The 46,392-nt window shown below is 61.5% G+C and carries 39 protein-coding genes; 20 read left to right on the top strand and 19 right to left on the bottom strand.

The window, feature by feature from the left end; genetic code table 11:
• The 5 genes from IAE77_RS07060 to IAE77_RS07040 all read left to right on the top strand — a co-directional run.
• A partial coding sequence (locus IAE77_RS07060) for a PEP-CTERM sorting domain-containing protein (RefSeq protein ID WP_294223877.1) occupies positions 1–525 on the top strand: 525 nt, incomplete at its 5' end.
• A 54-nt stretch (positions 526–579) separates the two neighbouring features.
• Complete coding sequence (locus IAE77_RS07055; RefSeq protein WP_294223874.1) at positions 580–1,632, top strand: NUDIX domain-containing protein; 1,053 nt, start codon at positions 580–582, stop codon at positions 1,630–1,632.
• A 7-nt stretch (positions 1,633–1,639) separates the two neighbouring features.
• The gene (locus IAE77_RS07050) at positions 1,640–1,996 is read left to right on the top strand and encodes a dihydroneopterin aldolase (RefSeq protein WP_294223871.1); all 357 of its coding nucleotides are present in this window, start codon (positions 1,640–1,642) and stop codon (positions 1,994–1,996) included.
• A 127-nt stretch (positions 1,997–2,123) separates the two neighbouring features.
• Positions 2,124–2,420: a hypothetical protein gene (locus tag IAE77_RS07045; RefSeq protein WP_294223869.1), complete on the top strand. Its 297-nt coding sequence runs from the start codon at positions 2,124–2,126 to the stop codon at positions 2,418–2,420.
• Between the two features lie 39 nt (positions 2,421–2,459).
• Positions 2,460–3,374 (top strand): peptidylprolyl isomerase, encoded by a 915-nt coding sequence (locus IAE77_RS07040; protein WP_294223866.1) that lies wholly within the window; start codon positions 2,460–2,462, stop codon positions 3,372–3,374.
• A gap of 34 nt (positions 3,375–3,408) precedes the next feature.
• Here the strand turns inward: IAE77_RS07040 and IAE77_RS07035 are convergent, their stop codons facing one another.
• Complete coding sequence (locus IAE77_RS07035) at positions 3,409–4,923, bottom strand: PQQ-binding-like beta-propeller repeat protein (RefSeq protein ID WP_294223863.1); 1,515 nt, start codon at positions 4,921–4,923, stop codon at positions 3,409–3,411.
• A gap of 103 nt (positions 4,924–5,026) precedes the next feature.
• On the opposite strand from IAE77_RS07035, the gene IAE77_RS07030 reads away from it, so the two are divergent.
• A complete protein-coding gene (locus IAE77_RS07030; RefSeq protein WP_294223861.1) occupies positions 5,027–6,025 on the top strand; it encodes a ThuA domain-containing protein in 999 nt (332 codons plus the stop codon).
• Positions 6,026–6,127: 102 nt separating this feature from the next.
• Here IAE77_RS07030 and IAE77_RS07025 read toward each other — a convergent pair whose 3' ends face one another.
• Positions 6,128–6,904, bottom strand: a complete 777-nt coding sequence (locus IAE77_RS07025) for a transporter substrate-binding domain-containing protein (protein WP_294223859.1) — start codon at positions 6,902–6,904, stop codon at positions 6,128–6,130.
• 99 nt (positions 6,905–7,003) lie between these two features.
• Entirely contained in the window at positions 7,004–8,953 is a 1,950-nt protein-coding gene (locus tag IAE77_RS07020; protein WP_294223856.1) for an NAD(+) synthase, read from the bottom strand.
• Positions 8,954–9,446: 493 nt separating this feature from the next.
• On the opposite strand from IAE77_RS07020, the gene IAE77_RS07015 reads away from it, so the two are divergent.
• Positions 9,447–10,121, top strand: coding sequence for a transposase (locus tag IAE77_RS07015; protein ID WP_294223853.1), 675 nt, complete (start codon positions 9,447–9,449; stop codon positions 10,119–10,121).
• A gap of 359 nt (positions 10,122–10,480) precedes the next feature.
• Here IAE77_RS07015 and IAE77_RS07010 read toward each other — a convergent pair whose 3' ends face one another.
• The 5 genes from IAE77_RS07010 to IAE77_RS06990 form a co-directional block, all read right to left on the bottom strand.
• Entirely contained in the window at positions 10,481–10,957 is a 477-nt protein-coding gene (locus tag IAE77_RS07010) for an ankyrin repeat domain-containing protein (protein WP_294223850.1), read from the bottom strand.
• Positions 10,954–11,394, bottom strand: coding sequence for a thiol-disulfide oxidoreductase DCC family protein (locus tag IAE77_RS07005; protein WP_294223845.1), 441 nt, complete (start codon positions 11,392–11,394; stop codon positions 10,954–10,956). Before IAE77_RS07005 ends, IAE77_RS07010 begins: the two co-directional genes overlap by 4 nt.
• 2 nt (positions 11,395–11,396) lie before the next feature.
• On the bottom strand, positions 11,397–12,047 hold the full coding sequence (locus IAE77_RS07000) for a DUF1361 domain-containing protein (RefSeq protein ID WP_294223842.1): 651 nt from the start codon (positions 12,045–12,047) through the stop codon (positions 11,397–11,399).
• Positions 12,048–12,404: 357 nt separating this feature from the next.
• Positions 12,405–13,475, bottom strand: a complete 1,071-nt coding sequence (rlmN, locus tag IAE77_RS06995; protein WP_294223839.1) for a 23S rRNA (adenine(2503)-C(2))-methyltransferase RlmN — start codon at positions 13,473–13,475, stop codon at positions 12,405–12,407.
• A gap of 17 nt (positions 13,476–13,492) precedes the next feature.
• Positions 13,493–14,110 (bottom strand): MBL fold metallo-hydrolase, encoded by a 618-nt coding sequence (locus tag IAE77_RS06990; RefSeq protein ID WP_294223836.1) that lies wholly within the window; start codon positions 14,108–14,110, stop codon positions 13,493–13,495.
• Positions 14,111–14,211: 101 nt separating this feature from the next.
• Between IAE77_RS06990 and IAE77_RS06985 the strand changes: the two genes are divergently transcribed.
• The 6 genes from IAE77_RS06985 (at position 14,212) to IAE77_RS06960 (ending at position 22,100) form a co-directional block, all read left to right on the top strand.
• On the top strand, positions 14,212–16,683 hold the full coding sequence (locus IAE77_RS06985; RefSeq protein ID WP_294223833.1) for a carboxy terminal-processing peptidase: 2,472 nt from the start codon (positions 14,212–14,214) through the stop codon (positions 16,681–16,683).
• 52 nt (positions 16,684–16,735) lie between these two features.
• Positions 16,736–17,212 (top strand): MogA/MoaB family molybdenum cofactor biosynthesis protein, encoded by a 477-nt coding sequence (locus IAE77_RS06980; RefSeq protein ID WP_294223830.1) that lies wholly within the window; start codon positions 16,736–16,738, stop codon positions 17,210–17,212.
• Between the two features lie 107 nt (positions 17,213–17,319).
• Positions 17,320–18,039, top strand: a complete 720-nt coding sequence (locus tag IAE77_RS06975) for a (Fe-S)-binding protein (RefSeq protein ID WP_294223825.1) — start codon at positions 17,320–17,322, stop codon at positions 18,037–18,039.
• A gap of 24 nt (positions 18,040–18,063) precedes the next feature.
• Positions 18,064–18,450 carry a GxxExxY protein gene (locus IAE77_RS06970; protein WP_294223823.1) on the top strand — a complete coding sequence of 129 codons (387 nt, stop codon included), beginning with the start codon at positions 18,064–18,066 and terminating at the stop codon, positions 18,448–18,450.
• Positions 18,451–18,502: 52 nt separating this feature from the next.
• Complete coding sequence (locus IAE77_RS06965; protein ID WP_294223820.1) at positions 18,503–20,644, top strand: LUD domain-containing protein; 2,142 nt, start codon at positions 18,503–18,505, stop codon at positions 20,642–20,644.
• Between the two features lie 76 nt (positions 20,645–20,720).
• Positions 20,721–22,100: a Gfo/Idh/MocA family oxidoreductase gene (locus IAE77_RS06960; RefSeq protein WP_294223816.1), complete on the top strand. Its 1,380-nt coding sequence runs from the start codon at positions 20,721–20,723 to the stop codon at positions 22,098–22,100.
• 60 nt (positions 22,101–22,160) lie between these two features.
• Here the strand turns inward: IAE77_RS06960 and IAE77_RS06955 are convergent, their stop codons facing one another.
• The 5 genes from IAE77_RS06955 to IAE77_RS06935 form a co-directional block, all read right to left on the bottom strand.
• Complete coding sequence (locus tag IAE77_RS06955) at positions 22,161–23,567, bottom strand: DUF1501 domain-containing protein (RefSeq protein ID WP_294223814.1); 1,407 nt, start codon at positions 23,565–23,567, stop codon at positions 22,161–22,163.
• Entirely contained in the window at positions 23,567–24,922 is a 1,356-nt protein-coding gene (locus tag IAE77_RS06950; protein ID WP_294223812.1) for a DUF1501 domain-containing protein, read from the bottom strand. Before IAE77_RS06950 ends, IAE77_RS06955 begins: the two co-directional genes overlap by 1 nt.
• 82 nt (positions 24,923–25,004) lie before the next feature.
• Positions 25,005–25,397 (bottom strand): four helix bundle protein, encoded by a 393-nt coding sequence (locus tag IAE77_RS06945; protein ID WP_294223809.1) that lies wholly within the window; start codon positions 25,395–25,397, stop codon positions 25,005–25,007.
• 53 nt (positions 25,398–25,450) lie between these two features.
• Entirely contained in the window at positions 25,451–29,233 is a 3,783-nt protein-coding gene (locus IAE77_RS06940) for a DUF1553 domain-containing protein (protein WP_294223807.1), read from the bottom strand.
• Complete coding sequence (locus IAE77_RS06935) at positions 29,230–30,015, bottom strand: IclR family transcriptional regulator (RefSeq protein WP_294223804.1); 786 nt, start codon at positions 30,013–30,015, stop codon at positions 29,230–29,232. Before IAE77_RS06935 ends, IAE77_RS06940 begins: the two co-directional genes overlap by 4 nt.
• A gap of 104 nt (positions 30,016–30,119) precedes the next feature.
• Between IAE77_RS06935 and queF the strand changes: the two genes are divergently transcribed.
• Together queF and queC are read left to right on the top strand one after the other, a co-directional pair.
• A complete protein-coding gene (gene queF, locus IAE77_RS06930; protein ID WP_294223801.1) occupies positions 30,120–30,551 on the top strand; it encodes a preQ(1) synthase in 432 nt (143 codons plus the stop codon).
• Complete coding sequence (queC, locus tag IAE77_RS06925) at positions 30,548–31,216, top strand: 7-cyano-7-deazaguanine synthase QueC (RefSeq protein ID WP_294223798.1); 669 nt, start codon at positions 30,548–30,550, stop codon at positions 31,214–31,216. The genes queF and queC overlap by 4 nt, the downstream gene beginning before the upstream one ends.
• Here queC and IAE77_RS06920 read toward each other — a convergent pair.
• A complete protein-coding gene (locus tag IAE77_RS06920) occupies positions 31,192–32,664 on the bottom strand; it encodes a sigma-54 dependent transcriptional regulator (protein ID WP_294223795.1) in 1,473 nt (490 codons plus the stop codon). The genes queC and IAE77_RS06920 overlap by 25 nt on opposite strands.
• A 112-nt stretch (positions 32,665–32,776) precedes the next feature.
• Here IAE77_RS06920 and IAE77_RS06915 point away from each other — a divergent pair, with 112 nt between their 5' ends.
• From IAE77_RS06915 to IAE77_RS06905, 3 genes are all read left to right on the top strand, one after another.
• Positions 32,777–33,379: a TetR/AcrR family transcriptional regulator gene (locus IAE77_RS06915; RefSeq protein ID WP_294223792.1), complete on the top strand. Its 603-nt coding sequence runs from the start codon at positions 32,777–32,779 to the stop codon at positions 33,377–33,379.
• Between the two features lie 64 nt (positions 33,380–33,443).
• A complete protein-coding gene (locus IAE77_RS06910; RefSeq protein ID WP_294223791.1) occupies positions 33,444–34,601 on the top strand; it encodes an efflux RND transporter periplasmic adaptor subunit in 1,158 nt (385 codons plus the stop codon).
• 31 nt (positions 34,602–34,632) lie between these two features.
• Positions 34,633–37,806 (top strand): multidrug efflux RND transporter permease subunit, encoded by a 3,174-nt coding sequence (locus IAE77_RS06905; protein ID WP_294223789.1) that lies wholly within the window; start codon positions 34,633–34,635, stop codon positions 37,804–37,806.
• A 1-nt stretch (position 37,807) separates the two neighbouring features.
• Here IAE77_RS06905 and IAE77_RS06900 read toward each other — a convergent pair whose 3' ends face one another.
• Positions 37,808–38,305, bottom strand: coding sequence for a DUF3368 domain-containing protein (locus tag IAE77_RS06900; protein WP_294223787.1), 498 nt, complete (start codon positions 38,303–38,305; stop codon positions 37,808–37,810).
• Positions 38,292–38,549, bottom strand: coding sequence for a UPF0175 family protein (locus tag IAE77_RS06895; protein WP_294223784.1), 258 nt, complete (start codon positions 38,547–38,549; stop codon positions 38,292–38,294). The genes IAE77_RS06900 and IAE77_RS06895 overlap by 14 nt, the downstream gene beginning before the upstream one ends.
• Positions 38,550–38,600: 51 nt before the next feature.
• On the opposite strand from IAE77_RS06895, the gene IAE77_RS06890 reads away from it, so the two are divergent.
• The gene (locus tag IAE77_RS06890; RefSeq protein ID WP_294223781.1) at positions 38,601–40,109 is read left to right on the top strand and encodes an efflux transporter outer membrane subunit; all 1,509 of its coding nucleotides are present in this window, start codon (positions 38,601–38,603) and stop codon (positions 40,107–40,109) included.
• 1 nt (position 40,110) lies between these two features.
• Here the strand turns inward: IAE77_RS06890 and IAE77_RS06885 are convergent, their stop codons facing one another.
• Positions 40,111–41,085 (bottom strand): squalene/phytoene synthase family protein, encoded by a 975-nt coding sequence (locus IAE77_RS06885; protein WP_294223778.1) that lies wholly within the window; start codon positions 41,083–41,085, stop codon positions 40,111–40,113.
• A gap of 272 nt (positions 41,086–41,357) precedes the next feature.
• A complete protein-coding gene (locus IAE77_RS06880; protein WP_294223774.1) occupies positions 41,358–44,531 on the bottom strand; it encodes a PVC-type heme-binding CxxCH protein in 3,174 nt (1,057 codons plus the stop codon).
• A gap of 170 nt (positions 44,532–44,701) precedes the next feature.
• Between IAE77_RS06880 and IAE77_RS06875 the strand changes: the two genes are divergently transcribed.
• The gene (locus tag IAE77_RS06875) at positions 44,702–45,226 is read left to right on the top strand and encodes a cytochrome C (RefSeq protein ID WP_294223771.1); all 525 of its coding nucleotides are present in this window, start codon (positions 44,702–44,704) and stop codon (positions 45,224–45,226) included.
• Between the two features lie 37 nt (positions 45,227–45,263).
• On the opposite strand, the gene IAE77_RS06870 is transcribed toward IAE77_RS06875, so the two are convergent.
• A partial coding sequence (locus IAE77_RS06870; protein ID WP_294223768.1) for a LysM peptidoglycan-binding domain-containing protein occupies positions 45,264–46,392 on the bottom strand: 1,129 nt, incomplete at its 5' end.

The following is a 46,392-nucleotide window of genomic DNA, read 5'->3' as shown; positions in this document are numbered from 1 at the left end:
GAAGTAAACGACCTGTCCGATGATGGCGATGCTCCGACCTTCATCGTCTTCACGGAGGGCGCCAACCTGATCGAGGGCACCATGGGTTCCCTGGGTGGCACGGGGCCGTTGGATGCGGACGTGTGGCGGTTCACCATCGCGGCGGGGTATTACCTCACGGGGATCAGCCTGACGGACTACTCGGCTCCGACGGGTCCGAATGATTCGTTCATGGCCATGGATGACGCCACGACCATCAACATGTCCGATCCGTCGCAGCACCTGAGCAACGGTCTGTGGACTCAGGAGTTCGACGGCTTCGGCGGCACCTACACGGACCTGATGGCGATCCTCGATGCCGGGCCGGAGTACGGCGGTGATGGCTTCAATGGACCGCTGGGTCCCGGAGAGTACACGTTCTGGATTCAAGAAGGGTCGGAGCAGATCCAGTACAGCATCAATTTCCAGGTCACAGCCGTGCCGGAGCCTGGCAGCGCGGGCTTGCTGAGCCTGGCGTGCCTGCTGATGCTGCGCCGCCGTCGCTGAAGCGGTGCTTCGCTGTTTGCAAAGGCTGCCGCCAGCGGCTAATGCGCCGGGCGCATGATCCGGAACCTGCTGTTCGACTGGTCGGGAACGCTGGCGGACGACCTGCCCAGCGTCTTGAAGGCTGTGAACGCCATGCTGCGCTCCGTGGGGCGCGAGGAACTGACGCGGGTGGAGTTCCAGGCGCGTTTCCGCCTGCCCTACACCGAGTTTTTTGAGGAGATGCTGCCGGGCACGACCCTGGCGGATCTGCAACGGCTCTACCTCCAGCATTTCCCCCACGAGCATGAAGGCGTGACGCTGCTGCCGCATGCGGGGGAATTCATCCGCTACGCCGCAGCCACGGGCCGGCGCATGGTGGTGCTGAGCAGCGCTCCGACGCCGCATGTGGAGGCGCAAGCCCGGGCGCTGGGCGTGCGGGATGCCTTTGAGCTGATGCGCTGCGGCGTGATCGACAAACGCCAGGAGATCCACGCCCTGCTGGCCGAGCTGGACATGCGGCCGGAGGAGACCGCCTTCATCGGCGACATGCGGCACGACATTGATGCGGGAAAGGCGGCCGGCGTGGTCACGATCGGCACCTGCACAGGCTACGAGAGCGCTGAGACGCTGCTGCAATCCGAGCCCGACATGCTGGTGCGGGATTTGTCCCGGCTGCCGGTGCTGCTGGGCGGCTGGAACGTCCGTTCTGAGGCGCATCCCATCGCCACCGTCGGAGCGCTGATCCTGAACGGGGCGGGGGAGCTGCTCCTCATCCGCACGCACAAGTGGAGCCACCGCTGGGGCATCCCGGGCGGGAAGATCAAACGCGGCGAGACCTGCGAGGCCGCCCTGATCCGCGAGATCGCCGAGGAGACGGCCCTCACGCTGCGGGACATCGAGTTCGTCTTTGTGCAGGACTGCATCGAGCCGCCGGAGTTTCAGCGTTCCGCGCATTTCCTGCTGCTGAACTACCTCGCCCGTTGTGCGGACGAGAAGCCGCAGGTGGTGCTCAATGAGGAGGCGCAGGCTTTCCAGTGGCTGCCGCTGGCCCAGGCGCTGGAGGCGGACTTGAACATCCCCACCCGCGTCCTGATCGAGGAATGCCTGCGACGTGGACTGCTGCCCTGATTTGACCATGAACCCGCCCGACGAGATCCACATCAGCGGCCTGCGCCTGACCACGCACATTGGCGTTCCCGACGCGGAGCGGGCCGGCAGCCAGGTGCTGGAGGCGGATGTCTCCCTCCGCATCAAGGGCCGGTTTGAAGCGATGAACGACGAGATCGACGCCACGATCGATTATGCTGCGGTGGCCGCCCGGCTGCAGGCTCTGGCGGCGGAACGGCCGCGGAAGCTGATCGAAACGCTCGCCGCCGAGCTCGCGGCCTGCGTTTTGGAGGAATTCGGGGCCGTCGGCGTCACGATCGAGCTGCGGAAACACATACTGCCCGAGACGAAACACGTGGCGGTGCGGATCGTGCGGGGAGTTTGAACCGAACCGCCCTCGTGCAGGTCAAGAGTTCGCTGTTGCCAGCCAAAGGCCGTCAGCCTAGTATCGAAGCCTCCCAAGTTTTTAATTCTGCCAAACAATGAGATCTTTGCGCCTCCTTTTCGCCGCCGTGTTTGCCTCGACCGTCCTCGTTTCTTGCCCCGGCATGGGTGGTGGGCGCATCGATGCCCGCAATCCCACGGTCTCCCAGCAGGACGCCTACGACGTGCAGTGGGGCCTGCAGCCGCGCAAATCACGTGGCAATCCAAAGCTGCGTTATCAATACCGTGCGCAGCAGGACGAATTCTCCGCCCCCACCAGCGCAGCGCCTGCCGCGGCCGCTCCCTCACCTGAACCGACCCAGGTTCGTGCCGCGACACCTGCCACGGCCCCGATCAGCCCGGCGATCCCCTCCAATCTGCGCTAAGACGCTGATTTCACGTCCTCCTCCAACACGAACGTTCTCGTGAAGAATCTGCTCCTGTCCTGCCTGTTCGCCTTCAGTTGCCAAGCCGTCGCCACTGCCCAGCAATTGAAAGCACCGGAAGCCCTCCGCTCGACGACGGTCCCCACCGTGCCCGCTGAACCGAAGGCACCCTCCACGACAGAGGTCGAAAAGCTGGCCGAGGAGGCGCAGAAGTCGCTGTATCAGACCGTGGACAAGGGCACGGCAGGCACCACGACGACGAAGGGACTGTCTTCCACGGGCTTTGCGCTGCCTTTCAAGCGCCCGGAAGACCCTTCCCGCTGGGACAAGGACTCCGTCCGCAAGATCGCTGTCATGGAGGTCGCCTTCGGTGGTGTGCGTGACACGGTCATGATCGAGCTGTTTCCCGGCGATGCCCCGCAGACCGTCGCCAACTTCATCAATCTGTGCGACAGCGGTTTCTACAACGGCCTCGCCTTCCATCGGGCCATCGAGGGTTTCCTCGTCCAGACCGGCGATCCGCTGACGTCTGATGAGTCCGCCCGCGAGAAATGGGGCACGGGTGGCGAGGACAAGTCGATCCCTGCCGAGATCAAGCGCTCCCATGGCATCGGTGCGGTGGCCATGGCCCGCCGCAGCGACAAGGTGAATCCGCAGCGCCGTTCCAACGGCTCGCAGTTCTACGTCACTCTGGGCAACTACGGCTCGCTCGAAGGCAAGTACACCGTCTTCGGCCAGGTGGTGTCCGGTCTGGACGTGCTGAAGCGCATCTCAATCATGCCGGTGGATGCCAATGACTGCCCGATCGCCCGCATCGAGGTCAAATCGATCAAGGTCATTGATCAAAAAGGCCCCATGCAGGTTCAGCCAGCGGTGGCTGGCGACGGACAGCGCTACAGCAAGCCGGACTCCGCTCGTGGCATGGTCGGCCGCTTCCTGCACCGCGTCTGGTAAGGGGTGCGGGCCATTTTCCGCCCTGGCAGGTGAATCACTTCGCTGGCAGCTCGTAGCAGACCGCCTCGGCATCGTTTCGCAGCAGCAACCAGCGGCCGGCGAGTGTCGGCGGATTCCAGGTCTTGGAATGCAGTGCCTCCAGGCGTGAGATTTCCTCAAGGCGCTCAGGATTGGCCTTCACCAGCGCCACAAAGCCCTTTTCGGCCTGTAGCAGCATCCAGGTCTCACCCAGCCGGATCTGCTGGCCGAAGCCATAACGGCCTTCCCGCCAGCCGCGTTCGCCATCGGCCAGATTCACGCAGCAAAACGTGCCTTCATCGAGTGCGTAGGCATGTGAGCCGCACACGCTGGCGCTGCTGAACTTTGTCCGCGGTGCGCTGCTGCTCCAGATCGATGTCGTGGCCAGTTTGCCCCCGCTGCCCGCTTTGATTTCCAGCAGGTGCGACTTCACCCCGTAGCTGGAGGTAATCAGCAGTCGCTCCGGCGTGACCTGCACCGGCTGGCCGACCTTTGGAAACATCCCCGGCCAGTCAAAACGCCACAGCACGGCACCGCTGGCCGGATCGTGACCCGTCACCGAGCCGTTGTTCACGTTCACGATTTGTTCCCGCCCCGCCAGCGTCAGCAGAACGGGTGAACTGTAGCTGCCGCCTTCGTTTCCGGCCTTCCATGCGATGCCACCATCACTCTGGTGATAAGCGATCAACGACGTTCCGCCTTCGCCGCCGCTGCACACCACGGTTTCGCCCACCAGCAAGGGCGAGGCGCTCTTGCCCCACTGCAAATTCGCCCTGGCACCGGCTTCCTTCAGCACGTCACGACTCCAGCGCAGCGCCCCGGTCGTCAGATCCAGGCAGTTCAGCAATCCGGCGGCTCCCACGGTGAAAACCACGCCCTTCGTCGCATCAACCGTCGGCGTCGCCCGCGGGCCGATGCCGCCCATGGCCTCGTCAAATCGCGCATTGTCCGCGTGCGACCACATCAGCTTGCCGGTGCCGATGTCGTAACAGGTCACGCATTCCTCCGGGCCACGCTGCTCCTGGGTGATCGCACGACTGCCTGCCACGGCAAAGCCGGACCAGCCATCGCCCACGGGGATCCGCCACACCTCACGCGGCGGATGAGCTTTCCAATCCGTCTGCCAGCCTGGTTCCGGCAGCACGCCATCGCCTTTCGGCCCCAGAAACCGCGGCATGTCCGCCACACCGGCCGGAGTCGCCGTCGTGGCGGAGGGTCCGGCGATGTTGTGCAGCGCGGGCAAGGACGCGCGCTGTTTCCAGCGCAGCGCCAGGCTCGGAAACGCCGAGCCATCCGCCGAGCCGTCGTAGCGGAACAAGGCCACAAACCCGGCGATGCACAGCGTCACGATGCCGAGCCGCTTCAAGCGCACGCCGCTCTTCCTCAGCGCCCACCACAGGCCGATCAGCAGCAGCCACAGCGGCAGGAGCAACATCACCGAGATCGACCGCATCACATGCGAGGTGATCCACAGCCAGGCGGAGAGGCCGCCGAGGATCAGAGTGAGAAAGAGAGGAAACTTCGGGATCATGGCGGTGATGATGTGGGCGCTGGATACGCCAGCCGAACTTCGCTGGAAATGGCTGGCTTTGAAAATGCGTTTGTCCCATCCTCGCTCATTCCCGCCAGCCATCATGAAACAAATCGCACTTTCTCTCCTCGCCGCGTCCAGCCTTCTAGCCGCCGATCACGTTGTTTACGAACCCGCCGGCGAATCGAAAGGTAAACACGTCGTCCTGCTCGCTGGCGATGAGGAATATCGCAGCGAGGAGGCCATGCCGATGCTCGGAAAGGTGCTCAGCCAGCGCCACGGCTTCAAATGCACCGTGCTTTTCAGTGTGAATGCCGACGGCGTGATCGACCCGACGGCTGGAAACAGCCTCACGCATCCCGAGGCGCTCGATTCGGCCGACGCCATCGTCATGCTCCTGCGTTTTCGCCATTGGGATGACGCCACCACCAAGAAATTCCAGTCCGCCATCCAGCGCGGCGTGCCTGTGATCGCCCTGCGCACCAGCACGCATGCGTTCAACGGCTATGCGAAAGACAGCCCCTTTGCCTCATGGAACTGGAACAACCCCGACGGCGGCTGGGGCCGCAAATTCCTCGGCGAGACCTGGGTCAGCCACTGGGGCAAACACAAAGTCGAGGCCACCAAGGGCGTGATCGAGGCCGCGAACGCGAATCACCCGATCCTGCGCGGCGTGAGCGACATTTTCGGCAACACGGACGTCTATGAGGCTGCCCCGCCTGCTGACTCCGTCATTCTCGCCCGTGGTCAAATCCTTCAAGGCATGACCGCCGACACCCCGCCAACTGCGTACACCAAGAAGACCAAAGCAGGCACCGAACAGGATGTGAATTCGCCGATGATGCCTGTCGCCTGGGCGCGTGTGGTGAAGAACGACGCCGGCACGGAGAACAAAGTCTTCTGCACCACGATGGGCGCGGCTACCGATCTCGCCACCGAAGGCACCCGCCGCATGGTCGTGAATGCCGTCTTCTGGGGCCTGGGCCTCGAGGTGCCGGAGAAAGCCGATGTCACGCCCGTGGGCGACTACCAGCCGACGATGTATGGCTTCAAAGGCAACAAAACCGGCCTCAAGCCGGATGATTTCGCTCTGACGAAGTGATCGAAGATTGGCTGGCAGAAACAAGAGGGCAAAAACAAACCCATTTTTCTGTCCCCTTGTTTCTGTCAGTCCAGCATCTGACCGCCAGCCCTTTCCAGCGGCTCATTTGAGCTCAAACACGAACGGAATGCCCTGTTCGGTCATCATCTTCTGCTCCTTTGCCATGAAGCGGTCGGCCAGGCGCTTGAAGCTGCCGTCCTGCTTCATGCGGGCCAGGACTTCGTTCACCTTCGCCTTCGTTTCGCTGTCTCCCTGACGCAGCGCCACGGCCCAGACTTCCTCACGCAGCGGCGCCAGCAGCGCACGCGTGGTGTCGGGATGCTGCGCGTGGTGATTCATGATGGAAAGCTGGTCATAAATCCAGGCATCGACGTTCGCGTTCACGACCTCCATCACGCACGAGGTGTCGTTGTCGAGCGCCTTGATCTGCGCGTTCTTGAAATGCTCACGTGCCCAGGCTTCGCCGGTGGTGCCGAGGCGCACGACGATCTTTCGGCCGGGTGCCTGCAGATCATCGCCTTTGGTCACCGCGGAGTTTTTGGAGACCAGCACGGACAGGCCGGTCTTCACATACGGTTCGGAGAAATCCACCGCCTGGCGCCGCTCCGGCGTGGCGCTGACCGATGAGATCACCAGATCGACCGCGTTGGTGAGCAGCGCGGTTTGCAGCCCGTCGAAGTTGATGTTCTTGAACTCGACCTCGCGTCCCAGCGCCTTGCCGATTTCACGGCCGATCTCGATGTCCACGCCGGCGATTTGTCCCTGCTCGTCCACGAACTCAAAGGGCGGGTAGGTGGCATCGGTGCCGATGATGAGTTTGTTGCCGCGCGAGCAGGCGCAGAGCAGGCAGAGGACGACGGCGGAGAGAAGGTGCTTCATGTGAAGTGTGTTTTGAACCACTAATCGACACTAATCCTCACTGATTGTCTGATTCATGAGTGTCAGATGAGTGGGCATTAGTGGTTGGAAAGTCTGGTTTCACCCCAGATCTCCGGAGAAATCACTCGGCATGCGCCAGTCGCCACGGGGCGAGAGCGCCACGGAGCCGACTTTCGGGCCGTCGGGCACGCTGGAGCGCTTGAACTGGTTTTGCGCGAAGCGTTTGAAGAACAGCGCGAGCCACCTGGCGATGGTTTCGTCGTCGTATTTGCCCGCAAAGGCCTGCGCGGCCAGCCAGCGGATCTTTTCCGCGCTGCTGCCGTTGCGCACGAAGTGGAACAGGAAGAAATCGTGCAATTCATACGGCCCGATGGTGTCCTCGGTCTTCTGCTGGAGCGATTCATCCGCTGCCAGCGGCAGAAGTTCCGGCGTGATGGGCGTGTCGGCGATGTCGCGCAGAATGGCTCCCGCCTTGTCGGCGAACGGCCCCTCCGCACACCATTCGATGAGATAACGCACCAGCGTCTTCGGCACGCCGACATTCACGTGATACATCGACATGTGGTCGCCATTGAAGGTGCACCAGCCCAGCGCTGACTCGGACAGGTCCCCGGTGCCGACGACGATGCCGCCGGTCTTGTTGGCAATGTCCATGAGGATCTGCGTGCGTTCGCGGGCCTGCGAGTTCTCGTAAGTCGCGTCGTGCTGATGCTCCGAGTGCCCGATGTCGGCGAAATGCTGCCGCACCGCGTCGTTGATCGAGATCGTTCGCAGTTCGACGTTCAGCGCCTCCGCCAGCTTCTCCGCATTGCCTTTCGTGCGCGTTGTCGTGCCGAAACCAGGCATCGTGATCGTCAAAGCCGCGCTCATGGGCATTCCGGCACGTTTCAGCGCCTCCAGCATCACCAGCAGCGCCAGGGTGGAGTCGAGGCCGCCAGACAGGCCGAGCACCGCTGTCTTCGCGCGGGCTTGTTTCAGCCTGCGGGCCAGTCCGGTGGCCTGGATGGCGAAGATCTCCTCGCACACCGCGTGGCGGTCCACTTTGGCCGAGGGCACGAACGGATGCGGCGTGATCGTGCGGAGCAGTTTGTCATCGCCACCGAGAGCCGGGCCGAGGTCGAAGGAAATGCGCTGCATCGGGATGCCGGCCGTTTCATCGCGGAAGGACGAGCTTTTCAGCCGGTCATGCGCGAGGTGCTGCACATCGACGTCCGCGACGGCTTGTCGTGTCTCGAAGGAGAAACGCTCCGTCTCGCCAAGAATGAGGCCGTTTTCCGCCACGATGCCGTGGCCGGAATAAACCACGTCCGTACTCGATTCGCCGGGGCCAGCCCCTGCATACAAATAAGCCGCGTAGCAACGGGCCGACTGCTGCGCCACGAGATGACGGCGATACGGTGCCTTGCCGAGCACCTCCGTGCTGGCGGAGGGATTGGCCAGCAGCGTGGCTCCGGCGAGCGCGAGATGGCCCGAAGGCGGGATCACGGTCCACAAATCCTCGCAAATCTCGACGCCGAGCACGAATCCGGCGACATCGCGGGCTTCAAACAGCAGTTCAGTGCCGATGGGAACGTCCTGGCCATTCAAACGCATCTCGTTGGTGTTGAGTGTGTGGGCCGGGGAGAACCAGCGCCGCTCATAGAATTCGGCCGAGTTTGGCAGGAACGATTTCGGCACGATGCCCTGCACCTGGCCGCGTGCGATCACCGCGGCGACGTTGTAGAGCCGGTCTTGCACCACCAGCGGCAATCCGACGACCAGAACGGCGGGCAGGTCTTGCGTGGCTTCCGCCAGTTCGGCCAGTCCGCGGCCGGCGGCCGCCAGCAAGGCATCCGCGTGAAACAAATCCGCGCAGGAATAGCCCGTGAGACAGAGTTCCGGGAAAACGACCAGCCTGCAGCCACGATGCACCAGCGATCGTGCTTCCCGCACGATGACCGCCACATTCTTCGCCACATCACCCAAAACCAATTCCGGTGAAACCACCGCCACACGCACGAAACCAAGTCGTTCGCGGGTGGAAATCGGGGAAGGGGCGGCCTGCGGCATGGGAAACCTTAGCACGCAGGGTTTGGGGTGCGCGAGTCGGAAGTGCAGATGGCTTCGGGAGCGCGGGCCTCCGAGCCCGCAGCATTCCGCAAACAGACGAGACCCCCCTTGATCCAGCCGACCGCAGCCAAACCGGGATCACCGTGCTTGCGGAAAGGACGGGTGGCTTGAGCGTTGATTGCGTGGACGACCCGCTGCGGACTCGGAGGTCCGCGCTCCAGGGCGCGTTGTTGGCGGGGCTGGGCAGCTGGGAAGGAGCGCGGGCCTCCGAGCCCGCAGCATTCCGCAAACAGACGAGACCCGCTGCATCCAGCCGACCGCAGTCAAACCGTGATCACCGTGCTTGCGGCACGGCGGGTGGCTTGAGCGTTGAGTCCGTGGACGACCCGCTGCGGACTCGGAGGTCCGCGCTCCGGGGTGCGTTGTTGGTGCGTTGTTGATTCGGCGTGAGTTTTTGCTTGCGGCGTCATCGGGGAGTTTATTTCATCGCGACATGAGCCAGCCGTCGAAACCGCGCCGATCCGGGCTGCCCCATCGTCCCGAGGTACGGCGGGTGGTCGAGCGGCAGAGGGAGGTGTCGCCCAAGTTGACGCGGGAGGAGCAGATCGCGGGTTTTCGAGGCTGGAATGAGCGCGGTTATGTACCCCATCGCGATGAACCCGGCCTGACGCAGTTTGTGACCTTTCGCCTGGCGGACAGCTTTCCCGCCGAGCTGCGTGAGGCATGGGAGAAGCTGCTGGCCATCGAAGATGACCGCGAGCGCCGGACGCAGATCGAAGCCTGGCTCGATCTGGGGCACGGAGCGTGCCATCTGAAGGACGAGCGTGTGGCGCGGATCGTGGCGAACGCGTTGCGACACTTCGATGGGATCCGCTACCGGTTGCTCGCCTGGATGATCATGCCCAATCATGTGCATGTGCTGTTTGTGGTCGGAGACACGCCGATGGCGGAGATCGTCCGGAGCTGGAAGCAATTCACGGCCCGCAAGGCGAACACGCTGCTGGGATGCAAGGGCAGCTTCTGGCAGTCGGATTACTGGGACACCTACATGCGTGATCCAGAGCACGAGGAACGCACGGTCCGCTACGTCCGGCACAATCCGGTGAAGGCGGGTCTGGTGGCGGACTGGAAGACCTGGCCGTGGACCTACGTGCGGCCCGAAGCCTGAGGAGCGCGGGCCTCCGAGCCCGCAGCACTCCCGCCGACAGCCAGCATCCTCGCTTATCCAGACGCCCGCAGTCAAACCGGGGATCACCGTGCTTGCGGCACGTCGGGTGGCTTGCACGTCGGTTCTGCGGACGACCCGCTGCGGACTCGGAGGTCCGCGCTCCGGGGATTGCGCTGGTCGCTCGCTGTTGTGCCGGCTCAGGCCTGCTGCCCTTGGGGCTAGCCGAGCAAAAGTTTCTTCAACTCCGGCGGCGACATCATATAGGCTTATTTTTTGCCGAACCACCGGTTGCGAAGGCAAATTCGCGAGCGCATTCAGCATCAAGACTGGGTGTTTCATCAACTTGCCAAACCCATCGGCTACTCCCTGGCTCCGTAGGACTGGAGCAATCGGATGATCTTCGGACGCCCCATGGCAGCGCTCAGTGGCGTTCCGTCACCATAACTGTTTCCATTCGCGTTTGGATTCGCGCCGTGTTCCAGGAGAAGCCTGACGATCTCAAAATGACCGCTGGTGCATGCGGCGATCAACGGGTTCGGGCCAGATGGGTTGGGGTTTGCTCTGTGTTTGAGAAGCAGCGTAACGACCTCGGCATTGCCGCCGATGGAAGCACGGGTGAGGGGCTGGAATCCCGCCAAGCCATCAAAGCTGACGGGATTCTTGTGCAAATCAGGATGTGCCATGAGGCACATTTTGACGGTCATGGTGTCACCATCAGAAGCCGCGCGGCAAAGGCAGTTCAGGACACAGTTTTCGATCATGGCCGTCGTGGAAAAAAGCGCAGCCGCCCCTCCTGTGAGCACGAGCGTCAAGATGTTGCGTTTCGTCTTGGTCATGAAGGGGGTGCTACCTTATCGGCGATTATGAGACGCTCCGTCAACTCCGGCGTCGGCATCATGCAGGCGTCTTTTTTGCCGAACCAGCGGTAGCGGTTGTGGGCGATGAACAGGTAAAGTGCGTCGCGCCAGGAACGGGGCAAAGGTTTGAGGAGGGTCAGCAGCCTCCACGCTCCGCCAAGGACGCGGCCGATCTCAATGACGGCGTCGCTGGCCTTGAAGGTGCCGCCGGGCGTGAGCAGCAGAAAGACGGTGGGGTGGTCGGGATCGAGGCCATGGCGGATGTAGTGCTCACGGCCGAGCGGGCTCTGGATCGGTGCGAATTTGATTTTTCCCGCCGGATCCCGCCGCACGATGAAGCGCACGGTGGCATCGCATAGATGGCAGATGCCATCGAAGAGCAGCAGATGGTCGTGACTGGGATCGTAGGCTGGCATGGCTAACCAGGGTTACGCGTGTCATGCGGAGTCGTCAGCGCCGAAATCCAGAACAGGTAGGCCAGGATCAGCAGGGTGCCGAAGCCGAGCGTGAAACCCCAGGTGTGGGAGTGATGTAGCGGATCGAGGAACGGCTTGGCGATGTCTTTGAAAAGAGATTCCGGTTTACGCAGGATGTCCCAACTGTTCCACCGCAGAAACCGGCCGAGATAGACGCCGAAGCCGCTCAGGGCGAGCGAACAGATCACGACGCACCAACCGGTCGAGTGGGAGAAATGACGCGTGAACCAGTGCTGGACGAGCCGCAGCGACTGGAAGCCGATCCAGAGCGAGACCAGGGCAAAGGAGAGCAGCATGACGAGATCGAGCCATCTGGGGACGCTGGCCCGGTGGGCGTTGAGGTGGATGAGGTCGGTCAGGACGTAGGGCGCGTTCGGGAAAAACAGCAGCCAGACGCCGAGCAGCGGCACCGCCACGGCCAACTGGCGGATGCGGGCCAATCCGAGGCTGACGCCGAGCGGGATCAAGGCCAGGAAGAGATTCCACAGCATGAACCGATACTGGTAGTGCCCGGTGAGGTGAAATCGCAGGGCGAGCAGCAGACAGCACCACGATACGGCGGAAAGATTGAGAAGCAGGACGCGGCGGGGCATGAAGTGAAACTGGGAAGTTAAAACCGTTCCGGCAACCCGGCGTTGGGATTGTGAAGATGAATTCATCGTGCGTTCACGCAGAGTTCATCAGGGAGACGGCGAATCCATTGAGCCGCCAACAGCGGAAGTTCTGAGTTGCCCCTCACCTGGCCTCCCCCAACCGGGGGCGGAAGGTGTCAGCAACGCTTGGCGTTGGGGAGAGGGATTTCGCGTGCTGTGCCGCCGTGAAACGAATCTCCTCTCACCGCCGATGGCTGGCGCCAAGTCATTCCGTTTCTCTTCGGGGAGAGGTCGGGTGAGGGGCAGATACGGCGTGACAATGCGGCGGGACTTGGCAAGTCCCGCTCCTTGAGGGCCTCAAGCCGCCTTCCGTCGTGATTGCTTCGCTGCCTTGAGCTGCCCACAACCGGCAGCCACATCGATCCCGCGTCTTTGACGGATGGTGCAGGGGAATCCGGCGTCTTGCAGGATGAGGTGGAAGGTATCGGCAGCGGTGTTGCTGCTCTCAGTGCCGGCGTAGCCTTCGGTGCGGTTCAGGGGGATGAGATTCACGTGCGCATCCAGGCCGTGGAGCAGCTCGGCGATGCGTCTGGCATGCTCGGGCGTGTCGTTGACGCCATCGATCAGGGTCCACGCGAAAAAGATGCGGCGGCCGGTTTGCGCGTTGTAGCTGCGGCAGGCGGCGATGAGTTCGGTGAGCGGCCAGCGCTGGTTGGCGGGGATCAATTTGGCGCGCTCCTCCTCGGTGGCGGCATGAAGGCTCACGGCGAGGTTGTAGGGCCGGTTTTCCGCCGCCATGCGCAGGATTCCCGGGACAACGCCGACCGTCGAGACGCTGATCTTGCTGGGGCCGATGTTCAGGCCGCGCGTGTCGCAGATGATGTCGAGGGCGGTCATCACCGCGTCGTAGTTGTGCAGCGGCTCGCCCATCCCCATGAAGACGAGATTGCGCAGGCCTTTTTCGCCCTTCGTCCGCAGGATGCGCTGCGCATGCAGCACCTGGGCGACGATTTCCCCCGGCCGGAGATGCCGGACAAATCCCATCTGCCCCGTGGCACAAAACACACAGCCCATCGCACAGCCAGCCTGGGTGCTGACGCAGGCCGTGTGGCGGCCGGTGTAGCCCATGATCACGGTCTCGATCTCCTGCGAGTCGGCCATTTTGAGCAGGAACTTGTGCGTCAGGCCGTCGCTGCTGGGCGTGTCGGACGAAATGGGCGGCACATCGAGTGTCCAGGAGCCGTCGCCGAGCACCTGGGTCAGCCATTTGCGCAACGGCGGAGCCAGATCGTCGCGTGCGAGCGGATCGGCCATGGCGCGAAACTGCAGGGTGTTCCAAAGCGTGCCGGTGTGCGCCGGGCGCAACCCTTCCGCCACCATGGCCTCGCGAAGCTGGTCAAAGGTTAGGTCGTGGAACGATCGTGGCATCAGGACAGAAGACGAATTCATTGGAGATACGGATTCTCCATTCGCTCGCGGCCGATGGTGGTGTCGTCGCCGTGACCGGGGAAAACCTGCGTGGCATCGGGGAGCGGCAGGAGCTTTTCCTGGATGCCGCTGATGAGCTGGCGCATCGAGCCACCTGGGAAGTCAGCACGGCCGACGCCATCCAGGAACAGGACATCGCCGCCGAAGAGCAGCCGCAGGCTTTCCAGATGGAAGCACACGCTGTCCGGCGAATGTCCCGGCACGTGGTAAAGCCGCCACGTTTCGCCTGCGGCTTCGATGCTGTCCTTGCCCTCCAGGATCTCATCCACATCGAAAGTGGGTACTTCCATGGAACTCCCGGTCATGGCCCCGAAAAGGCGTTCCAGGGTCAGGTCTTTGGACAGGGGAGCGAAGGCGAAGACCCGGCAGCCGTGCTCGGTCTTCACCTCGGCGGCCCCGAGGGTGTGATCGAAATGCTGGTGCGTGAGGAAGAGCACGTCCACCCGCACATTCTGCAGGCGCAGCCAGTCCGCGACGCCCTCCGGCGCGTCCACGAGCACCGTTCCGCCGGGGAGACGCAGCAGGTAGGCATTGGTGGCGGCGATCCCGCCGGTGTAGCTGGAGATGTCAGGCATGGGGGGCGAAAGACGGGAAAGGTGTGGACATTTCAACCCGGAAAAGGCAAAATCATCCGGCAAAACGGACTGTGAGGTTCGTTATAGTTCAGGATACCCCCATGAATCGTTCCCTCTTTTCTCACGTAGCGGCGGCGGCCGCGGCGTTCGCGCTTTCCACTCCTCCGGCGCACGCGGAAACCAATTTCGGCCAGGTGGCCATGCACGTGGCCTACATGCTGCAGAACCACCACTACTCGAAGCAGGACTTCGACGACAAGGTGTCCAGCACGATGCTGCAGAACTACCTGAACATGCTCGACTTCAAGCACATCTTCTTCACGCAGAAGGATGTCGATGACTTCAAGGACAAGTATGACACGACGCTGGACGACCATGTGCTGATGCGGAACATCAGCCCGGCGCTTGAGATCTACGACATCTACAAGGAGCGGGTGAAGGACCGCGTCGAGTTCCTCAAGAAGTCCCTTGAAACGCACAAGTTCACCTTCGATTCCAAGCGCACCATCCAGATCAAGCGCGACAAGGCCCCATGGCCGAAAGACAAGGGCGAGCAGGACAAGGTCTGGCTCGACATCATTGAGGACAATCTGCTGGCCGAACGCCTCGTGGATGAAGCCCGGGCTCGTGACGAAAAGAAAAAGGCGGAGAAAGCCGCTGCGAAGAAGGATGGAACGGCTGACGTGAAGAGCCCGGCAAAGGTGGATGTGGCCGCCGGAACCACCAAGCCTGAAGTCCAGAACCCCGACACACCGAAGACCCCGGGTCTCCCCGCGACGGCCCCGAAGATCGAGAACAAGCCTTCCGACGCCGCCAAGGTTCCTGTGGCTCCCAAAGTCGCCGACGCTGGCGATGCCAAGCCCAAGGAGAAGGACGAGAAGGACATGACGCCGAAGGAGCGCGTGCTGAAGGATTACGACCGCCTGCTCGAAAGCATTGAGGAGAACGACAGCAAGGATGTGGTGAACTTTTTCCTCTCCAGCCTCGCCACCGCCTACGACCCGCACACCGAGTACATGAGCACGGATGAGAGCGACAACTTCAAGATCCACATGTCGCACAAGCTCGTCGGCATCGGCGCCTTGCTCGGTCAGAAGGAAAACGATGGCGCTGAGATCCAGGGCATCGTCGTCGGCGGTCCGGCCGACAAACAGGGTGAACTGAAGTTGAATGACCGCATCGTCGCCGTCGCCCAGGGGGATGACGAGTTCGTCGATGTGAAGTACATGAAGCTCCAGAAAATCGTGGACATGATCCGCGGCGAGAAGGGAACGACCGTCCGCATCAAGATCGTCCCCGCCGACGATCCCTCCGCCAACCGCGTCATCGCCATCGTCCGTGACGAGGTGCCGCTGAAGGAAAAGCTCGCGAACGCCGAGATGCTTGTCACTCCGCCCGACCTCGGCAAGCCGCTCAAAGTCGGCTGGATCAACCTCTCCAACTTCTACGCCGACATGGAAAACGGCACCGTCAGCACCAGCGCTGACGTCGAGCGCCTGCTCCGCCGCCTCATGAAGGAGAAGATCGACGGCCTCGTGCTCGATCTCCGCGACAACGGCGGCGGTTCTCTCGATGAAGCCATCAAGCTCACCGGCCTCTTCGTTCCCGCCGGCCCCGTCGTGCAGGCCAAGGACTGGCGTGGCAGCATCTCCTGGCGCGACTGTGAGAACGAGAAACCCGTTTATGACGGTCCCATGATCGTCCTCACCAACAAGGCCTCCGCCTCCGCCTCCGAAATTCTCGCTGCGGCCCTTCAGGATTACCGCCGGGCTTTGATCGTCGGCGACGAATCCACCTTCGGCAAAGGCACGGTGCAGACGATCCTGCCGGTGGAGCGCTACATGCCCTTCTTCAGCGACAAAAAAGGCGCTGGCGACCTCAAGGTCACGATTCAGAAGTTCTATCGCATTGCCGGCGGCTCCACCCAGCTCAAGGGTGTCGAGGCTGACATCAAGCTGCCCTCCATCCGCGACGTGCTCGACATCGGTGAGGCATCGGCTGAGAATCCGCTCCCCTACGACACCATCCCGCCGCGCAAATACCCTCTCTTCCGCAAGAATCCATTCCCTGTGGATGAGATCAATGCCCGCGTGAAGAGCCGCCTCGCCGCCAATCCGGAGTTCCAGTACATCGTCGATGAATCGAAGCGCCTGAAGGACAAGATTGACCGCAACACCGTCACTCTGAACCTTGAGGAGCGTGAAAAGGAGCGCATCGACACCGAAGCCCGCCGCGACAAGCAGACTGACGAGCGTGAGAAACGCGCCAAGGAGGTCGCCGACCGCATCAAGGACAATGGCTTCAAGATCTACCACCTGACGCTCGACAATGTGGACAAGCCGGAACTCGTGCCACATTCCGCCTTCACCAAGGAAATGAACTCCGGCATGCGCACAGCCGCTGCGAAGGACGACGAAGGCGGTGGCGACAGCAACAAATTCCCCTATGGCGTCGAACCGGTGAAATTGGAGACCATCCACATCCTCCGCGACCTCATCGAACTGGACAACAAGCCCACCACGGCCTCCAAAGGCGATGGCAAGGCCCAGGCCGATGCCAGCAAGGCGCAGTAATCGCAAACCTGGCTGGTTAAGCTCATTTCAAATCGATTTGGCGACTCCTGGAATGCAAGTCGGCATCATCACTGTCTCGGACCGTGCGTCCGAGGGCGTTTACGAGGATCTTGGCGGACCTGCGTTGAAGAAAGCCGCCGAGGGTTACGGCTGGAGCGTTCTCGCCGAAGCCATTGTGCCTGATGATCTCTCGCGCATTCAGGAAACCATCCAGTCCTTCAGCTCGCAGGGCTGCGGTCTCATTTTGACCACCGGTGGCACCGGCATCGCCGAGCGCGATCTCACTCCCGAGGCCGTCCGCGGCATCATGCGCGTCGAAATTCCCGGCTTTGGCGAGGTCATGCGCATGAAGTCGCTCGAACTCACGCCAAACGCGATTCTCAGTCGCAGCCTCGCCGCCGTGGTGGATCGCAGCCTGGTCATCGCCCTGCCCGGCAAGCCGCAGGGAGCCGTCGATTGCCTCGGATTCGTCCTTGGTGCAATCCCGCACAGCGTGAAGCTGGCCCAGCGCTTGCCGACGAGTTGTTAGTGTATGTTGTTCACGCTTTGGCGTAGCCCGACGCATTTTGGACAAGGTGAAGCGCGTTGGAAGTGCTTTCCATTCCGCGTTCCGCATTCCACAATCGGCACTCCCGTATGCTCATCACCCTCTTCATCCCGTGCTTCGTCGATCTCATCAGCCCGCAGGCCGGCATCAGCATCGTGAACATCCTGGAGGGACTCGGACATCAGATCGACTACCCGGACGAGCTCGGCTGCTGCGGCCAGCCGCCCTTCAACGCCGGTTACTGGGACGAAGCCCGCGAGGCCGCACGCCCCGTGCTGCAGCGCCTCCGCGATAGCGAGGCTGTCGTCATCGCCTCCGGCTCCTGCGGGGCCATGTCGAAGGTCTTCTACAAGGAACTTTTCCATGGCCAGCCTGAGGAAGCCGAGGCCAATGCCCTCTCCGCGAAATGCTGGGAGTTCACCGACTTCCTCGTGAATAAGCTCGGCGTCACCGATCTCGGTGCCTCCTTCCCGCACAAGGTCACCTACCACGACGGCTGCCACGGCCTCCGCGAGCTGAACCTCAAAAAGCCCGCCCGCCAGCTCCTCGAAAAGGTGCGCGGCCTTCAGCTTGTCGAGATGAAGGAAGCGGAGACCTGCTGCGGCTTCGGCGGCACCTTCTCCACCAAATTCCCGATGATCTCCACCGCCATGGGCGAGGTCAAATGCGCCTCCGCCCGCGACACCAATGCCGAATACCTCGTCTCCGGCGATTCGAGCTGCCTCATGCACCTCCAAGGCCTCCTCACCGCCCAAAGACAGCCGCTGAAGACCATCCACATCGCGGAGGTGCTGACATCCCGGATATGAATCAAAAAACCACGGATTCCACGGATGAACACGGATGATTCAGGCAAACTGGTCCACAAGTCGCTGTCTCGTTCGATAATAGGAGCTGCGATGCAGGTATTAAACACCTTGAGGCCCGGCCTAAACGAGAAGGCATACGAGAACGCGATGGTCATCGAGTTGAAGAAGCGCGGGCACGCGATTGAGCAGCAACGCAGGTTCGACGTGTTTTACGAAGGCATCTGGGTAGACACGCTGGTTCCTGATTTGATCGTTGACGGTCTTGTGATTGTTGATCCAAAGGTCGTTACAGAGTTCAACGAAACCCATGTGGCCCAAATGATGGGCTACCTTGCCATCACCAATCTTCAACTGGCTCTCCTGATCAATTTCAAACACGCCGATCTGCGTTGGAAGCGCGTTGTTCGCTGATTCCTGCCCCCCTCCAGTCCACCTGTCTTTATCCGTTTCATCCGTGCAATCCGTGGTCCCAAAATCCGAATTCCTCTCCGCCGCCACCCGCCTCACGAACGACCTCGTGCACCGCGAGCGCATCCACACCGGCATGTGGAAGTATTATGACGCCCGCACCCGCTCGCAGGGCTTTTTCCAAGACTGGCAGCAGGCACGCCTTTTGGCCTCGCAGACGAAAAAAGGGGCCATCAGCCACCTGCACGAGCATTTGGTCGAGTTTGAGCAAAAAGCCACCGCACGCGGCACCGTCGTGCATTGGGCGAAGGACAGCGAAGAGGCGCGGAAGATCATTTTCAGCATCTTGGAGCGCCGCGAGGTGAAACGCATCATCAAGAGCAAGGTGATGACCTCCGAGGAAATCCACCTCAACGATCATCTCGAACGCGCTGGCTACCATGTGCTCGAAAACGACCTCGGCGAATACATCCAGCAGCTTCGCAACGAACCGCCGTATCACTTTGTGGCTCCGTGCATGCACCTCAGCATGAAGGAGATCAGCGATCTCTTTGAAGAGAAGCTCAAAACCGCGCCCACCGACGATCCCGAGGAGCTCACGATGATCGCGCGACGCTTCCTGCGTCAAACCTACCTCACCGCCGACGCCGGCATCACCGGGGCGAATTTCCTCATCGCCGAGACCGGCATGATCTCGATCACCGAAAACGAAGGCAACGCCCGCCTTACCGGCGCGTTGCCCAAGACGATGATCTCGCTCGTCGGCATCGAAAAAGTGCTGCCGAAGATGAGCGACCTCGCGCTCTTCCTACCGATGCTCGCCACCGCAGGCACCGGGCAGCCCATCACCTGCTACAACACCGCTTATGCCGGCCCGCGACAGCCCGGCGAGATCGACGGTCCCGATGAATGGCACATCGTCCTGCTCGACAACCACCGCACCGCCCTCCTCGCCGATCCCGAGCAGCGCGACGCTCTCCACTGCATCCGCTGCGGCGCGTGTTTGAATGTGTGCCCCATCTTCAAAAACATCGGCGGCATCAGCTATGGCACGACTTATCAAGGCCCCATCGGCAGCGTCATCACGCCGCATCTGCGCGGCTTGCAGGATTGGAAGCACCTCAGCGGCTCCTCCAGCCTCTGCGGAGCCTGCACAGCCACCTGCCCCGTCAAAATCGACCTCCATCACCACCTCCTGCAAAATCGCCGCAACGCCGTGCAGGAACGTCCTGATCCCCTCGAAGGCCTCGCCTGGCGTCTTTTCGCCAAAAGCATCAACAAGCCCGTCGTGTATCAAATCGGCACGAAGCTCGCGAAACTCGCGCAGCCCTTCCACCGGCTCATTTCCGCCACGCCACTCGATCCGATGCGTGCCTGGACCAAAACACGCCACGCCCCCGCGATGGCCCCGCAGAGCTTCAAAGACTGGTGGCGCACGAGAAACACCGGAGTGCGGACGCCCTCGTCCGCTCCCCAAACCGGAGTGCGGACGCCCCCGTCCGCCAAAACCAAAACTCATCTCTCCAAAGCGGACGAGGGCGTCCGCGCTCCACTCCAAAGCCGCGAACTCATCCTCGCCCGCATCGAGGAAGCTCTCTCGGACACGCACCCGCAGCCCTTCGAAGCCACCGCCGCTCAAAAACGCGCCGTGTTGCCGGCCGTGCACGATCTCGTGCCTCAATTCGCCGCGAACGCCGAATTCCTCCGCGCCGAATTCCACGCCTGCGCCGACGAAGCCGCCGCGAAGGCCAAACTCGCCGAACTCGCCACGAAACATGGCTGGAAGAAAATCGCCACGCATCGCGGCACACTCACCGATGCCCTCGTTCGTAGTTCGGGCTTCAGCCCGTTTCTGGACACGACCGACGGCTACGACCGCTTCGAGCTCGAAGCCTGCGATGCCGGCATCACCGAGTGCGATGCCCTCATCGCGCAAACCGGCAGCGTCTTCCTTACCGCCCGCAGCGGCGGCGGCCGTGCCCTCAGCGTGCTGCCGGAGCATCACGTCGTCCTCGCCCGCCGCGACCAGCTTCTCGCCGATCTGCCTGCGGGCTACGAACTCATCCGGCAGCGCTACGGCTCGCAGTGGCCCAGTTTGACGACCCTCATCACCGGCCCCAGCCGCACCGGCGACATCGAGCGCATCATCATCCTCGGCGCCCACGGCCCGAAGAAGCTCACGATCCTTCTTTGGTGAGGAAGCAGACCGTTTTCCCACTCGACTTGCCACTCTGCTTTCGATTAAAACCCAAGGATCACACCAAAACATCACCATGAAGCGCATCCCCGTCTCCTCCCGTCGCCAGTTCATCGGCCGCACCGCTGCCGCCATCGGTTTTCCCACCATCATCCCGGCCAGCGTGCTCGGACAGAACGCTCCCTCCAACAAGATCACCATGGCTGTCTTCGGCTGGGGCATGATGGGCCCTGGCAACACGGGCAAGTTCCTCCAGGAGCAGGACTGCCAGATTGTTGCCGCCTGCGACATCGACAAGGGCAACCTGCAAAAGGCGCTCAACACCATCAACGGCGCTTACAAGAACAACGACTGCAAGCCCTACCATGACTATCGCGAAGTCATGGCCCGCAAGGACATCGACACGGTCATGCTGGCGCTTCCGGACAACTGGCACGCGCTCACTTCCATCGAGGCGGCGAAGAACGGCAAGGACATCTACGGCGAAAAGCCGCTCGCCCGCACCATCGCCGAGCAGCAGGCCATCGTGAAGGCCGTGCAGAAGCATGGACGCATCTGGCAGACGGGTTCCTGGCAGCGCAGCGAGGACAACTTCCGCATCGGTGCCGAAGTCGTTCGCAATGGTCTCATTGGAAAGCTCAAGGAAGTGCATGTCGGCCTGCCCGCCGGTCACAACGACTTCGCCAAGACCGGCGACAAGCGCAGCGTGACGCCGCCGCCTGCGGAGCTCGATTACGAGATGTGGATCGGCCCGGCGACGATGCAGGACTACATCGAGTGCCGCGTGCACAAAAACTGGCGCTGGGACTACAACATCGGAGGCGGTCAGCTTCTCGACTGGATCGGCCACCACTGTGACATCGCTCATTGGGGCATGGATTGCGACAACAGCGGCCCGATCGAGGTGAAACCCGTCCAGGTGGACATGCCGCCGCGCACCGACATCTGGAACACCGCCACCAAGTATCGCGCCGAGGCCAAATATGCGGATGACATCACCATGATCATCGCTGGCGGCCACAATGACATCCAGATGGGCACCAAATGGATCGGCACGGACGGCTGGGTCTATGTGAACCGCGGCGGCGTGTATGATTGCTCGAATCCGGCGCTGAAGCAGATGATCAAGAAGCGCAAAGACGACAAAGATCCGAACAGCGAAGTCATCGAGGTCGCCAAGGCACCGAAACTCGGTGACGACGTCATCAAAACACGCCTCTACGAGACCAAGGGACACCACCGCAACTTCCTCGATTGCGTGAAGAGCCGTCAGCCAACCGTCACACCGGTCGAAACGGCGCATCACAGCGCCACGCCGGGCCACCTCGCCCTCATTTCCTTCCTCACCAACCGTTCCATCAGGTGGGACCCGGTGAAGGAGGAGATCATTGGCGATGCCGACGCCGCCAGGCTCCTCAGCCGCGAGTATCGCGGACCGTGGAAGCTCGAAGCGTGATCAATCGCCACCTGCTTACTTCAAAGGGCTGCCGTGAGGCAGCCCTTTGTCATTGAATGTTTATGCGATCACTTCCTGAAGCACATTCCCATGTACATCGGTCAGCCGCAGGTCGCGGCCACCGAAGCGGTAGGTGAGCTGTTCGTGGTCGAGGCCCATGAGATGAAGCACCGTGGCCCACATGTCATAGACGGTGGCGATGTTTTCGATGGCGTAGTAGCCGAGGTCATCGGTGGCACCGTAGATGTGGCCGCCTTTGACGCCGCCGCCGGCCATCCAGATGGTGAAGCCGTAGGGATTGTGATCGCGACCATCGCTGCCTTGGGCAAAAGGCGTGCGTCCGAATTCTCCAGCCCAGACGACGAGGGTGCTGTCGAGCAGGCCGCGTGATTTGAGGTCTTTGACGAGGCCAGCGATGGGCTGATCGACCTGATAGGCCATGTTGGCGTGGCCCTTTTTGATCTGACCGTGCTGGTCCCAGGGATTGGGGCCCTGGCCAGCGCCGAGTTTCTGCGGGAGGCAGCTCAGTTCGATGAATCGCACGCCGCGCTCGACGAGACGACGCGCAAGCAGGCATTGCTGCCCGTAGGCGGTGCGGGTCGAGGCGGAGCCGTCGATGCCGTAGAGTTTCTTCGTCGCTTCGGTCTCACCGGACACATCACAGAGTTCGGGCACCGCGGATTGCATGCGCCAAGCCATCTCGTAGTTCGAAATGGCGGCTTCGACGTGTAGGTCGTGCTGTGAGGCATCGGCGAAGCGACGATCCATCGCGCCAATGAAGTCGAGTTGGCGGCGTTGGCGTGCCTGCGGCTGCTGTGGGCGGATGTGCGGCACTGGTTCGGGATCGTCCACGCGGATGATGCTGGCCTGATGCTGTGCGGGGAGGAAACCGTTGCTGAAAAGGCCCACGCCTCCATGCGGAGCGACAGCGCCGCCGCTTTGCAGCACGACATAGCCGGGCAGATCACGCGACTCGGTGACGAGGCCGTAGCTCGTCCACGCACCCGCACTCGGATAGCCGAGGAACGGGAAGCCGCTGTGCATGAAGAAATTGCCCTGCGCATGCTCGCTGAACTTCGCTGTCATGCTGCGGATCACGCAGATCTCGTCGGCGATGGTGGCCATGTGCGGAAACAGCTCGCTCACGTCCATGCCGGATTGTCCATGACGATGAAAAGCCCAATGAGCGGGCTGCACGGTGCCGTTGTTGTTAAACTGTGTCTTCTTCACCTCGACGGGCATTGGCTTGCCCGCGTATTTCTCGAGCAGCGGCTTCGGATCGAAGGAGTCGAGGTGCGAAACGCCGCCGCTCATGTAGCAAAAGATCACGCTGCGTGCCTTCGGCGCGAAACGCTTCGCCCGATGCGTGGTGGCATTCTCCGCTTGGAGCAAACCATTCAACGCCGCCATGCCGAAGCCGGTGGAGGCGCGGGAAAGCAGGTCGCGACGTGAGAGAGGCGGGTGCATCAGTCAATGATGTCGCGCAGGATGTTGCCGTGCACGTCGGTGAGCCGCAGATCGCGGCCGCCGAAGCGGTAGGTGAGTTGTTCGTGATCGAGGCCCATGAGGTGGAGGACGGTGGCCCAGAGGTCATAGACGGTGCAGACGTTTTCGGTGGCGTTGTAGCCGAACTCATCGGTGGAGCCGTAGATGTGGCCGCCTTTGACACCGCCACCGGCCATCCAGACGGTGAAGCCGTAGGGATTGTGGTCGCGGCCGTTGGTGCCTTGGGCGAAGGGCGTGCGGCCGAACTCGCCGGCCCAGACGATGAGGGTGCTGTCGAGCAGGCCGCGGGCTTTGAGGTCCTTGATGAGCGCGGCGATGGGCTGGTCGATCTGGTTCGCCATCTTGCCGTGGCCTTCTTTGATCGCGCCGTGATGGTCCCAAGGATTGGCTGCATTGCCGCCGCCGAGGTTGTAGGCGAGCGTGCTGAGCTCGATGAAGCGCACGCCGCGTTCGACGAGTCGCCGGGCGAGCAGGCACTGGCGGGCGTAGGCGGCTTTTTTCGGCTCGGGATCGTCGAGACCGTAGAGTTTCTTCGTCGCTTCGGTTTCGCCGGAGATGTCGCAGAGGTCGGGCACGGCGGCTTGCATGCGCCAGGCCATCTCGTAGTTCGAAATGGCGGCTTCGATGTGCGTGTCGTGCTGAGTGGTGCTGGCGAAGCGCTGGTCCATCGCGCCGATGAAGTTGAGCTGGCGGCGCTGGAGGTCGTGCGGCTGTCGCGGGCGGATGTTCGCGACGGCTTCGGCCTCATCGGCCTTCACGATGCTGGCCTGATGCTGCGCAGGCAGGAAACCATTGCTGAACAATCCCACACCGCCATGCGGTGTGGCTGCGCCGCCGCTTTGCAGCACGACGTAGCCGGGCAGATCGCGTGATTCGCTGCCGAGACCGTAGCTCGTCCATGCTCCGGCGCTGGGGAAGCCGAGGAAGGGAAAGCCGGAGTGCATGAAGAAGTTCCCCTGCGCGTGCTCGCTGAACTTTGCGGTCATGCTGCGGAGCTGGCAGATGTCGTCGATCACGCCGCCGATCTGTGGAAAGAGATCGCTCACCTCGATGCCGGACTGGCCGTAGCGTTTGAAGTCCCAGTGCGAGGGCTGGACGGTGCCGTTGTTGTTGAACTGCGTCTTCTTCACCGCCACCGGCATCGGCTTGCCCTCGAATTTCTTGAGCATCGGCTTGTGATCGAAGGAATCGACGTGGGACACGCCGCCGCTCATGTAGAGGAAGATGACGCTGCGTGCCTTCGGTGCGAAACGCTTGGCGCGATGGACGAGCGCGGCTTGGGCTTCTTGCTGCATGAGGCCAGCGAGCGCGGCCATGCCGAAGCCGGTGGAGGCGCGGGAGAGGAGGGCGCGGCGGGAAACGTTCCCTGTTCTCAGTTCTCGGTTCTCGGTTCTCAGTTTACGAGTCATAGGTGCTTGGGCGACGGTCGAGGTGTTTTGACAGGTAATTGATGAAGGCACCGATCTTGTTTCGAGTCAGGTTGGCCTTCGCATAGAGCGCATCGAATTGATCCGTGGTGCAGTATCTCTGATCGAGGCAGCGGTAGAGCTGGCTTTGGAGTTCCGAGCAGGAACGTTTCGCGTATTGGAGGAAACGAATGAATTCTCTGTTGGTGCCGCCATCAAATCCCTCGGCGATGTTATCCATGATAGAACCTGATGAACGGATCATCTGGTCTTTGAGGGAGAAATCTTTCCCCAAACCACTTGAGGCGGCGAGTGCATAGACCGCTCCACAGACCTCTCTGGCGATCTGCCAAGCTTCGATGTCTTCAAAACGCTCGATTTTCATATTGGTGGTTTGGAAACAGAGAACAGAGAACAGAGAACAGAGAACCGGCCAACCTACCGAAGATAAATGAACTCTTTGAGGTTGATGAGGCTCTGCGCGAGGCTGGTCCATGCTTGTACCTTGGGATTGTCAGTGCTGATCGCTGTGCGAGAGGCTTCGAGGGCTTGATTCATCGCGTCGCGTTGGGATTGGAGAGCATGGAGCTGTTGGCGCTGAGGCTCCGTGAGGGCGGCGAGGATGTCGGATTCGCGAAGGGTGTTGGCTTCGATGGTGGAGGTCTTGGAGATCTCCTCGGGCGTAAGGGCGCGGTCGTAGAGGCGGGCGCGGTAGATGCGGCCGCGGAGGCCGTGGTTGCCGCTGGGTTTGGCGTGGCGGCAGCCGAGGAGGATCTGGCTTTGGTCGGGCTCGAAGATGGCGCCGGGGGCTTTGCGGTAGGTGCGGCCGTAGGGTTGGCCATCGCGGTAGCCGCGGATGGTGCCACCGGCTTGATAGACGACAGCGACATGCACGGGACGTGTGGCGGCTTCGGTCTCGGCGGGGCCTTCGAAGAGTTCGCTGCGTTCGAAGAAGTTGCTTCCGGCGACCCAGTGCGCGGGTGTTTTCTCGGCGAAGACGAGTGAATCGAACAAGCCGCCATCCTTGTGCTGCACGGTGATGACGCCGCCGCCTTGCTGCTTGAGGTCATCGAGCATGACCCAGGCTTCGAGGGTCTTGGCGGTGAGGGTTTTGGGCAATGAGCCGCTTTCGGCCATGGACTGGCCATCGACGACGAGGGCTCCGTTTTCGAGGCGGGCACTGCCGGTGAGGGTGAGCGGGAGTTTACCGCGTGTGTCGTTGAGGTCATCGAAGGTCCATTCGGCGAGTGGGGAAGGGACGGAAGAGACCGAAGCGACGGAAGGACGGGCTTTGAGGAGTTTTTGGCGGGCGGGCTCGAGGATGGCGGTGATCTGGTGATTGAGCGCTGCGAGCTGGTTTTCTTGCTGGGTGAGCTTTTGGGCTTGTTGGGCGCTTTCGGCTTGGAGGGAGGTCAGGTAGGCCTGGCTTTGTTTGATCTCGTCGTCGGTGGCTTCGCGGGAAAAAGCTTCGCGGAACATCTGGCGGATGCGGAGGTCGTCGGGGCGGTCTTTGAGATCGTTGAGGGTGCGTAGAGCCCAACTGCGTGCCCAGTCGATGACGTTGGGATCATTGAGCAAGGTCAGCGATTGCGCGGGGACGTTGGTGGAGTCGCGCTTGCCGCGGGTGGCGAAGGGCACGGGGGCATCGAAGGTGGTGAGGAAGGGCGGAAGCGAGTTGCGGATGACTTTGACGTAGATGCTGCGTCGCTCATCGCCGCTGCCGACGGACTCGCCATAGAGGGTGGGATCGAGTCGGCCGGAGAGGGTGACGATGGAGTCACGGATGGCCTCGGCTTCGAGGCGACGGGTGCTCCAGTATGAGAGCATCTTGTTTTCCGGGTCTAACTGAGAACTGAGAACCGAGAACTGCGAACTCCTCTGGAAGGTCTTCGACATCAACATGTCGCGAAGGAGGCTTTTGATGCTGCCGCCGGAGTCGATGAAGCGCTGGGCGAGGAAGTCGAGCAGCTCGGGATGGGTCGGGAGGTCGCCGAGCTTGCCGAAGTTATCGACGCTGGCGACGATGCCGCGGCCGAAGACGTGATGCCAGAGGCGGTTCACGATGACGCGGGCGGTGAGCGGGTTGTTTTTCATGTCCGCCATGCGCTCGGCGAGTTCGAGTCGGCCGCTTTGTTTCGTGGCGAAGGGCTTGGGATCGAGGGCTTCGAGGAAACGACGCGAGACGAGCTCGGCGGGCTGTTTGTGGTCGCCGCGGACGAAGAGGGGCGCGTCTTTGGGATCGGCTTCGATGACGCCAGGGACGCGAGTGGGAAGCGGGAGCTTGGCTTCGAGGTCGCGGTAGCGCTGGAGGAGTGGCGTGATGGAGTCGAGGGAGAGCTGTTTGGATTGGATGAGGGCGTCGAGGGCTTCGGCGTCGGCATCGGTGAGGGTGTTAGATTGCCAAGCTTCGACGAGGTGGCGAGGCGATGCTTTGGAAGCAGCGGGAGCGGGGGGCGCGGTGGCGTCTTTGGTGATGACGGCGTCGTTGAGGATGAACCAGGAGGGAGCGTCCGCTTTGTATTCGGCGGGCATGTCGGCGGCGGTGGTGAGTTGGAGGAAGATTTCGTCGCCCTTCCAGAATTCGAGGTCGAGGCTGCGCCAGCCGAGTTTTTCGTCTTTGGCGTCTTTGAGCTCGATGGCCTTGTGAATGGTGCCGGTGCGGGGGTAGTTCTGCACAACGTATTTGGCCTTCACGCCGCCGTTTCCGGCGACGCGGAACCAGAGCGTGCCACCGGGATTCTCGAAGCGGTTGGTGAAGAGGGCGGCGCGGTCTTTTTGCGTGAGGGTGTTCGAGAGGTAGCCGCTGGGGTGGATGCGGAGGGTGTTGTCGTGGAGGGTGAATTCGCCGGGTTTGGAGTGGAGGAGGCCGTGGAAGGTGAACGCGGGCGTTTTGGGGGACTCTATTGACCTTGTTGACGGTGTTGACGGGAGTTTGGAGAGCCAGTTTTGAATGAGGGTGGCTTTGATCTCGGTTTTGAGTTTTTGGAGTTCGGCGCGGATGGCATCGCCGGTGCCGGGGGCGTTGGCGTCGATGACGGCGGGGTGGGTGCTGGTGAAGATGCCGTAGAGGGCGTAGAAGTCGGTCTGGCTGATGGCGTCGAATTTGTGGTTGTGGCAGCGGGCGCAGCTCACGGTGAGGGCCTGGAAGGCTTTGGTGACGGTGTCGATCTGGTTGTCGGTGAAGGTGACCATCTCATCGAGTGAATCGACCGGCGAGAAGCCATGCAGCACCATGCGAAGCTGGGCGATGCCGATGGCGCTTTCGTTGAGGCCGTTCTTGAGGCGTGGTTTTGGCAGGAGATCTCCGGCGATGGCTTCTTTGATGAGTTGAGGATAAGGGACGTCGTCGTTGAAGGCGCGGATGAGGTAGTCGCGGTAACGGTAGGCGTAGGGAATGGCGGGATCGCCTTCGGAACCGTAGGACTCAGCGTAGCGGACCCAGTCCATGAAGTGGCGGGCCCATTTTTCTCCGTAGGCGGGGGAGTTTAAGAGGGCGTTGATCTGGTCTGACGGGTCGGACTTGTCGGACAAGTCTGACGGTGGGAGGCCGGTGAGGATGTAGCTGATGCGGCGAGCGAGGGTGGAGGGATCAGCGGGCGGTGCGGCGGGGATGTTTTGTTTTTTCAGCTCGCCGTCGGTGAAATCATCGATGGTTTTCAGTTTTGAGTTTTGAGCTTTGATCGGTTGAAACGCCCACCACTCATTCTTCCGGCGTGCGAGGGTGGCTGACCAGGCGGTTTCTTTTTCGACCTGTTCCTTGCTCGGTGGGGCATCGCGGGGATCGGGAGCGCCTTCTTTGATCCATTGTTCGAAGTCGGCGAGGGCTTTGGCGTCGAGCTTGGCGCCGTTTTTGGGCATCTTGAGGTCTTCGTGCTCGTGTTTGAGCGTTTGGAGGAGGAGGGAGTTTTGTGGGTCGCCGGGCTTGATGGTGTCGCCGGAGTCGCCGCCAGCTTGCCAGCCGGGGCGGGAGTCGAGGACGAGGCCGCCTTTTTGCTTGGTGGCGGTGCTGTGGCATTCGTAGCACTCCTGCGCGAGGATGGGGCGGATGCGGGACTCGAAGAAGTCGAGTTGTTGAGGTGTTGGTGGGGACTCGGATTTGCCGCAGAGGGGCAGAGGGGCAAAGAGCGCAGAGAGGATGAAAAGGGTCTCACGCAAAGGCGCAAAGGCGCAAAGGTTCTGAGGCTTGGCGGCTTGGCGTGAGTTGGAGAAGAGATTTTTCATGCCAAGAGCCTCCGGGTGATGGTTTCGGCGGCTTGGATGCAGAGGTGGCCGAGTTTTTCGAATTGGTCGCGCTTCAGGCGGAAGCTCGGGGCCATGACGGTGACGGCGGCGACGGGGTAACGGTATTCATCGAGCACGGCGGCGGCGGCGCAGTGGATGCCTTCGAGGCCTTCGGCGAGGTCGGTGGCGTAGCCGCGTTTGCGGGTTTTGGTGAGGTCGGCTTCGAGGGCGCTGCGGGTGGAGAGCGTCGTCGGCGTGTATTGCTTGAGCTTCACGTTCGCGAAGAAGGCATCGAGTTCGGCGGCGGGCAGATGAGCGAGCACCGCTTTGCCAGGAGCGCAGGAATACATGGGCACTTGGAGGCCGACGGTGCTGCTGACTTTGATGGGCTGGGAAGAGATGCACTGCTCCAACACAGTCATCTTGTGATTCACGCTGGTGAGCAGTTGGGTGGTCTCGCCGGAGGCATCGCGCAGCCATTTGAGGGATTCTAGGGCGCAGACGACGAGGCTCTTTTCGCGCACTTGAGGGCGGGAGAGGTCGAAGAGCTTGTTGGTGAGCACGAAGCGCTTGTCGTCCTCGCGGCGCTGGAGGTAGCCGCGGCTGTGCAGGGTGCCTGTGATGCGGAAGACCGAGTTTACGGGCAAATCGAGCTCGCGGGCGATCTCGGTGAGGCTCAGCCCGGCGCGGTGGCGGCCGAGGAGTTCGAGGATGGCCAGCGTGCGCTCCGTGCCGGGCGCGAGGGAGTCATCGGTGATGGGAATGGAGGCTTCTTGTAGCATTCTAAATCCAGAAACGCTTCCAGATTTGGAAAACTATCGGGCAATCTTGGACTCTTGGCTCATCGCATTTGCAATCCGGCCTCTCTCCCGCATTCTGCGCGCACATGGCTCAAGAAACAGACCTCACCTTGCTCGGAAGATCGGAAAATCGCCTGCCGGTATCGCCGGATGTGGCGGTGCTCGAGACGTTCCCTAACCGCACGCCCGGACGCAATTACCGCATCCATCTCAGCTCGCCGGAATTCAGCTCAATCTGCCCCGTCACCGGCCAGCCGGACAGCGCGCACCTCGAAATCTACTACATCCCCGATGCGAAGTGCGTGGAGACGAAGTCGCTCAAGTTCTACCTCGCCTCGTATCGCAATCACGCCGCTTTCAACGAAGCGATCGTGAACCGCGTGCTCGATGACATCGTGAAGGCCTGTGCGCCGAAGCAAGTTGTCGTGCGTGGCAAATTCGGCGCGCGCGGCGGCATCCAGCTCACCTGCGAGGCCCGCTTCCCTGATCTCGACGAAACGCTGCGTCTGCCGGAATGAAAACGCTCGTGCTGCTTTCCGGTGGAATGGATTCCGTGACGGCGCTTCATTGGGCACGTTCAGAACACGAAGTCGTGGGTGCGGTGAGCTTCGATTACGGCGCGAAGCACAACCATCGCGAGATTCCACTGGCCGCGTGGCATTGCGGCGAGTCGGGCGTGCACCACGATGTGATCGAGCTCGACTTTGTGAATCGTCTTTTTGCCTCCGATCTGCTCAAAAGCGGTGGCGAGGTGCCGGAAGGCCACTACGCCGACGAAAATATGAAAAAGACCGTCGTGCCGTTCCGCAACGGCATCATGCTCGCGATTGCATGTGGCATCGTAGAGAGTCGCGGAGCCGAGGCGATGGTGATCGCGGCGCACGCGGGCGATCACACGATTTATCCCGACTGTCGCGAGCCGTTCATGCAGGGCATGGCTGCCGCGATGCGCGAGGGCACCTACGCGCGCATCGAATTGCTGCGTCCGTTCATTCATCTCGACAAAGCGGGCATCGCGAAGCTCGGCGCGTCGCTCGGTGTCGATTACGGCAAGACCTGGTCCTGCTACAAAGGTGGCGAGGTTCACTGCGGCAAATGTGGCACCTGCGTGGAGCGCATCGAGGCCTTCAAACTGGCCGGGTTGGTCGATCCGACCGTTTACGACTCCGGCGTCGCTGCTTGAGGCGCTGCTGCGTCGGTTTGCATGCGCCGGCGATGCGTGCGGACCATGTTCATGTCCTTGAGCTTGCGCTGAAGCGTGCGGCGGCTCATGCCGAGCAGTTCGGCGGCGACGGTGCGGTTGTTGCCGCTGCGTTGGAGCGCCGCGAGGATGAGCTGATGCTCAGCCTCATTGATGTCGAGATCGCTCTTCGGCGCCGGTGTCAGCGGCTCGGTCGTGCTGGCCATCATCGCAGCACCGGATTTCGGGGCACGAAGGCCAATTCCAGGGCTGTTCGGATTGAGCAGGTAGGACGGCAGGTGCTTGAGCATCACACGGCTGCTGTTGCTCATGACGACACCGTGTTCGATGGCCGCACGCAGCTCACGGATGTTGCCCGGCCAGTCGTATTTCATCATGGCGGGCAGCGCATCCTCGCCCAGCGGCTTGTAGGCCTTGCCGTTGGCCTTGGCGAGTTCCTTGAGGAAGTGATCCGAAAGCACCGGGATGTCGCTCTTGCGGTCACGCAGCGGCGGAAGGTGGATCGTGACGACGCGCAAGCGCCAGTAGAGGTCCTCACGAAATTTCCCTTCCTCGACCATCTTCGCGAGATCGCGGTTCGTCGCAGCAACGACGCGGACGTTGATTTGAATCGGCTTGCTGCTGCCGACGCGCTCGATGCTCTGCTCGCCCAGAGCGCGGAGCAGTTTGACCTGCGTGCTGCCATCGATCTCACCGATCTCGTCCAGGAAAAGCGTGCCGCCGTTCGCCTGCTCGAACCGGCCGATGCGGCGTTCCTGCGCACCAGTGAAGGCGCCTTTCTCGTGGCCGAAGAGCTCGCTTTCGAGGATCTGCGGTGAAAGGGCCGCGCAATGCACGGCGACGATGTTTGCCTTCGGCCGGCCGCTGAGATTGTGGATGGCGCGGGCGACGAGTTCCTTGCCGGTGCCGCTTTCGCCTTCGATCAAGACGGTGGCACGTGATGGGGCCACCTGCTGGATGGTGTCCAAAATCGGCTTCATCACCTCGGCCTGCCCGAGGATCCCTTCGATGGAGAATTTGCGCTCCACCTGCTGCTTCAGCGCCACGTTTTCGTGTTCGAGGCTGCGGCTGCGCAGAGCGCGTTTGATGAGCAACTCCACCTCGTCCAGGTTCAGCGGCTTCGTGACAAAATGGTAGGCCCCGCGACGCATCGCCTCCACGGCTGTGTCCACGCTGCCATAGGCGGTCATCATGATGCAGACCGGTGGTTTGGGCAGGGCCAGTGCGGCGTCGAGCAGCTTCATGCCGTCGTCTTCGCCCAGGCGGAGATCGGTCAGCATCACGTCGATGCGGTCATTATTCAGGTATTCCATCGCCTCGGCGGCGTTAGAGGCGACATAGCAGTCGAAATCATCTTCCAAGGACTGCCGCAGGCCGTCGCGAGTATGCTTTTCGTCATCGACGATGAGAACAGTGGCTTGGTCGTCCATGGAGTGTTGGAATGGCACACATTGGCAGGCTCGGGAAAGTTAAGCAATCGCAGACAGGCCCCAAGGTGGAAAAATTGTTGACCAATCGTCTAGTTACAGCTTTAGAGCGAGAATGGGACGAACCTCCGACGCCAAAGAACGCCTGATGGAAGCGATGAGCGAGCTCATCTGGACCGGGAGCTATGGCACGACGTCTGTTGATCACATTTGTGAAAAGGCCGGCGTGAAAAAAGGCAGTTTCTACCACTTTTTTGATTCTAAAACCGAGCTGGCCCTGACGGCCATCGACCATGGCTGGACGGAGCACCGCAAGCAGCTCGACCAGACGTTTTCCCCGGTGATTCCGCCGCTGGAGCGCATCTGGCGCTGTTTCCGGGAGTTTCGTGAAGAACAGGAGCAGATGAAGGAGAAACACGGCCGTGTGCTTGGCTGCCCGATCCACTCGCTCGGTGCCGAGGTGAGCACCACGGACGAGCAGCTCCGCAACAAGCTCCAGGAGATCCTGGCACAGTTCATCCGCTATTATGAGAGCGCCATCCGCGACGCTCATTTCCAGGGTGTGATCGAGGTGCCGGACGCGCCCGCCCTGGCGCGAATTGTGTTCGCCTACGGGGAGGGGCTGCTCCTCCACGCCCGCATCTGGAACGACCTCGGCCACCTCAATGAGATGGAGGCTGGAGCCCGCCGCATCCTTGGCGTCAAAGACGAGGCGTGAACTTAGTTCTGTGTCGAATTATTAACCAACTGGTCAACTTCCCACCCCAAAACCAACGCGCCCCGTGAAACCTCAAACCCTCCTCCCGCTCATCCTGCTCCTTGCTGCCTGTGGCAAACCGCCTGAGGGTGGTGGCCATGGCGGCGGTCAAATGCCGCCAGCACCGGTGACCCTCGCGCCGGTGGAACAGAGAGAACTGGTCGAATGGGAGGAGTTCACGGGGCGCGTCGAGGCGGTGGAGACCGTCGAACTGCGTCCTCGGGTGGCTGGTTACATCACGGAGGTGCATTTCCAGGCCGGGGCGCTCGTGAAAAAGGGCGAGGTGCTTTTCACCATCGATCAGCGGCCGTTTGAAACCAAGCTGCGTGCCGCAAAGGCGGAGGTTGCACGTGCAGAAGCGAACGCGCAGGCCATGAAGCGGGAGTTTGACCGTGTCTCGGCTTTGCTGGCCGCGAAAGCCATCGCCCCGGAGCAGGCGGAGACGCGCGAGTCGATGTTCAAGCAAGGTCAGGCCGCGCTGGAGGCTGCAAAAGCCTCGGAACACAGCGCTGAGATCGAATTCGAGCACAGCACGGTCAAAGCGCCGATCTCCGGCCGCATCAGCCGCACGATGACGACCACGGGCAACTTCGTCACCGCTGGAACCACGCTGCTGACGACCATCGTCACCGTCGATCCGGTCTATGTGTATGCCGACATCGATGAAAACAGCCTGCTGAAGCTGCAGGCGCTGCGACGCGACAAGAAGCTCTTCACCAATGGCGACAATCGCGTGCCGGTGGAACTGCAACTCTCCGACGAGGCCGGTTTTCCGCACAAGGGACACGTCGAATCCTTCGACAACCGCCTTGATGCCAGCACGGGCAGCATGGTGCTGCGTGCCGAATTCCCGAATACCGACGGGAAACTCACGCCGGGCCTTTTTGCGCGCATCCGCCTGCCGATGACGGGCAAATACGCCGCGCTGCTCGTCGATGAAAAAAGCATCCTGACCGACCAGGCAAACAAATATGTCCTCGGTGTCGATGAATCGAAGCAGCCTGCGGTCTCGGTTTACAAGCCGGTGGTCATCGGCCCGGCCATCGACGGCAAGCGCATCGTCCGCAGCGGATTGACGGCTGGTGACAAGATCATCATCAACGGCCAGGCCCGTCTGCCGATGCCAGGGATGCCGGTCGCGCCGGTGTCGGGCGATGGGGCGAAACAAGCGTCAGCCAAGTGATCTGCGAAGCGAACCCCCACTCACGCGCTTCATGAACTTCTCGTCCTTCTTCATCACTCGCCCCATCTTCGCGGGCGTGTTGTCGCTGCTGACTTTCATCCTGGGGGCGATCTCGCTCTTCCAGCTTCCGATTTCGGAGTATCCCGAAGTCGTGCCGCCGACGGTGATCGTGACAGCGAACTATCCCGGTGCGAATCCGAAGACGATCGCAGAAACCGTCGCCTCGCCGCTCGAACAGACCGTGAACGGCCTGGAGAACATGCTTTACATGTCGTCGCAGAGCACGGCGAACGGCGTGATGATTCTGACCGTGACCTTCAAGATCGGCACGGACCTCGATCTGGCGCAGGTGCAGGTGCAGAACCGTGTCTCGCAGGTGTTGCCGAAGCTGCCCGAGGAAGTGCGTCGCTTTGGTGTGACCACAGTGAAGTCCTCGCCGGACATGACGCTGGTGGTGCATCTGCTCTCACCGAATGATCGCTACGACGAGATTTACCTGAGAAACTACGCCACGCTGAACGTGAAGGACGAGTTGTCCCGCCTCTCCGGCGTCGGCCAGGTGCAGATCTTCGGCGGTGGCGAGTATGCGATGCGCATCTGGATCGATCCTGACAAGGCAGCGGCACGTGGTTTGACGGCCAGCGACATCGTGAACGCGATCCGGGAGCAAAACATCCAGGTCGCAGCCGGAACCATCGGTCAGCAGCCAACCAAGGACGTCGCGTTTGAGCTGACGGTGAATGCAAAGGGACGCTTGATCACCGAGGAGGAGTTTGAGCAGATCATCGTCAAAACCGGCCCGCATGGCGAGAAGCTGCGGCTGCGCGATGTGGCTCGTGCCGAGATGGGCAGCGGCGAGTATGCGCTACGCAGCCTGCTGAATAACAAAAAAGCCGTCGGCATGGGCGTGTTCCAGCTTCCTGGCTCCAACGCATTGGCTGTCTCGCAGGCGGTGCGCGCACGCATGGCCGAGTTGAAGCAAAAAATGCCGGAGGGCGTCGATTACGCCATCGCTTACGATCCGACCGTGTTTGTCGATAAATCCATCGACGCGGTCATTCACACGCTGTTGGAGGCCATTCTGCTCGTCGTCATCGTGGTGGTGATTTTCCTGCAAACGTGGCGTGCGTCGATCATTCCGCTCGCGGCTGTGCCGGTGTCGCTGGTCGGCACTTTTGCCGTGATGCATGCGCTGGGCTTTTCGATCAACAATCTGAGCCTTTTCGGCCTCGTTCTGGCCATCGGCATCGTGGTGGATGACGCCATCGTCGTCGTCGAAAACGTCGAACGAAACATTCGCAACGGCTTGAAACCCGTCGAAGCGACACGGCAGGCGATGAAGGAGGTCACGGGGCCGATCATCGCCACCGCGCTCGTGCTTTGCGCGGTTTTCATCCCCACGGCCTTCATCAGCGGCCTCAGCGGCCAGTTCTACAAACAGTTTGCGGTCACCATCGCCATCTCGACGGTCATTTCGGCGATCAACTCGCTCACGCTTTCACCGGCGCTGTCCGCCTTGCTGCTGAAAGGCCACGACGAGAAGAAGGATCTCATCGCGAAGACGATGGACCTGCTGCTCGGCTGGTTCTTCCGGCCGTTCAACCGCTTCTTCGAGTGGTCGTCGAATGTCTATGTCGGCATCGTGAAGCGCACGATCCGGCTGAGCATCATCGCACTGATGATTTATGGCGGTCTGGTGTGGGCCACGATGAAGGGCTTCCAGATCGTGCCGGAAGGTTTCGTGCCGGCGCAGGACAAAGCTTACTTGATCGGCTTTGCGCAGCTTCCGGAAGGCTCGTCGCTGGATCGCACCGACGCCGTGATGCGCCGCATGTCGGAGATCGCGAAGAATCAGCCCGGCGTGAATGACGCCATCGCTTTCCCGGGTCTGAGCATCCACGGATTCAGCGCCAGTCCGAACAGCGGCATCGTTTTCGTCGGCTTGGATGAATTTGAGAAACGCAAGACGCCCGACCTCAACAGCGCCGCCATCGCCGGGGCGCTCAACGGTCAGTTCATGGCCATCCAGGACGCGTTTGTGCTCGTGCTGCCACCGCCACCGGTGAACGGCATCGGCACCGCGGGCGGCTTCAAGATGATGATCGAGGATCGCGGCAATCGTGGCTACGCGGAGCTCTACAAGACTACGCAGGGCCTGATCGGCGCTGCGATGGGCAGCGGCAAGTTTGGCATGACCTACACGGGCTACACCGTGAACGTTCCGCAGCTCGAAGCCGATGTGGATCGTGAGAAGGCGAAGTCACAGGGCGTGCCGCTGGCGAACCTCTACGAAACGCTTCAAATTAACCTCGGCAGCCTTTATGTGAACGATTTCAACCGCTTCGGACGCACCTACCAGGTCGTCGCCCAGGCGGAACAGAAGTTCCGCGATGAGGTGGGCGACATCACGCGGCTCAAAACACGCAACGCGGCCGGCGAGATGGTTCCCATCGGCTCACTGGTGAAGGTGAATGAGAGCTTCGGCCCGGACCGCGTCTTTCACTACAACGGTTACCTTGCTGCTGACATCAGCGGCTCGGCGCTGCCACCGCTCAGCTCCGGTCAGGGCGAGGACTTGATCGCCAGCATCGTCAAAGAGGCGATGCCGGGTGGATTCGAGTTCGAATGGACCGATCTGACTTACCAGAAAATCATCGCCGGCAACACGGCCGTGTTCATCTATCCGCTGTGCATCCTGCTCGTCTTCATGGTGCTGGCTGCGCAGTATGAGAGCCTGCGGCTGCCGCTGGCGATCATTTTGATCGTGCCGCTGTGCCTGTTGTTCGCTTTGGCCGGGGTGCATCTCACCGGCGGGGACAACAACATCTTCACGCAGATCGGTTTCATCGTGTTGATCGGCCTCGCGTGCAAAAACGCCATCCTCATCGTCGAATTTGCCAAGGAGAAGAACGATCACGGCCTCACGCCGTTCGAGGCAGCGCTGGAGGCCTGCCGCCTGCGTTTGCGCCCGATTTTGATGACTTCAATCGCTTTCATCGCCGGCGTGTATCCGCTCGTCGTTTCCACTGGCGCTGGTGCGGAGATGCGCCGTGCCATGGGCACCGCCGTCTTCAGCGGCATGATCGGCGTGACCTTCCTCGGCCTGTTCCTCACACCGGTGTTTTATGTGCTGGTGATGATCGGGCACAAGCGGAAGAAGGCGGCTACTGCGGAGGTGATACATGCGGAATCCGCCGCCGCATGAGTCACTCGCCTGCCAGTCGTAGGATTTCACGTTTCAATCCCTTGCTCATGAAAAAATTAGCCTCGGCTTCCAGCTCATCCAGGCAAGGCGTGATCGCGTTGAGAAAGCCTGCTGCTTTGGCGTCATCCAGGATGCCAAGCAGCCCTTTGATACGCAAACCGTGTTCTATGGCCACTCTGCGCCCACGCACTTCATCAATGCAGAGAACATCAGCGTGGCGCAATTCGGCCAGCGCGATCGCTTCGGCCTCACCGCGATCCAACTCGGATACAAGCTGGTCAGCGAGCTGGCATTCGGCTGTGGTCAGTTCTTCCACTTTGAGCGATCCACTCTCAACGGCCTCATCGATTAGTTTCAAGGCATGTGCGCCGGTTAAGCGCCTCAGTTCGGAGAACACCCGCACGGGAATCACCACATCATCGAAGACTTGGAAGAGCAGTTTGAGGCGTCGAATCAAGGCCAGATTGGAGACGACGGACGTGTCGCTAATGACCAGCATGAGCAGGGGGCTGGTTGATTTCGAGCATGAAGCTTTCCAGGGTCATCCGGGGGATCTCGCGCTCTGCGAGGGCTTTCTGAAACTCAAGGAAGCCAAGTCCCGCCAGTTCCCGCCCCTGACCAAAGGTGATGGCATCCTTTTCATAAAGCCGACAGGCCAGCTCCACGAGCAATTTTGCCCGGCCTTCTGGTTCATGAATACGATGACCGTCCTCAAGGTTTGGAATCTCGATCTCCAGTTTCATGCTCTCAAGTTGCCCAAAAGCCTCACGCCTGCCAACAACTGATTTCTCCTCATGCGCTCCCTTCTTATCCTCACATTCACCGCTTCCGCGTTTGCCCAGGTCGGGCCGAATTATGAACGTCCGCTCAGCGCGGCTCCGCCGAAGTTCAAAGGTGTCACCTGGCGTGCGGCGACGCCTTCAGCGCACCTGCCGAAGGGCGAATGGTGGAAGGTGTTTCACGATTCGCGGCTGAACGGTCTTCTTTCCGCCGCCACGGCGAACAATCAGCAGATCAAAGCTGCGATTGCTCGCTTTGATCAGGCTCGCGCGGCAGCTCGCATGGCACGTGGCGACTTCTTCCCATCACTCAGCCTGCCCTTGACCGGTGAGACGCAGCAGACCTCTGAGAACATGCCCTCGCCATTTCCTCTCAATGGTCTGCGCTACGATGGTCCGGCCTACAATGCGCCGCTCGACTTCAGTTGGGAGATCGATCTGTGGGGAAAGATCCGCCGCCAGAATGAAGGTGCACGTGCGGATGCTGCCGCGGCGGCGGATGCCGTGCATAACATCCTTCTTGGCATCCAGGCCGAGCTGGCGACGAATTACTTCAAGCTTCGTACGCTCGACAACGAGATGCAGATCGTGCGTCAGGCCGTCGGATGGCGGAATGAGGCGCTGAAGATCGCCTCGGCACGCGTGCAGGCGGGTGCGGGCAGTGAACTGGAGCAGGCGCAGGCGGAAACGGAGGTCGCCAGCGCCGAGGCGGAGATTTCAGCGCTCCAGGCTCAGCGCGATCAGCTCGAGAACGTCATCGCGATTCTTGTCGGCACCGCAGCTTCGTCGTTTCGTGTGCCCGTGGCGACGGGTGCGCTGTCTTCACCGCCCTCTGTGCCGACAGGGCTGCCAAGCGACCTGCTGGAGCGGCGCCCGGACATTTCACAGGCGGAGCGTGCGCTGCACGCCGCCACGGCGCGCATCGGCGTGGCGAAGGCGCAGTTTTTTCCAAGTCTGAAGCTCCTGGGACGTGGCGGATTTCAGAGTGGCGACATCGACCTGCTGTTCGAACCCACCTCGTTGATGTGGAGCGTGGGCCCGAGCCTGAACGTGCCGCTCTTCTCCGGAAACAAGAACCGCTGGAACCTCGCGAAATCGAAGGCCGTGCATGACGAGGCGCTTGCCAGCTACCGGCAGGCCTTCCTCGCCGCGTTGGCCGATGTGGAGAGCAGTCTGGCCTCCATCCGCAATCTCGGCACCCAGGCCGGCTCGCAGCAGCGTGCCCGTGAAAGCGCTGAAAGAGCGGCGCAACTGGCCAAGACGCGCTACGAAGCGGGAACCAGCCCCTATCTCAACGTAATCGAGGCGAATCGCACCACGCTCGCCATGCAGCGTGCCACAGCACAGATCGCCGGGCAGCGTCTGATCGCTACCGTGGGCCTCATCAAGGCCATCGGCGGAGGTTGGGATCAAAAAGTGCCCGCGCCCATGCCTGCGACGACGCCTGATCCAGCGGCGAAAAACCTCGATCAAGACAAGCCGGGCATCTTCAGCCGCATGAAAGGCTGGTTTGTGCGGGATTGATTCAAACCGCGAGTTTTCGATACAGCTTTTCGACTGCGTTCGCATTGCGGCAGGCGATTGCGGCTTGGGCGAGGATGCTGGCGACGTCGAGGCGGGAGATTTTGAGGCCGCTCATCACTTGGTCCCACGAGGCGTCGCGCATTTTGGCGACGGTTTGAATGCCGAGGAGCAGGGGAAGGGCGGTGGCGTAGCGGAGTTTGCCGTGGGCGACGTGCTGGACGTAGCGCAGGCCGCATTCGAGATGCTCGGTGGAGGTTTGCAGCCATTTGCGCCACTCGGTTTGAATTTCAGAAGGCTGGCAGGGCAGGTAGCAGCGGCCGTCGCGGGTGTCCTCGCCGATGTCACGCAGGATGTTGATGAGTTGCAGTCCTTTGCCCATGCGAGCGCCCCAGTCCTGCATTTGCGCGGTGGTGACGGCGGGATCGAGTGAACTTGGAAGTTCGCTGGCGCAGAGCTGGGTCCAGAATTCGCCGACGCAACCGGCGACGAGCCATGTGTATTCATCGAGTTCTTCCGCTGATGTGAGACTGCGAAGCTGGCCGTCGGAGGGAAAGCGGCGGATGTCGAGCATCTGGCCGTCGATGATGTGTTCCAGCACGTTTTGGATCGCGACGAGCGGCGTGGGCTGCATGGTTCGAAGCCAGGCGATGCCATCGGCGAATTTTTCCATGAGGCGGCGCTCGGCGTCGTCACTCTGCTGCGGGCAGAACTGTTCGCGGAGTGTGCTAGCGAGCGAATCCACGGCCGAGTCACCACGAACAAGAGCACGATAGCGTTCAAGGCAGTCCAGGCGCACCTCAGCACTCACGCTGGCGGTGTCTGCGATGGTGTCAGCGGTGCGTGCGAGCAGGTAGGCCAGTGAAATGGGCTCCCGCAGCTCCTTCGGCAGCGCTTTGAGCGTGAGATAAAACGAACGCGACACCGCAGCCAGCAACTGGCCGCCGAGTTCGCGTTCGTGGTGGGATTCGTCACTCATTTACGTTGTTCAGGCTTCTTTAGCGTGTCATCCGAACAAATCACGGTAAAGACGTTTCATCTGTCGCAAGTTGGATAAGCGGCGGAGATTGCTGGGGACCGGAGCGCAGCGGAGATAGACAGCGAAGCTTGCCCGAAGGGTGAGCGCAGCTAGCTAGCTAGCTAGTCAAAATCGCATCACGCCTCCCCCATCGCGTATTGGAAGAGGGCGCTGGGACATGGCGTGAACGAATGACCGAAGGAGGCTGGTGCGGGCTGAAGCCCGGCACTACTTTACTCGACGATCATCTCGCCTTTCATGACGAGCCAGTGGCCGGGGAAGGTGCAGATGTAGGGGTATTTGCCCTTGGCGGTGGGCGCGGTGAAGCGGAGGACTTCGCGGTCGCCTTGGTTGAGCATTTTGGTTTTGTGCAGGATCTTCGGGGAGTCGGGGATGAAGCCTTTGGCGAAGCCGTCGGGCGTTTTGGCCATTTCGTTGCCGGCGAGGCCGACTTCGTCCGCCGCGCCGGGCTGGACGATGAGGAGATTGTGCGGGGTGACGTCGGGATTTTCGAAAACGAGCTTCACGGGGGCTCCGTGGGCGACTTTGAACTCACGCAGGTCGTAGAGCAGGCGCTCGGGGATGGTCTTGATGGTGATGGTTTGCAGGCCGGGCTGGGCGTCGAAGGGGTTCGGCGGCTCGGGCTTCTTCTTTTTCGCCATGAGCGCGGGTTTGGTGGGCTCGCTGTCTTTGAGGAATTTTGTAAGCTCGGGATGCTTCTGCATGAAGGCGGTGTTGCCCTTCCAAAGCGGCTGCAGCGTGTGGCTGTCGAGCGAGGTGCGCAGCGCGTAGGTGAGGTAAGGGTCCATCGGGTGCTTCAGCAGATCGAGCGCGGCCTCCAAGGCCTCTGGCGTGCCGATGTAACTCGCCGCGATGGCTGCTTCGAGACGGACGAGGCCGCTGGGGTCGTTGCAGGACTTGGACAATCGTCGCTGATCTTCAGTTGTACTGGGGCTTCCCATGAGAGTGCCGCTTTGCCATTGCGATAAAGGGTCGCCTTTTGGAAATCGCAGTTGTCTTGTGGCGGCGGCACGCGCTTGTGCCGATGCCGATTCAAACATCAGGCTCTTAAAGACAAGAGGAGTGGCGAAGAGGCTAAGGAAGTGGCTTCGATCTTTTTCGCTATTGTTCAAATCCATCGTGCTTGACCAACGCTTATAATTTGGAGCGATTATGGCTTGGCTTAGATTCATCAGTTCGTAGCAGAAAACGCTGGAATGAAGCTCTGTGCGATTACTGATGGAGGTGGCAAACGTGTGCATTGCATTAAGTGCTTCCTTCGGATCTCGCTCCCTCAGCTCCACCTTCGCCCGGTACCTTGTCCGGTAGTTCTCGCTCTTCAGCAGTTCCAGCAGCTCGGGGATGCTCGCTCCAGCGATCTTGGGTGCTTCTTCGAGTTTTTGACTCTTCGCGGTGATGCGCCAGATGCGGCCGGATTTTTTGTCACGGCGGGTGTCGCGCAGGGAGTATTGCATGTGGCCTTTGACGGGGTTGTACCAGTCGGCGATGTACATCGCGCCGTCGGGGCCTTGCTGGATGTCCACGGGGATGAAACTGAGGTTCGTGCTCTGGAAGACGATGCCGACTTTCTTTTCCTCGAAGTGCGTGTCGTGCTCCACCCACTCGTGCAGCTCGACTTCGTTGGTGGGCTTGTAGCGCACGCGCATGAAGTGTTTTTTGTCGCGCAGGTCTTTGGGCCAGTGGCTGCTGGTGAGGAATTCCTGGCCGCAGGTGCCGCTGTAAGCAGGAAAATAGTTGCCGGCGGGGATGTGGATGTCGGGGTAGGGCGCATTGAGCGCGTGCACGGCGCTGGCGAAGACGGGATGGCTGCCGACGTGGAAGCCCCAGTCGTCGAAGGTGATGCCCCAGGGATTCGTGCTAATGTAACTGCCAAAGGCGAGCAGTCTGCCGGTGGCGGGCGTGTAGCGGAAGAAGCTGCTCTCGCGGGCGCGGACGGGGCCGTAGGGCGTCTCGACCTGGCTGTGATGGAAAATGCTCTCGCGGAAGATGAGATCGCCCTCGGGGCTCCAGACGAAGTCGTGCAGCGCGTGGTGGCTGTCCTCGGTGCCGAAGCCGGTGAGGAGTTTTTCGCGGTGGTCGGCCTTGCCGTCGCCATCGGTGTCTTTGAGGAAGGTGAGGTGCGGCTGGTCGGAGACGAAGACGCCGCCATTGCCGAACTCAAAGCTGAGCGGAATGGCGAGCTTGTCGGCCCACACGCTGCATTTGTCCGCGCGGTGGTCGCCATTCGTGTCCTCGAGAATGAGGATGCGGTCCTGCGGGGCCTCGCCGGGCATGATTTGCGGGTAAGTGGTGCTCGTGCTGACCCACAGGCGGCCTTTACCATCAAACCGAATGGCGATGGGCTTCACGAAGAGCTCCGGGAAGTCTTCCTCGGAGGCGAAGAGGCTGACTTCGAAGCGCGGGTCGATTTTGAAGGCGGCGAGTTCATCGGCGGGAGAGAGCCATTCGTTGATGGGGCGGTCTCCGGTGATGGTGGGGAGCACATCTGTCTTTGTGTCGTCGGGAGGGACAGATCGGTCTGATCCGACCGATCCGACGGATCTCCAAATGGCCTCATCGCGTGCTTCGGTCATCTGGAGGAGCTTATTCAGCTCTCCGGGGAAGTTCACGACGCCGTAGGGCTCCATGCGGCCGCCTTTGATGTAGTAGTAGTTCAGCGGGCGGTAGTGCTGGAAGAATTTGTCCTCCTTTTCGACGACGGCGGCGCGGACGGCTTCGTTGAGCTTCGGCGGGGTTTCTTGCGTGAGCTGGTTGTAGAGACGCTCGGAGAAGGCGCGGTAGCCTTCCTGGTTGAGGTGGACGCCGTTGGTGGAATGCGGAGTGCGGAATTCGGAAGGCGGAATATCAAAGACGTCCGCGAAGGCCACTTTCTCGGCTGCGGCGACCTTTTTCATCGCGTCGGTGTAGAGCTTGATTTGCGCGTTGAGGTGCTCGTGAGGCTTCTCAGCGGCGGTGGGGCTCACGAGGACGATTTTCGGCTCGGAGGTGCCGTTGTAGCGATGCGCCTTCAACTCGATGAGGAAGGCCTTGAGGAGCGTTTCGAACTCGGCGAGGCCCTTTTCGCCTTTGAAGCTCTCGTTGAAGCCGAAGGCGGCGAGGATCACGTCGGCCTTGTGCTCGGCGAGGTGCTGGTTGAGGTCGCCAAAGCCATCGGGGCGAGGGCGGAGAGCCACTTCATCGGCGGACCAGCTCAGGTTGCGGAAGACGAGCTTCTCCTTGGCAAAGCGCTGGTGCATGAGCGCCTCGAACTGGCCGTCGTCGCGCATGCGATCGAAGAGCGAGTTCCCGATGAGGGCGATGCGCGTGCCCGGTTTCAACTCCAGCGGGAGCTGGGCGAAAGCCGAGAGCAGAGGGCAGAAGGCGAGGAGGAAAAGGAGGCGCTTCATGGGGCGGAGCTTTTCACACGGGCGGCGAGGGTCTCATGTTTCAAGTTCCAGGTTTCAGGATGAAGGGGCATTGAAACTTGGGACCTGGAACTTGGAACTGCACCTTGGGCTTTCCTTGAGGAGACTTGACGGCTGTTTATGTTAGGCGCGCTGAATTTTCCCCACGCACCATGCCGATTTACGAGTTCTACTGCCCCGACAACAACAAGCTGTATTCTTTCCTCGCCCGCACGCTGTCCTATCGCGACAAAACGCCGGTGTGTCCGGATGGCGAGGCTTTGAAGATGGAGCGCCGGGTCTCACCGTTTGCCGTGATCGGCCGGGCGAAGGAGGAAAGTGAGGACGATCCTTTCGCGGGCATGGATGAAACCAAGATGGAGAGCTTCATGGCGGACATGGAGCGCGAGATGGGAGGCATGGACGAGGAGAACCCCGATCCGCGGCAGATCGGCCGTTTCATGCGCAAGATGACCGACCTGATGGGTGACAAGACGCCGCCGGAGTTGCGCGAGATGGTGCGCCGCCTCGAATCCGGCGAAGATCCCGAAAAGCTCGAAGCCGAGTTCGGCGGCATGGATGAAGGAGGGGAGGGGGACGCCCTGTTCTCCCAGATCCTCAAGCGGGTGAAAACCGGCCGGAAGACACCCGTTCGCGACCCGAAGCTCTACGAGATGCGGGATTTCGTGCGGGAGTGAGCCCCGAAGCGTGGAAAACGGCGGCTGGAGGTGAAGATCACCGGCTGACCGACACCGCTCCCATGGCCGGGACCATGATTTCGTCACCGCTTTTGAGCTTCATGCTGGCGTCCATGCGGTTCATCTCGCGGATGTGTTCCGGCGTGGTGCTGAACTGCTGGGCGATCGTGTCCAGCGTGTCGGAGCCATCGACACGGTAGGCGAGGATGCCACGGTGGGAATCGCTGGCCGGTGTGGAGGGTTTGGCAGGTGCTGCAGGAGTCGATGTTGGCGCTGGAGCCGGGGCCAGCCCGTTGCTGGGCGGCGGAGGTGGCTGGTCGTTCGTGCCAAAGCCGGGCAGGGGGACGGTGTCGGGGCTGGAGGACGCGACGGCCGGGCTGGCGACGCTGGTGGTGCGGCCGGGAATCTTCAGGCGCTGACCGACCACGATCTTGTTGGGGTCCTTGATGCGGTTGGCGCTGGCGAGCGCGGCAGTGGTCGTCTTGTGCTTGATGGCGATGGCCTTCAGGCTGTCTCCCTTTTTGATGGTGTAGTAGAGCTGGGAGGTGGTCTGTGTGGATGACGTGGAGCCGCCGGGCGTGGAAGGCTTGTAGCTGGCCTGCGTGAGGCCGGAACTGAGGCGGTGGGGCGAGGGAATGAGGAGCGTCTGGCCCACGTGGACCTCCTCACCGTTCATGCGGTTGAGCTGCTGGATCTCGCCAATGCTGACGCGGTGGGTGTTGGCGATGCGCCACAGCGTGTCGCCGGGGCGGGCGACATAGGTGGTGTGCGCGGCCAGGTCCGTGCCGCCGTCGTAGCGGCTGCCCTTCCCGCGCTTGATGCTGCTCACATCGCGTTCCAGCTCGCTGAGGCGGAGGTTCTGCACCTTGTCGCTGTCCTTCAGTTTCGCCACCTGGGTGCTGAGATCGCCCGTGGGGCCATAGACCTTGCTGGCGGGCGGCGGAGGCGGGCCAGCGGTTGATTTTTTTGAAGAACTGGAGGACTTCGATGACGACTTCGTGCTTGCCGCGGGTTTGGAGGTGGGCAGGCGATACCCAGCAGGTGGCGGGTAAGTGTAGCCGGGAGGCGGTGGATAGGTGCCCGGGTAGGCCGGTGCATACGTCGCGGGGGCCTGCACCGTGGCGGCGGCCTGACGCGTGGCTTCGACTGCGGCCTGACGTTTAGCT

It is taken from the genome of Prosthecobacter sp. (assembly GCF_014879935.1).
Taxonomy (GTDB): Bacteria; Verrucomicrobiota; Verrucomicrobiia; order Verrucomicrobiales; family Verrucomicrobiaceae; genus Prosthecobacter.
The sequence above is the reverse complement of the archived record's forward strand: the minus strand, read 5'-3'. Positions and strand labels throughout refer to the sequence as shown.

Bases quoted from the DNA above. Each gene is read 5' to 3' on its own strand.
- IAE77_RS06915 (WP_294223792.1), top strand. From the start codon at position 32,777: ATGGGACGAACCTCCGACGCCAAAGAACGCCTGATGGAAGCGATGAGC.
- IAE77_RS06940 (WP_294223807.1), bottom strand. From the start codon at position 29,233: ATGAAAAATCTCTTCTCCAACTCACGCCAAGCCGCCAAGCCTCAGAAC.
- IAE77_RS06990 (WP_294223836.1), bottom strand. From the start codon at position 14,110: ATGCCTGACATCTCCAGCTACACCGGCGGGATCGCCGCCACCAATGCC.
- IAE77_RS06960 (WP_294223816.1), top strand. From the start codon at position 20,721: ATGAAGCGCATCCCCGTCTCCTCCCGTCGCCAGTTCATCGGCCGCACC.
- IAE77_RS06945 (WP_294223809.1), bottom strand. From the start codon at position 25,397: ATGAAAATCGAGCGTTTTGAAGACATCGAAGCTTGGCAGATCGCCAGA.
- IAE77_RS06895 (WP_294223784.1), bottom strand. From the start codon at position 38,549: ATGAAACTGGAGATCGAGATTCCAAACCTTGAGGACGGTCATCGTATT.
- IAE77_RS07055 (WP_294223874.1), top strand. From the start codon at position 580: ATGATCCGGAACCTGCTGTTCGACTGGTCGGGAACGCTGGCGGACGAC.
- IAE77_RS06885 (WP_294223778.1), bottom strand. From the start codon at position 41,085: ATGAGTGACGAATCCCACCACGAACGCGAACTCGGCGGCCAGTTGCTG.
- IAE77_RS06955 (WP_294223814.1), bottom strand. From the start codon at position 23,567: ATGCACCCGCCTCTCTCACGTCGCGACCTGCTTTCCCGCGCCTCCACC.
- IAE77_RS06950 (WP_294223812.1), bottom strand. From the start codon at position 24,922: ATGGCCGCGCTCGCTGGCCTCATGCAGCAAGAAGCCCAAGCCGCGCTC.
- queF (WP_294223801.1), top strand. From the start codon at position 30,120: ATGGCTCAAGAAACAGACCTCACCTTGCTCGGAAGATCGGAAAATCGC.
- IAE77_RS07035 (WP_294223863.1), bottom strand. From the start codon at position 4,923: ATGATCCCGAAGTTTCCTCTCTTTCTCACTCTGATCCTCGGCGGCCTC.
- IAE77_RS06880 (WP_294223774.1), bottom strand. From the start codon at position 44,531: ATGAAGCGCCTCCTTTTCCTCCTCGCCTTCTGCCCTCTGCTCTCGGCT.
- IAE77_RS07030 (WP_294223861.1), top strand. From the start codon at position 5,027: ATGAAACAAATCGCACTTTCTCTCCTCGCCGCGTCCAGCCTTCTAGCC.
- IAE77_RS07050 (WP_294223871.1), top strand. From the start codon at position 1,640: ATGAACCCGCCCGACGAGATCCACATCAGCGGCCTGCGCCTGACCACG.
- IAE77_RS07000 (WP_294223842.1), bottom strand. From the start codon at position 12,047: ATGCCCCGCCGCGTCCTGCTTCTCAATCTTTCCGCCGTATCGTGGTGC.
- IAE77_RS07005 (WP_294223845.1), bottom strand. From the start codon at position 11,394: ATGCCAGCCTACGATCCCAGTCACGACCATCTGCTGCTCTTCGATGGC.
- IAE77_RS06975 (WP_294223825.1), top strand. From the start codon at position 17,320: ATGCTCATCACCCTCTTCATCCCGTGCTTCGTCGATCTCATCAGCCCG.
- IAE77_RS06985 (WP_294223833.1), top strand. From the start codon at position 14,212: ATGAATCGTTCCCTCTTTTCTCACGTAGCGGCGGCGGCCGCGGCGTTC.
- IAE77_RS06980 (WP_294223830.1), top strand. From the start codon at position 16,736: ATGCAAGTCGGCATCATCACTGTCTCGGACCGTGCGTCCGAGGGCGTT.
- IAE77_RS06905 (WP_294223789.1), top strand. From the start codon at position 34,633: ATGAACTTCTCGTCCTTCTTCATCACTCGCCCCATCTTCGCGGGCGTG.
- rlmN (WP_294223839.1), bottom strand. From the start codon at position 13,475: ATGCCACGATCGTTCCACGACCTAACCTTTGACCAGCTTCGCGAGGCC.
- IAE77_RS06935 (WP_294223804.1), bottom strand. From the start codon at position 30,015: ATGCTACAAGAAGCCTCCATTCCCATCACCGATGACTCCCTCGCGCCC.
- IAE77_RS06920 (WP_294223795.1), bottom strand. From the start codon at position 32,664: ATGGACGACCAAGCCACTGTTCTCATCGTCGATGACGAAAAGCATACT.
- IAE77_RS06900 (WP_294223787.1), bottom strand. From the start codon at position 38,305: ATGCTGGTCATTAGCGACACGTCCGTCGTCTCCAATCTGGCCTTGATT.
- queC (WP_294223798.1), top strand. From the start codon at position 30,548: ATGAAAACGCTCGTGCTGCTTTCCGGTGGAATGGATTCCGTGACGGCG.
- IAE77_RS06970 (WP_294223823.1), top strand. From the start codon at position 18,064: ATGAACACGGATGATTCAGGCAAACTGGTCCACAAGTCGCTGTCTCGT.
- IAE77_RS07015 (WP_294223853.1), top strand. From the start codon at position 9,447: ATGAGCCAGCCGTCGAAACCGCGCCGATCCGGGCTGCCCCATCGTCCC.
- IAE77_RS07020 (WP_294223856.1), bottom strand. From the start codon at position 8,953: ATGCCGCAGGCCGCCCCTTCCCCGATTTCCACCCGCGAACGACTTGGT.
- IAE77_RS06875 (WP_294223771.1), top strand. From the start codon at position 44,702: ATGCCGATTTACGAGTTCTACTGCCCCGACAACAACAAGCTGTATTCT.
- IAE77_RS07010 (WP_294223850.1), bottom strand. From the start codon at position 10,957: ATGACCAAGACGAAACGCAACATCTTGACGCTCGTGCTCACAGGAGGG.
- IAE77_RS06890 (WP_294223781.1), top strand. From the start codon at position 38,601: ATGCGCTCCCTTCTTATCCTCACATTCACCGCTTCCGCGTTTGCCCAG.
- IAE77_RS07025 (WP_294223859.1), bottom strand. From the start codon at position 6,904: ATGAAGCACCTTCTCTCCGCCGTCGTCCTCTGCCTGCTCTGCGCCTGC.